The sequence below is a fragment of the Helicobacter canis genome (assembly GCF_008693005.1).
GTDB lineage: Bacteria > Campylobacterota > Campylobacteria > Campylobacterales > Helicobacteraceae > Helicobacter_B > Helicobacter_B canis.
In genome coordinates, this window is the sequence record NZ_VXKE01000006.1 from 57,672 (window position 1) to 114,497 (window position 56,826).

The 56,826-nt window shown below is 46.0% G+C and carries 56 protein-coding genes and 1 pseudogene (2 of these 57 running past the window's edge); 12 read left to right on the forward strand and 45 right to left on the reverse strand.

Going from position 1 to position 56,826, the window contains the following annotated elements:
* The 9 genes in view from F4V45_RS02205 to nhaA are tightly spaced (at most 42 nt apart) and all read right to left on the reverse strand, a layout consistent with a single transcriptional unit that may run on beyond the window.
* Positions 1-822, reverse strand: partial view of a M23 family metallopeptidase gene (locus tag F4V45_RS02205; protein ID WP_023929352.1) — the 5' portion only. It extends 114 nt beyond the left edge of the window; only the first 822 of its 936 coding nucleotides appear in the window; the start codon lies at positions 820-822; the stop codon falls past the left edge of the window.
* Positions 809-2,017: a Mur ligase family protein gene (locus F4V45_RS02210; RefSeq protein ID WP_150336861.1), complete on the reverse strand. Its 1,209-nt coding sequence runs from the start codon at positions 2,015-2,017 to the stop codon at positions 809-811. Before F4V45_RS02210 ends, F4V45_RS02205 begins: the two co-directional genes overlap by 14 nt.
* Positions 2,014-2,487 carry an LPS assembly lipoprotein LptE gene (gene lptE, locus F4V45_RS02215; protein WP_034577971.1) on the reverse strand — a complete coding sequence of 158 codons (474 nt, stop codon included), beginning with the start codon at positions 2,485-2,487 and terminating at the stop codon, positions 2,014-2,016. The genes F4V45_RS02210 and lptE overlap by 4 nt, the downstream gene beginning before the upstream one ends.
* 30 nt (positions 2,488-2,517) lie before the next feature.
* Entirely contained in the window at positions 2,518-4,953 is a 2,436-nt protein-coding gene (gene leuS / locus F4V45_RS02220) for a leucine--tRNA ligase (RefSeq protein ID WP_150336862.1), read from the reverse strand.
* A gap of 8 nt (positions 4,954-4,961) precedes the next feature.
* Complete coding sequence (locus F4V45_RS02225) at positions 4,962-5,303, reverse strand: DUF6394 family protein (RefSeq protein ID WP_023929356.1); 342 nt, start codon at positions 5,301-5,303, stop codon at positions 4,962-4,964.
* A gap of 33 nt (positions 5,304-5,336) precedes the next feature.
* Positions 5,337-6,308, reverse strand: coding sequence for a protein translocase subunit SecF (secF, locus tag F4V45_RS02230; RefSeq protein ID WP_150336863.1), 972 nt, complete (start codon positions 6,306-6,308; stop codon positions 5,337-5,339).
* Positions 6,308-7,960 carry a protein translocase subunit SecD gene (gene secD, locus F4V45_RS02235; RefSeq protein ID WP_150336864.1) on the reverse strand — a complete coding sequence of 551 codons (1,653 nt, stop codon included), beginning with the start codon at positions 7,958-7,960 and terminating at the stop codon, positions 6,308-6,310. The genes secF and secD overlap by 1 nt, the downstream gene beginning before the upstream one ends.
* Before the next feature lie 16 nt (positions 7,961-7,976).
* Positions 7,977-8,270, reverse strand: a complete 294-nt coding sequence (gene yajC / locus F4V45_RS02240; RefSeq protein WP_150336865.1) for a preprotein translocase subunit YajC — start codon at positions 8,268-8,270, stop codon at positions 7,977-7,979.
* A 42-nt stretch (positions 8,271-8,312) separates the two neighbouring features.
* The gene (gene nhaA / locus F4V45_RS02245) at positions 8,313-9,728 is read right to left on the reverse strand and encodes a Na+/H+ antiporter NhaA (protein WP_150336866.1); all 1,416 of its coding nucleotides are present in this window, start codon (positions 9,726-9,728) and stop codon (positions 8,313-8,315) included.
* Between the two features lie 98 nt (positions 9,729-9,826).
* Between nhaA and F4V45_RS02250 the strand changes: the two genes are divergently transcribed.
* Both F4V45_RS02250 and F4V45_RS02255 read left to right on the forward strand, forming a co-directional pair.
* The gene (locus F4V45_RS02250) at positions 9,827-12,205 is read left to right on the forward strand and encodes a dynamin family protein (RefSeq protein ID WP_150336867.1); all 2,379 of its coding nucleotides are present in this window, start codon (positions 9,827-9,829) and stop codon (positions 12,203-12,205) included.
* Positions 12,202-14,091: a dynamin family protein gene (locus F4V45_RS02255; protein WP_150336868.1), complete on the forward strand. Its 1,890-nt coding sequence runs from the start codon at positions 12,202-12,204 to the stop codon at positions 14,089-14,091. The genes F4V45_RS02250 and F4V45_RS02255 overlap by 4 nt, the downstream gene beginning before the upstream one ends.
* 48 nt (positions 14,092-14,139) lie before the next feature.
* Here the strand turns inward: F4V45_RS02255 and F4V45_RS02260 are convergent, their stop codons facing one another.
* Positions 14,140-14,682 carry a flagellar FLiS export co-chaperone gene (locus F4V45_RS02260; RefSeq protein WP_150336869.1) on the reverse strand — a complete coding sequence of 181 codons (543 nt, stop codon included), beginning with the start codon at positions 14,680-14,682 and terminating at the stop codon, positions 14,140-14,142.
* A gap of 124 nt (positions 14,683-14,806) precedes the next feature.
* Here F4V45_RS02260 and F4V45_RS09305 point away from each other — a divergent pair, with 124 nt between their 5' ends.
* Together F4V45_RS09305 and F4V45_RS02270 are read left to right on the forward strand one after the other, a co-directional pair.
* Positions 14,807-16,795, forward strand: coding sequence for a M99 family carboxypeptidase catalytic domain-containing protein (locus F4V45_RS09305; protein ID WP_170235126.1), 1,989 nt, complete (start codon positions 14,807-14,809; stop codon positions 16,793-16,795).
* Positions 16,792-17,598 carry a DUF815 domain-containing protein gene (locus tag F4V45_RS02270; protein WP_150336870.1) on the forward strand — a complete coding sequence of 269 codons (807 nt, stop codon included), beginning with the start codon at positions 16,792-16,794 and terminating at the stop codon, positions 17,596-17,598. Before F4V45_RS09305 ends, F4V45_RS02270 begins: the two co-directional genes overlap by 4 nt.
* Before the next feature lie 101 nt (positions 17,599-17,699).
* Here the strand turns inward: F4V45_RS02270 and F4V45_RS02275 are convergent, their stop codons facing one another.
* From F4V45_RS02275 to F4V45_RS02295, 5 genes are all read right to left on the reverse strand, one after another.
* Positions 17,700-18,401, reverse strand: a complete 702-nt coding sequence (locus tag F4V45_RS02275; RefSeq protein ID WP_150336871.1) for a Bax inhibitor-1/YccA family protein — start codon at positions 18,399-18,401, stop codon at positions 17,700-17,702.
* 62 nt (positions 18,402-18,463) lie between these two features.
* Positions 18,464-20,932, reverse strand: a complete 2,469-nt coding sequence (lon, locus tag F4V45_RS02280; protein WP_150336872.1) for an endopeptidase La — start codon at positions 20,930-20,932, stop codon at positions 18,464-18,466.
* A gap of 18 nt (positions 20,933-20,950) precedes the next feature.
* Complete coding sequence (locus F4V45_RS02285) at positions 20,951-21,604, reverse strand: outer membrane protein assembly factor BamD (RefSeq protein WP_150336873.1); 654 nt, start codon at positions 21,602-21,604, stop codon at positions 20,951-20,953.
* A gap of 93 nt (positions 21,605-21,697) precedes the next feature.
* Positions 21,698-22,486 carry a flagellar basal-body rod protein FlgG gene (gene flgG / locus F4V45_RS02290; RefSeq protein ID WP_023929369.1) on the reverse strand — a complete coding sequence of 263 codons (789 nt, stop codon included), beginning with the start codon at positions 22,484-22,486 and terminating at the stop codon, positions 21,698-21,700.
* Positions 22,487-22,558: 72 nt separating this feature from the next.
* A complete protein-coding gene (locus tag F4V45_RS02295) occupies positions 22,559-22,768 on the reverse strand; it encodes a hypothetical protein (RefSeq protein WP_150336874.1) in 210 nt (69 codons plus the stop codon).
* A 170-nt stretch (positions 22,769-22,938) separates the two neighbouring features.
* On the opposite strand from F4V45_RS02295, the gene F4V45_RS02300 reads away from it, so the two are divergent.
* The 3 genes from F4V45_RS02300 to efp all read left to right on the forward strand — a co-directional run bounded on the left by F4V45_RS02300 (position 22,939) and on the right by efp (position 26,670).
* Complete coding sequence (locus tag F4V45_RS02300; protein WP_150336875.1) at positions 22,939-23,943, forward strand: MraY family glycosyltransferase; 1,005 nt, start codon at positions 22,939-22,941, stop codon at positions 23,941-23,943.
* A 60-nt stretch (positions 23,944-24,003) separates the two neighbouring features.
* On the forward strand, positions 24,004-25,989 hold the full coding sequence (locus F4V45_RS02305) for a 6-hydroxymethylpterin diphosphokinase MptE-like protein (protein WP_170235127.1): 1,986 nt from the start codon (positions 24,004-24,006) through the stop codon (positions 25,987-25,989).
* A gap of 117 nt (positions 25,990-26,106) precedes the next feature.
* Entirely contained in the window at positions 26,107-26,670 is a 564-nt protein-coding gene (efp, locus tag F4V45_RS02310) for an elongation factor P (protein WP_023929373.1), read from the forward strand.
* Between the two features lie 40 nt (positions 26,671-26,710).
* Here efp and F4V45_RS02315 read toward each other — a convergent pair whose 3' ends face one another.
* From F4V45_RS02315 to mqnF, 8 genes are all read right to left on the reverse strand, one after another.
* Entirely contained in the window at positions 26,711-27,286 is a 576-nt protein-coding gene (locus tag F4V45_RS02315; protein ID WP_150336877.1) for an anthranilate synthase component II, read from the reverse strand.
* Positions 27,283-28,995, reverse strand: a complete 1,713-nt coding sequence (locus tag F4V45_RS02320) for a chorismate-binding protein (RefSeq protein ID WP_150336878.1) — start codon at positions 28,993-28,995, stop codon at positions 27,283-27,285. Before F4V45_RS02320 ends, F4V45_RS02315 begins: the two co-directional genes overlap by 4 nt.
* Positions 28,996-28,998: 3 nt before the next feature.
* The gene (locus tag F4V45_RS02325; protein WP_023929378.1) at positions 28,999-29,541 is read right to left on the reverse strand and encodes a DUF2393 family protein; all 543 of its coding nucleotides are present in this window, start codon (positions 29,539-29,541) and stop codon (positions 28,999-29,001) included.
* A 123-nt stretch (positions 29,542-29,664) separates the two neighbouring features.
* Positions 29,665-30,450 carry a bifunctional phosphoribosyl-AMP cyclohydrolase/phosphoribosyl-ATP diphosphatase HisIE gene (hisIE, locus tag F4V45_RS02330; protein WP_150336879.1) on the reverse strand — a complete coding sequence of 262 codons (786 nt, stop codon included), beginning with the start codon at positions 30,448-30,450 and terminating at the stop codon, positions 29,665-29,667.
* Between the two features lie 19 nt (positions 30,451-30,469).
* The gene (locus F4V45_RS02335; RefSeq protein ID WP_150336880.1) at positions 30,470-31,564 is read right to left on the reverse strand and encodes a prohibitin family protein; all 1,095 of its coding nucleotides are present in this window, start codon (positions 31,562-31,564) and stop codon (positions 30,470-30,472) included.
* Between the two features lie 18 nt (positions 31,565-31,582).
* Positions 31,583-32,515: a branched-chain amino acid transaminase gene (locus F4V45_RS02340; protein WP_150336881.1), complete on the reverse strand. Its 933-nt coding sequence runs from the start codon at positions 32,513-32,515 to the stop codon at positions 31,583-31,585.
* Complete coding sequence (locus F4V45_RS02345; RefSeq protein ID WP_150336882.1) at positions 32,512-33,882, reverse strand: DEAD/DEAH box helicase; 1,371 nt, start codon at positions 33,880-33,882, stop codon at positions 32,512-32,514. Before F4V45_RS02345 ends, F4V45_RS02340 begins: the two co-directional genes overlap by 4 nt.
* Before the next feature lie 113 nt (positions 33,883-33,995).
* A complete protein-coding gene (mqnF, locus tag F4V45_RS02350) occupies positions 33,996-35,420 on the reverse strand; it encodes an aminofutalosine deaminase family hydrolase (RefSeq protein ID WP_170235128.1) in 1,425 nt (474 codons plus the stop codon).
* Positions 35,421-35,519: 99 nt separating this feature from the next.
* On the opposite strand from mqnF, the gene F4V45_RS02355 reads away from it, so the two are divergent.
* Positions 35,520-36,347, forward strand: coding sequence for a threonine/serine exporter family protein (locus tag F4V45_RS02355; protein ID WP_150336884.1), 828 nt, complete (start codon positions 35,520-35,522; stop codon positions 36,345-36,347).
* Positions 36,347-36,913: a threonine/serine exporter family protein gene (locus F4V45_RS02360; RefSeq protein WP_150336885.1), complete on the forward strand. Its 567-nt coding sequence runs from the start codon at positions 36,347-36,349 to the stop codon at positions 36,911-36,913. The genes F4V45_RS02355 and F4V45_RS02360 overlap by 1 nt, the downstream gene beginning before the upstream one ends.
* An 86-nt stretch (positions 36,914-36,999) precedes the next feature.
* On the opposite strand, the gene F4V45_RS02365 is transcribed toward F4V45_RS02360, so the two are convergent.
* The 6 genes from F4V45_RS02365 to F4V45_RS09895 all read right to left on the reverse strand — a co-directional run bounded on the left by F4V45_RS02365 (position 37,000) and on the right by F4V45_RS09895 (position 42,248).
* Positions 37,000-37,506, reverse strand: a complete 507-nt coding sequence (locus tag F4V45_RS02365; protein WP_150336886.1) for a hypothetical protein — start codon at positions 37,504-37,506, stop codon at positions 37,000-37,002.
* Entirely contained in the window at positions 37,466-37,762 is a 297-nt protein-coding gene (locus F4V45_RS02370; protein ID WP_150336887.1) for a hypothetical protein, read from the reverse strand. Before F4V45_RS02370 ends, F4V45_RS02365 begins: the two co-directional genes overlap by 41 nt.
* Before the next feature lie 85 nt (positions 37,763-37,847).
* The gene (locus F4V45_RS02375; RefSeq protein WP_170235129.1) at positions 37,848-38,726 is read right to left on the reverse strand and encodes an FkbM family methyltransferase; all 879 of its coding nucleotides are present in this window, start codon (positions 38,724-38,726) and stop codon (positions 37,848-37,850) included.
* Positions 38,692-38,877: a hypothetical protein gene (locus F4V45_RS02380; RefSeq protein ID WP_150336889.1), complete on the reverse strand. Its 186-nt coding sequence runs from the start codon at positions 38,875-38,877 to the stop codon at positions 38,692-38,694. The genes F4V45_RS02375 and F4V45_RS02380 overlap by 35 nt, the downstream gene beginning before the upstream one ends.
* A 24-nt stretch (positions 38,878-38,901) precedes the next feature.
* Positions 38,902-40,839: a transglycosylase domain-containing protein gene (locus F4V45_RS02385; RefSeq protein ID WP_150336890.1), complete on the reverse strand. Its 1,938-nt coding sequence runs from the start codon at positions 40,837-40,839 to the stop codon at positions 38,902-38,904.
* 38 nt (positions 40,840-40,877) lie between these two features.
* Positions 40,878-42,248: a methyl-accepting chemotaxis protein gene (locus F4V45_RS09895; RefSeq protein WP_150336891.1), complete on the reverse strand. Its 1,371-nt coding sequence runs from the start codon at positions 42,246-42,248 to the stop codon at positions 40,878-40,880.
* A gap of 137 nt (positions 42,249-42,385) precedes the next feature.
* Between F4V45_RS09895 and fur the strand changes: the two genes are divergently transcribed.
* Positions 42,386-42,844 (forward strand): ferric iron uptake transcriptional regulator, encoded by a 459-nt coding sequence (fur, locus tag F4V45_RS02395; RefSeq protein WP_150336892.1) that lies wholly within the window; start codon positions 42,386-42,388, stop codon positions 42,842-42,844.
* 17 nt (positions 42,845-42,861) lie between these two features.
* Positions 42,862-43,463: pseudogene (locus F4V45_RS02400) on the forward strand (phosphatase PAP2 family protein).
* On the opposite strand, the gene F4V45_RS02405 reads toward F4V45_RS02400, so the two are convergent.
* The 7 genes from F4V45_RS02405 to rfbH all read right to left on the reverse strand — a co-directional run bounded on the left by F4V45_RS02405 (position 43,464) and on the right by rfbH (position 49,682).
* Positions 43,464-44,720: a glycosyltransferase family 2 protein gene (locus F4V45_RS02405; protein ID WP_150336893.1), complete on the reverse strand. Its 1,257-nt coding sequence runs from the start codon at positions 44,718-44,720 to the stop codon at positions 43,464-43,466. It abuts the pseudogene before it with no gap.
* A gap of 3 nt (positions 44,721-44,723) precedes the next feature.
* Entirely contained in the window at positions 44,724-45,137 is a 414-nt protein-coding gene (locus tag F4V45_RS09540) for a hypothetical protein (RefSeq protein ID WP_210670646.1), read from the reverse strand.
* Between the two features lie 2 nt (positions 45,138-45,139).
* Complete coding sequence (locus tag F4V45_RS09900) at positions 45,140-45,271, reverse strand: hypothetical protein (RefSeq protein ID WP_281292470.1); 132 nt, start codon at positions 45,269-45,271, stop codon at positions 45,140-45,142.
* A complete protein-coding gene (locus F4V45_RS02410) occupies positions 45,262-46,140 on the reverse strand; it encodes an NAD-dependent epimerase/dehydratase family protein (RefSeq protein ID WP_150336894.1) in 879 nt (292 codons plus the stop codon). The genes F4V45_RS09900 and F4V45_RS02410 overlap by 10 nt, the downstream gene beginning before the upstream one ends.
* Positions 46,140-46,502 (reverse strand): hypothetical protein, encoded by a 363-nt coding sequence (locus F4V45_RS02415; protein WP_150336895.1) that lies wholly within the window; start codon positions 46,500-46,502, stop codon positions 46,140-46,142. The genes F4V45_RS02410 and F4V45_RS02415 overlap by 1 nt, the downstream gene beginning before the upstream one ends.
* Positions 46,503-46,564: 62 nt before the next feature.
* Positions 46,565-48,379, reverse strand: coding sequence for a glycosyltransferase family 2 protein (locus F4V45_RS02420; RefSeq protein WP_150336896.1), 1,815 nt, complete (start codon positions 48,377-48,379; stop codon positions 46,565-46,567).
* Positions 48,372-49,682 carry a lipopolysaccharide biosynthesis protein RfbH gene (rfbH, locus tag F4V45_RS02425; RefSeq protein WP_150336897.1) on the reverse strand — a complete coding sequence of 437 codons (1,311 nt, stop codon included), beginning with the start codon at positions 49,680-49,682 and terminating at the stop codon, positions 48,372-48,374. The genes F4V45_RS02420 and rfbH overlap by 8 nt, the downstream gene beginning before the upstream one ends.
* Positions 49,683-49,708: 26 nt before the next feature.
* Between rfbH and F4V45_RS02430 the strand changes: the two genes are divergently transcribed.
* Complete coding sequence (locus F4V45_RS02430) at positions 49,709-49,936, forward strand: hypothetical protein (RefSeq protein WP_150336898.1); 228 nt, start codon at positions 49,709-49,711, stop codon at positions 49,934-49,936.
* Here the strand turns inward: F4V45_RS02430 and F4V45_RS02435 are convergent.
* The 9 genes in view from F4V45_RS02435 to rfbG are tightly spaced (each overlapping or abutting the next) and all read right to left on the reverse strand, a layout consistent with a single transcriptional unit that may run on beyond the window.
* The gene (locus tag F4V45_RS02435) at positions 49,919-50,737 is read right to left on the reverse strand and encodes an FkbM family methyltransferase (RefSeq protein ID WP_170235130.1); all 819 of its coding nucleotides are present in this window, start codon (positions 50,735-50,737) and stop codon (positions 49,919-49,921) included. The two genes, F4V45_RS02430 and F4V45_RS02435, sit on opposite strands and share 18 nt — an antisense overlap.
* Entirely contained in the window at positions 50,683-50,892 is a 210-nt protein-coding gene (locus tag F4V45_RS02440) for a hypothetical protein (protein WP_150336900.1), read from the reverse strand. Before F4V45_RS02440 ends, F4V45_RS02435 begins: the two co-directional genes overlap by 55 nt.
* Positions 50,889-51,917: an NAD-dependent epimerase/dehydratase family protein gene (locus F4V45_RS02445; RefSeq protein ID WP_150336901.1), complete on the reverse strand. Its 1,029-nt coding sequence runs from the start codon at positions 51,915-51,917 to the stop codon at positions 50,889-50,891. The genes F4V45_RS02440 and F4V45_RS02445 overlap by 4 nt, the downstream gene beginning before the upstream one ends.
* A complete protein-coding gene (locus F4V45_RS09545) occupies positions 51,911-52,102 on the reverse strand; it encodes a hypothetical protein (protein ID WP_210670639.1) in 192 nt (63 codons plus the stop codon). Before F4V45_RS09545 ends, F4V45_RS02445 begins: the two co-directional genes overlap by 7 nt.
* On the reverse strand, positions 52,068-52,673 hold the full coding sequence (locus tag F4V45_RS02450) for a hypothetical protein (RefSeq protein ID WP_150336902.1): 606 nt from the start codon (positions 52,671-52,673) through the stop codon (positions 52,068-52,070). Before F4V45_RS02450 ends, F4V45_RS09545 begins: the two co-directional genes overlap by 35 nt.
* A complete protein-coding gene (locus F4V45_RS02455) occupies positions 52,633-53,580 on the reverse strand; it encodes an NAD-dependent epimerase/dehydratase family protein (protein ID WP_150336903.1) in 948 nt (315 codons plus the stop codon). The genes F4V45_RS02450 and F4V45_RS02455 overlap by 41 nt, the downstream gene beginning before the upstream one ends.
* Positions 53,580-55,361 carry a thiamine pyrophosphate-binding protein gene (locus tag F4V45_RS02460; protein ID WP_150336904.1) on the reverse strand — a complete coding sequence of 594 codons (1,782 nt, stop codon included), beginning with the start codon at positions 55,359-55,361 and terminating at the stop codon, positions 53,580-53,582. Before F4V45_RS02460 ends, F4V45_RS02455 begins: the two co-directional genes overlap by 1 nt.
* Positions 55,345-56,532, reverse strand: coding sequence for a pyridoxal phosphate-dependent aminotransferase (locus tag F4V45_RS02465; RefSeq protein WP_150336905.1), 1,188 nt, complete (start codon positions 56,530-56,532; stop codon positions 55,345-55,347). The genes F4V45_RS02460 and F4V45_RS02465 overlap by 17 nt, the downstream gene beginning before the upstream one ends.
* Positions 56,529-56,826, reverse strand: partial view of a CDP-glucose 4,6-dehydratase gene (rfbG, locus tag F4V45_RS02470; protein WP_150336906.1) — the 3' end only. The gene runs 779 nt beyond the window's last position; 298 of the gene's 1,077 nt are visible here — the last part of the coding sequence; its start codon lies beyond the right edge, outside the window; it ends in the stop codon at positions 56,529-56,531. The genes F4V45_RS02465 and rfbG overlap by 4 nt, the downstream gene beginning before the upstream one ends.

The window sequence follows — 56,826 nt, forward strand, 5'->3', positions numbered from 1 at the left end:
AAAAATCGCATCAAAATTTTCAAAATTCCAGCTGGCATAGGTGGCAGGGTTAAGCGAATTACCCAAGAAGCCCACTTCATAATACAATCTCTCTCCATTAGAGCGACCGCTATTGCCGCTATATCCTATAATCTGTCCCTTTTGCACAAAATCGCCCTTATTGATCGTCAGCGTATCAAGGTGGGCATAGACTGATGAGAATCCAAAGGAATGCGTAAGCTTAATCACATTACCAAGTCCTGTTTTGCCATTATTTTGCACAAGCACGACCACGCCATCAGCAGTAGCATGCACAGGTGTGCTCTTTGGCACAATGTAGTCCATCGCACCATCGACTCCACTCACATTGCGCAATGGGTGCAAACGCTCGGCAGTAAGATGCTTGCTTGTGAAGTTCTTCAAAGGATCGCCATTAGGGATAAGGCTTAGTAGCAGTAGCTTGTGCGTGTTGCTAATGCTTTGCAAATCGACTTTTGTGATTTGGGGCTGCTGCGTGATATTGCGCTTAATACTTACAATATCTTCTAGCTTATCGATTTTAGAATTTACCACTTCTAGCTCATCTGTGCGCTCTCTAATGGCATTTCTAAGCAAGGCGTTTTTTTGATAGATAGAGTGGTATTGTGCGATAGCATTGCTCTTTTGCTTGGCAATATCATTGACTTGGTGCATAAGGAAATACATCGCAACAAAACTTAGTGAAAATAGCCCAGCCACCACAAACGCACCGATTATGGCAAGCTTGGTAACATTCCTAGGGAGAGAAAACTGCCTAGATCCCTTCTCATCGACAATTGAGACAACTAGTCTATCTTCTTGCATTCCACATCTCCAAAAAAGCTTCCGCTACGCTAAATGACCCAAATACCACATACTCTTTATCGTCCTTGATTGAAGAGCGGCTAAGCACAAACTCTTCATAGCTAATCCCAAGCTCAGCACAAATAGCCACCAGCTCATCTCTAGGCATAGCTCTACTATGCGCGATAGGGCAAATCAGCAATTGATCAATATTGGGCTTTACAATAGTCAATATCTCGCGCACGTCCTTTTGAGAAAATGTATTATACACAAGATTTACGCGTTTATTGCCAAGAATTTGCACCATAGCGCGCGCGCACTCGGCATTGTGCCCCACATCAATCATAACATTTGGGGCGATTTTTTGCGCTCTAGCTGGCAGGTCAAACTTAGGCATATTTGCTATATCATCGATACCCAAAGCCTTAAGCACGCGCAATGCTACAATGAAATTCTCCTGCAAAAATGGCGCGAAATCTCGCACATAATCAGCCATATCTAGGGATTTTAAGCTAGATTCTATGTCGTCTTTAGTGATTATTACAAGTGTAGAATCTAGCTCTTTGGCAGTAGCTTTAGCGATAGATTCTACTTCTTTATAAGCTTGTGGGGCTAAAATCGCGCACTTGCTCATAGCCTTTAGCTTTGTAGTGGCAATAGATTCTATACTCTCTCCTAATAACTCCATATGGTCATAAGAGATAGGTGTGAAAACACTTAGCTCCACAAACTCTCTTAGCACACTCGTGGAGTCAAACTCGCCTCCAAGCCCAGCTTCACATACAAAATACTCACACTCTTGCGCCAGCACCAAAGCAAGCAAAGTGGCATACTCAAAGTAGCTTGCCTGCTTTGTGCAAGCATAGCCTTGTAGAATCTGGTGCGCTGCTTCTAGCTCTTCATCGCTCACTATGCGCCCATTTTTATAAAATCGCTCATTAAAGCAGTGCAAATGTGGGGAGCTAAAATGCAGCACACTATGTCCTTGCTCCAAAAGCCCTAGCGCGATAAATCGCCCTGTGCTACCCTTGCCATTTGTGCCTAGGATATGGATAATGTGAGAAGAGAGCTTAAAATTAGCGCACAAGGAAGCAAAAATCCTAGGCATACGCTCTTTGTCAAACTCCGCATACTCCGCGCCTTTAGATTCTAGGTAAGCGTGCAAGGAAGTGCTAGATTCTAGGCTAGAATCTACACTGCTATCACTCTTACTCACTTTTGCCCCTCAAAGGAAATTTGAGCGACAAACTGATCCACCGTTTGCGTGAAAGCCTGATTGATCGCGTAGTAGCGGTTATTATAGGTGGTAAGTGGATTATCTAGCGAGACATTATAGTCGTAATACCCACTGCTATTGAAAGTCCTTCTTGTGCCTTTTTTGTTATCATAGGTGTAGGTTACATACGCGCTTACACGATAATAAGTCGTAAATGCGCTGCTACTAAGAGCAAATGTCGTATCTGCAATTTTATCAATCTCAACGATGATAATGCTATCGGCATCTTCTTTGCTAGAAACACGCGTTTGAAAGCGTGCGATAATGATCTTGTTCATAAGGTCTTTAAGCTCGACAGAGTTTTCTGGGTTGGGGAGATTGACCTTTAGCTCCACATAGACACGCTCACCTAAGGCTTTTTGCACAAAAGTAGCTGATGGGACATAGCCACAGCCTGCAAAAGCAAGCATTATAGCCACTAGAGCGATAAGTCTGCCCACTCACACCACCACGAAATTTACAAGCTTATTTGGCACAAAGACTTCTTTAGTAATGGTTGCATCAAGTAGCCATTTTTCCACGGCTTGTTTTGCTTGGTTGATGACTTGCTGCTTATCTTGGCTTGCTTGCACGCTGATTTCTGCGCGCTTTTTGCCATTAATCGTAACGGCATAAACACTCTCATCGCTAGCAAACACACTAGAATCCACTTCTATCTCGCCAAAGTTTGCCAGCCCAAAAAGCTCTTCACTAAGCTCCCAGCAAATATGGGGGATAATAGGCTCTAGGATAGAGAGCAAGATGAAATACCCCTCCGTCCAAACATCTGGATTATCCTGCGCACTTAGTGCATTAAATGCTTCCATACAAGCGGCAATGAGTGTGTTGAAGTTGTAGTTATTCTGCCTTTTGGTGAAAACTTCTTGGCTTTTTTGCAAGGCTTCATAGATTTTCTTGCGTGCTAATTTTTGCGCAGAGTCTAGCTTGCTTCCATCAATGCGCGGAAGTGCTTTTGTCGGGTAGGCATTTTGCGCGCGCTCATACAAGCGGCGGATAAAGCGGTTTGCCCCCTCCACGCCATTATCATTCCACTCCAATTCCTTAATAGGCGGAGCAGCAAACAAGATAAACAAGCGCGCAGTATCCGCCCCATACGCGTGTAAAATATCTTTAGGATTGACAACATTGCCTTTAGATTTTGCCATTTTCGCGCCATCTTTTAGCACCATTCCTTGTGTAAGCAAATGCGCAAAAGGCTCATTGAAGCAGTGGTAGCCCAAATCGCGCAAAACTTTGGTAAAAAATCGCGCATAAAGCAAATGCAAGATCGCGTGCTCAATCCCGCCAATGTATTCATCAACTTCTAGCCAATACGACACGCTAGCTTTATCGATCGCGCACTGCTCCCATTTACTGCGCTGCGTGGCATAGCGCAAGAAATACCAGCTAGATTCTACAAAAGTATCCATCGTATCACTCTCTCGCCTTGCCTGCTTGCCGCATTTAGGGCAGATAGCTTGCATAAAGCCAGCGTGGCTAGCAAGTGGATTCCCCTCCCCGGTGATTAGCACATCATCTGGGAGAGTTATGGGGAGATTTTCTCTCTTTTCTGGCACTGCCCCACAGCTCTCACAATGCACAATGGGGATGGGCGCACCCCAATACCGCTGCCTAGACACCCCCCAATCACGCAAGCGATAATTGACCACGCCAGAGCCAAGCGCATTCTCCTCAAAATGCCTAATCACAGCCTGCCTAGCTTCATCACCACTAAGCCCCTTAAACGCGCTAGAATCTAGCATCGCTCCATCATCACTACAAGGCAAGGGGTTTTGTGTCTGCAATGCTTGTTTAATAGGCAAGTCACACATCGTAGCAAAGGCGAAATCCCTTTCATCGTGTGCTGGCACACTCATCACCGCCCCAGAGCCATAATCCATAAGCACGAAATTTGCCACCCATATCGGTAGCAACTCCCCTGTGATAGGGTGGATAGCTTTAATCCCTAGATCCACGCCTTGCTTTTGCGCGCTTGCGCGATCTCGTGCGCTTGTGTTTTGCATAGCAATAATCTGCTCTTGCTGCTGCGCGCTCAAGTGATCAAACATCGCCTTTGCCAAAGGATGCTCTGGAGCAATCGCGCAATAAGTAACGCCAAATATCGTATCTGGGCGTGTGGTAAATATCTCTAAACTCTCTATCCCGCTACGCTCCTTGGCACTAGATTCTAGGGAGAATCTACACTGCAAGCCATAGGATTTACCGATCCAATTTTTCTGCATAAGTAGCACTTGTGGCGACCATTTCCCCTCTAAAGTCTGCAAGTCTTCAAGCAGCTCCTCTGCATAATCAGTGATTTTAATGTAGTATTGCTCCATTTCTTTTTGCACAACTTGCGTATCACATCGCCAGCATTTGCCATCGATGACTTGCTCATTTGCAAGCACGGTTAAATCATTTGGACACCAATTTAGCAAGGCTTTCTTGCGATAGATTAGACCTCTCTCCCACATTTGGATAAAGAACTCTTGCTCCCATTTTGTGTAAATAGGATCGCAAGTGGCTAAATCTTGCTGCGCTGAAAATGAGAGCCCAAGAGCCGCAAACTCCGCGCGCATAGCATCCATATTGTCATAAGTCCAAGACTTTGGGTGGAGTTTGTGCTTTATAGCGGCATTTTCCGCTGGCATACCAAAGGCGTCAAAGCCTATTGGGTGCAGGACATTAAAGCCGCGATTGCGGTAATACCTTGCTAGCGCATCGCCTATGCAGTAGTTGCGCACATGCCCCATATGGATCGCCCCACTTGGGTAAGGAAACATACTTAGGATATATTTTTTAGGTTTTGTAGAGTCCCACTCTGGCTCAAATGCCCCCGCTTGCTTCCAATGCTCTTGCCATTTTTTCTCTATTACCCTTGGGTTGTAACTACGCATACACTATCCTAGAAATCTGCATCTTGCTTTTGCGCACTCTCAATGAGAATCAAAATAAGCGAGAAAATATTTGCCATAAGTGCGCCAAGCACAAACACATACGCTAGCTTTTCATTATGGAAGACTTGTAGCACGCCAAAAGCTGGCAGCAAGTGCAAGTCTGCGACAATCGAGCTAGCAAATAGCTCTGATGAAAGCCTTTTGCGCACGCCGATTTTTAAGGTTGTGGCGATGAGATTAAGCGCGATAGCCATAAACAAAATCGTAATATCTGGCGCATATAAAAATCCCGCCGTAGAAGTCGCACTACTTAGTGTAAAAAAAATGAAAATGACCTTACCCCAATCCATACCCTACTCCTTATCTAAAATCTACTTTTGGATCTATACCCTGCCGCCCTCATACTGCTGGCGGATTTTCGCACGCTCTTTCGCTCGGCGTTGCTTTTCTAGCTCTTTTGCGTGGTATTTCTCTATATTAAAGCCTAGCAATATCGCAAGCTTAGGGGCAAGAAACATCGAGCTACAAGTCCCCACAATCACACCCACAAGCATAGGAAGAGAGAAGCCGACAATAATTGAGCCACCAAACACATACAAAGTCAGCACGACAAAAAACACCGTGAGTGAAGTAAGCAAGGTGCGAGAGAGCGTATGCGAGATTGCTTCGTTGATAACAAGGGTGATGTCATTTGTTTTGTCATTTAGCATTTTTTCGCGGATTCTATCAAAGATGATGATCGTGTCATTGATCGAATACCCTATCAAAGTAAGCAGAGCTGCTATAACTTCTAGATTTAAATCAATAGCAAAGACCACGATGCTAGCAGCAGTGATGATGACATCGTGTATCAATGCCAAGATTCCAGCTAGGGCGAACCGCCACTCATAGCGGAAGCTCACATACACCATCATCGCTATAAATGCAAGCAGCAGTGAGACAATGCCCTTTTCTTTAAGCTCTTCGCCAACCTTTGCCCCCACAGAGTCCATCTTGCGTATCTCAAACTCTCCACTAGGTGCTAGGATAGATTCTAGCATAGGAGCAAGATTGCGCCCTTCAAGCTCGGCATTGTTAGGGATTTTGACAAGCAGCTCTTCTGCTGAGTCAAACTCACTCACTTGCACACCCTTAAACGCAGGCTCTGCCTCTAACAATGCGCGCACTTGCTCAATAGGAGCTTTACCCTCATAGCGTAGCTGCGCGCTACTTCCCCCGGCAAAATCAATACCCAGCGTGAAACCGGGCTTGATAAACAAAAACACCGCCCCAGCTAGCAAAATAAGACTAACCCAAAGCCCGTAATTAGAGTATTTAACAAAGTCAAAAACCCGCACTTGCTTGAAGATTTCCACTATTTTGCTCCTTTAATGGCAGGTTTGGCTGCTTTGCCATTGGCTTGGGCGTGTTGATAGGAGACGCCAAACCACAGCTTCATTGATTTTGTTTTGCTAAGTCTAGGGAGCAGGACTTCATAGATTCCGTGTGTGCCAATAATTGCTGTGATGATAGAAGCTAGAATCCCTATCCCTGTGGTAAGGGCGAAGCCTTTGATCGCACCTGTGCCATAAGCATAGAGCAAAAATGAGGCAATAAGTGAAGTGATATTTGAGTCAAAAATCGCGCGCGAGGCATTGATATAGCCTACTTGAATCGCCCTTGCGATCGACTCTCCAGCGCGCAGAGCTTCACGAATGCGCTCATTTATGATAATGTTCGCATCAACTGCCACGCCAACAGTTAGCACAATGCCTGCCATACCCGGCAAAGTCAATGTCGCGCCAAATATCGCCATAACCGCAATAATAAGCAAGAGATTTACTACCAGCGCACACGATGCAATAACCCCTGCTACCGCATAATAGACAATCATAAAGCCCACCACCAGCACAAAGCCGCCAATAAGAGCGAGCATTGAAGCACGGATACTATCAGATCCAAGACTAGGTCCCACGCTGCGCTTCTCTAGCACGAAAAGTGGGACAGGCAGTGCCCCACTGCGCAGGGTAATGGCTAAATCTGTGGCTTCCTCTTCTGTGAAATCCCCACTAATTTGCCCACTTGAAGCAATCCTAGCGCGAATGACAGGGGCAGAGTAGATTTTACTATCTAGCACGATTGCCATACGCTTACCTATACTAGCACTTGAAAAATCAGCAAACCGCTTCGCCCCTTGCGCATTTAGCTCAAATGCCACCACAGGGCGATGATTCTCATCATACGCCACACGCGCATCACTTACCATACTGCCATCTAGGATAGAAGTCGCCTTTAGCAAAAGCTTTGGCACACTCTCGCCTCTAGCAATGGCACTTTGAGCTTCTTTGGTAGATTCTGCAAAGGGCAAAATCACATCATTAAACCCTTGTGCCTCAAAATCACTCATACTATACACGCGGCTTACGCGCTCTTCATCGACTGCCATCATCTGCAAAAACGCCGCTTTAGAGATAAGATCGCGCACTCGTTGCTCTTGCTTGGTGTTTTGGATTCCGGGGAGCTCAACTAGAATCTGCTCTCGCCCTTGCTGGGTTACGCTAGGCTCGGCTAGCCCAAACTCATTTAGGCGGTTGCGTATGGTGGTGATTGCTTGAGCGATAGCCTGCTTACGCACTTCTTCTTGCTCTTGCTGGGTTAGAAGAATCGTGTAGTGGTATTCTTGGGCTTCATAGGCGATCCCGCGCAGAGATTTTAGCAAGACTTCTAGCTCGCTCACTTCAGCAGAATCGATCAAATCAAACTGCACATTGCTCTCTTGTGCCTGCACGGGAGAGAGTAGAATCTGCTTTTTTGCCGCTTCATATTCTATGGCAGAAGCGATAGAAGAGTAGCGCGCAGCAATGGCTGCATCTGTATCCACACCAAGCAGAAGCTGCAAGCCTCCTTGCAGATCGAGCCCTAGCGTGATCTTTGGTCCCTTGGTATCAAAGAAGCTTGGCACACTACACACCAAGCCAAAGCACAAAGCAGCAAGAAAGACAAGGAATTTTGGCTGAAAGATTTTCATCTAGTTAATGTGATAGCTATGATTGCGTAGCTTGTGTATCATCATATTTATAAGCGACAAAATCCCTAGAAAGCCTAGCTGTGCTCTCATCACTCAAGCGCACACTGAAAAACAGCCCATCCACCTTGATGATCTCGCAGATAAACCCACCAGAGCTTACGACTTTATCGCCCTTTTTCAATCCTTCTAGCATTTCTCTGTGGCGTTTAGCCTGCACGCGTTGGGGACGAATGAGAAAGAAGTAAAACACCGCAAAAAGCACAATAAGCGGCAAAAGCGAGACAAAAATGTCATTTGCATTATTACCCATTTATAATCCTTACACACAAAATTAGAGCTGGCATTGTAGCGACTATTTATTTACTTTATCCTTTATTTTTGCGACCCCAAGTAAAAAGAGAGCCCCAATAATCCCAGAGATAAGCGAGCCACTAAGGATAGCGATTTTAGAAATTTCTGCTGCTTGCTGGGCATTTTCCACGCCTTTAAACGCAAGCTCAGAGACAAAAATCGACATCGTAAAGCCAATACCAGCTAGCATACCAGCCCCTAGAATCTCACCCCAAGTGATCCCACTCGGGCGCGCGGCGATCCCAAACTTCTCGCATAAAAATGTGATGAGAAAAATCCCCACAGGCTTGCCAATGAGCAGCCCCAACACCACGCCTAAAAATATGTGATCAAAGCCTAAAAGCGCGCTAAAATCTATGCCATCATCTAAGCGCACGCCCGCATTAGCAAAGCCAAATAGCGGCATAATGCAATACGCACTCCACGGGTGCAAGGCACGCTCAAGCCGTCCTAAGGGACTTTGCACCATTGTGATAGTCTCGTGCATATTGCGGAGATTTTTTACTTGCGATTCATTTAAAAACACTTGATCATCACTCTTACTGCGGACAAATCCATCAACCATCGCGCTCACATGTGGGTTGAAATCTTGCAGGTCAAATTTGGGGCGCACAGGAATACAAAATGCCAAAGCCACAGCGGAAATAGTCGCGTGGATTCCACTATTATGCACAGCAAACCACAACACCACCCCCACGCATAAATACGGACTTAATGCCTTAATGCCAAACTTATTAAGCGCGATAAGCACGCAAATAAGCACCAAAGCCAAGCCCAAATACGCATAATTCAAAGTGCTTGTATAAAAAAGCGCGATGACCACAATCGCCCCTAGATCATCAACCACCGCAAGCGTTACTAAAAATACCTTCAACGCCATAGGTATGCGCGATTTAAGCAGCATTATCACCCCAAGGGCGAAGGCTATATCTGTCGCCATAGGGATACCAAAGCCGTGCGCTGAAGGTGTGCCAGCATTTAGCCCAAAGTAAATAAGCCCGGGCACAAGCATACCGCCAACTGCCGCAAGAGCTGGGAATATCGCCTTTTTCACACTTGCTAGCTCGCCAAAGAGCACTTCACGCTTAATTTCTAGCCCAACCATTAGGAAAAACAACGCCATAAGCACATCGCTAATCCAATGGTGCATACTAAAGCCTATAAATATACTGCCATTTTCACCTTGCGCGCCAAGATGCGCTAGGAATGGAAAGGCGTGCGCAAGCCCTTGCACCTCCACCCCAAGCTCCATATGCCAAAAGTTAAAATACATCTCGCTAAGTGGAGAGTTAGCCATAATCATCGCAAGCACCGCTGCGAAAAACAAAAATATCCCCCCAAATGCCTCACTTTTTAAGAAGTTGAGAAACACATCTCGCAATCCTAGCTTCTCTAGATTCTGCCCTGCTGGTCGCATAAATGCCCTTATAGATAAAATAGAGCCGAGATTATAGCAATATTTTCTAGGTCTTTTTTGGTAAAATCCCACCCAAACATTTCCCAAAAAGTCAGCCTATGCACACCACCACACACTCCATTACAGCTGCTCCTGCGCCACAGCCCAAGCCACCCCTGCACTATGACGACCTGCCTAGCGCGCGTAAAGAGCTTTTGCAGGCATTTTGGCAGATACTAATGCCAAGCTTTCACACTACCGAGCTTGACACACTCTTTACCAACGCTTGTGAATTTAGCCAAGCATTAGAGCAAATCCCGCCACAAGCTCTAGCCATTATGCTTTCAGTAGATTCTACAAACCTTGCACGCTATGAGCAAACGCGATCTTTTAAGCAGATTCTACACGCAGTGGGTATGCAGGATCAAGTAGATTCTAGCCTAGACCCCTTAGCTCTCCTCTCCTTGCAATGCGCTATTTTGGCACACACAAGCATAGAAAAGCTACAAGAGAGCAAAGCCCTAATGGCGCATATTATTGCCGCGGGATTATGCAATGTAGAGCGCACAAGGGGGCTTTTTAACATATTGGAAAAATTTTTTACCACACATACAAAGCTTGCAAGAGAGAGTGCGCCAGCTAAGAAGCCCACCATAGCCAAGCAGGCTTTAAAAGATGAGTTTATGAGTATTGCCAATACACTCGCCCAGACACTTCCGCACACCAAGCCCGCGCTTGAGCAAGCCATAGCGCGCTTGCAAGAGAGCCATTTTTCTATCGGTGTAGCAGGTGTGCTAAGCGCGGGGAAAAGCAGCTTTTTAAATGCGCTTTTGGGCAAGGGTGTGCTAGGCACTTCCACAATCCCAGAGACTGCCAATCTCTCTATCTTGCGCTATGGCGATGTAGAATCTGCTTTGGTGCATTTTTTCACACAGGGCGAGTGGGAGAGTGCAAATGCGCAAGCCACTCACGCTAATGCGCTTACAGATGAGCAAAGAGAGCTGCTACACATCGGGCAAAAAGCCATTGCCATAGATGAGCTAGCGCGCTACACTTCAGCCAATTATGAAAACGGATTTAGCGCACTAGTGAAAAAAGTGGAGCTCTATCTCCCGCTAGCATTCTTACAAAATAATGTCGAGATTGTCGATACACCCGGGCTTGATGACCCAATCATAATCCGCGAGGAGCTAACTAAATCCTATATGCACCATTGCGATATGCTTATTTATGTGATGAATGCAAGCTGTGCCGCTACACAAAAGGATATGGACTTTATCCTAGAGTCGCTCATTAGCGGGCATTTGGCTAGGCTGCTTATAGTGCTAACGCGCGCGGATTTACTTAGCAGCAAAGAGCTAGAATCTAGCCTAGCCTACACCCGCCAGAGTCTGCAAAAGGAGCTACAAAAGGCGCATTATGATGGCGATATACAAGCCTTACTTGATAGCATTGACTTTATCCCTGTGGCTTCACTTTTTGCACTAGGGTATAAGACAGATGATAAAGACATCATCGCTAAAGCACAGGCGCAAAACTTCACACTAGAGCAAACAGGACTCCCAAAAGTGCAAGCCTACCTAGAATCTATGCTCTTTGGCGATGACTCACCTAAGCAAAGGGACTTGCTATATAGTGCATATAGGAGCTTGCTGCTAGAGCTAGATTCTGCAAAGGAGCATTTGCACATAGAGCAGCGTATCTTGCAAGCTAGCAGCCACGACAAGCAAGCCATAGCTAACGACTTGCAAGCTAGCAATCAAGCACTTATGGATTCTATGGATACCTTATGCAAGGAGCTAGAAGCAAGGGAGCAGGAGTTTATGCGCTATCTAAGCGAGCTTATCGCGCTAATCAACGCCCATCTAAACTCCCACACCCAAAGGCTTTTCACCCAGCTTTATGATGATACAACCTATGAATACGCCAAAAACGCAAAGCCAAGTGCAGAGCGTGTAGAGTCCATCATCGCCCAAAGCCTGCAAGATAGCTACCACGACCTTATGCGTGAATACAAATACAAAGTCGCAAAGAAGCTCCGCACACTAGATGAGCTCGCACAAAGTAGTAGCACACTAGCCTTAGACATACCCCTAGACATTCCGCCAATCACCTATCCAAGCCACACTAGTAGCATTAGCACCCTAGCCAAGCAGCTAGCAAAAGCCGTGCTAGAGCTAAACGCCACACACACCAAAAACACGCAAGAAAGGCTTAGTGCTGCCCTGCAAGAGCTTTTGCGCACGAAAATGGGAGATTTTATCAGCCTACTCACGCAAGAAAATACACGCGTGCAGGCTCTTTTGCACCAAAGCTTTACTAACTACGCACAAGCGCAAAAAGACGCCTTGCAAGATAAAATCACCAAAAACACGCGCGCCCTAGAATCTGCCCTAGCAAAAACAGCCACCAAAGACGACATAGAAGCACTCCAAAACGCGCAAAAAACTATCCAATCCTTGCATAATGAAGTGCAAATGATCCTTAAGGCACTATGATGAAAGCGACCACACCAGATTCCAAAGCCATAGATTCTACAAATGCTCTAAGCATAGATTCTCCCACCCTGCTAGAGTCCTTTATCCACGAGTGCCTACTCGTGGATAATACCAATCCCCTGCATAAAGCTATCCAGCTTACTCGCTACGCACTAAGCCGCACAGACTCGCTCACAAAGCAGCGCGCTAGCACACTAGACACGCTTACAAGAGACTTTGATAAGCCTATTACCATAGCGATTGTGGGGCAATTCTCTAGCGGCAAAAGCACTTTTCTCAACGCTATAATGGGGCGTGCAATCCTGCCTAGTGGTATCACGCCAATCACTTCAAAAGTTTGCACCATCTGCTATGGCGATACTTACAGCCTAGAAGTTATCTACAACGATGGCACAAGCGCGCCAAAGCCACTAGAATTTTTCCACACATTAGATGAGCTAGAAAATCTCCAAATCCGTGAATTTATCCTGCGCGCGCCTGTGGCACTGCTACGCTCTATCAGCCTGCTTGATACGCCGGGCTTCAACTCACAAAATGCCATTGATACAGAGACGACAAACGCCATTTTATCGCGTGTAGATGGGATTATCTGGCTCTCTTTAATCGACAATGTCGGCAAGCAAAGTGAAAAGGACATTATAGAAGCCCACATCAAGCAGTATGTCTCTAAATCCCTATGCGTGCTAAACCAAAAAGATCGCCTACAAGATGAAAAAGAAGTGCAAACAAGCCTAGATTACGCTAGATCTGCCTTTAGCGGTAGCTTTAGCGAAGTGATTGCCATCTCTGCTAAACAAGCCCTAAAGGCGATCCAAGCCCACCAAGAGCAGCCCACCACTCCACTAGAATCTAGCCAGCTCTATGCGCACTCAAACTTCCAAGCGGTGCTAGAGTTTATCACAGCACAGCTTACTAGCAATGCCAAAGAACTAAAATCTAGCAAGATTCTACACACCTTAGGGGAGATTCTAGCCCTTAGCATAGCGGAGATAGAGCAGGCACAAAGCACTACTAAAGCTTACTTACAGACCATTGAGTGCTTTGATAGCACCTTGCGCTTTAATGCCCTAAAAAGCGGGCTAGAAAAGCAATTTAGCGCATTTTTCACACGCTATGATAACGCCCTAGAAAACCTCGCGCAATACATCTTCTCCCAGCTAGAATCTAGCGAATTTAGCCTACCAATCACTAGCAAAAATCTCCTAGGTATGCGCACCCAGCAAATGCAAGCCTACCAAGCCACCATAATCCCAAAAGACACGCTCATAAGCAAGCTACATAGCCAAGAAAATCGCTTCTTGCCAGAGTTTCGCACGCTGGGCTTGCAAATAGGTGCGTTTGGCAAGGAGCTTGGCAGCTTCCTTGATAGTGAGCTAGAAGCACTTAAGCAAGCTGGCTGCGAGCTTTGGGCAGATTCTACCCCTGCTTTACAACACACCCTGCAAACATTGCAGCACAGCACCCTAGCGCGCATACAAGCCCAAAACACAGCCGCTCTATGCGCACTGCAAGGCGAGCTTGACTCGCTAAAGACTCTCATCACCCTAAACTATCCAAACGCCATATCTCTAGCACTCACCGAGCTTGATAGCAAGATCAACTACGCCTTGCACAAGCACAAGCAATCCCCCAAAGACTTCGCGCTTTTTACCCCCACGCTAGAAAATATCCGTGATAGCCTAAATAATGCCCTGCATTTTCTCACATTCCAAGATAGGCTTTCTTTACACAATGCCCTATACAAAAGGACTCTATGGAGCTTGAGTCAAGCTTATATGGAGTGCTTTGAGCACGCAGCAGAGCTTAGTGCGCCACATCTAAGCACCCTAGAATCCCATATCCAAGCCCTGCGCGACGCCCTAGAAGAGCTACAAAGCCACCACTAGAATCTAGCCAAGCTTTTGGCTTGGCTCTGTAAAGCGTGTAGCTAGATTCTAGCTCTTGCGCAAAAACATCGATGGATCAAATCGCTCAAAATCCACGCTTGTATCTGTGTGGCTTGCCTTGCCAAACAAGCTTTCATCACAAATCGCCTGCGATAATGTGCCTAATGCCTGCGTAATCTCACTAGTTTTATCTTGGATATAGCCTATAAATCCGCCAAAGTCCCCGCGATCTAGCAAGGGCATAGGCGATGGGTTTTCAAACTCGACACTCTGTGCGCCAACCTTAGCACTAAGCACAGAGTCAAACAGCTCATTACCCATAAATTTGCAATTTGCAATTTGCTCTTGGATTTGATAGATAATTAAGTGGTCTTGCACCTCATCATTGCCTAGCCCATTAGCAGAATCTAGGATTTTTTTGTAGGTATTTTTAAGCACTTGCAATGCGCCTGTGAGCTCATTGGCACTTTTTATGCTCTCGCCAAAGTTTTGGATTCTCTGGGTTTTACATAGTGGGATTTGCATTTTCTGCGCTAGTCCAAAGTCCCCTACATACTTCTTAAATGTCTCTAATATGTCCTTTTGCTGCATTTGGTAGCTCCTAAGTGGTTTAGATAGTCTTAAGCACTTTTTGTTCCCTAAAGTATTGCAGCTATCTAGGGCTAGCTTTGTAAGATTTTGTTATAATCACGGCTATTTTTTCACAAGGACAGCAATGCGATTTATTTGGCTATGGGCTTGCTTAGCGGGCTTGCTTAGCGCAGCGACACTGCACCCCATTGACTTTGAAGTGATCAAAAAAGAGGTGTCAAAGTCCCCTACGCTGCTTATTATCGGTGGGATACAAGGCGATGAGCCCGGCGGATTTAATGCGACAAATATTTTTCTCAATCACTACACAATCAAAAATGGAAGTGTTTGGGTAGTCCCTGTGCTAAACCCGCACTCTATGCTACTTAACCATCGTGGAATCTATGATGATATGAATCGCAAGTTTGCAGCCCTTAACCCAAACGACCCAGAAAAGCCACTAATCGAGCATATCAAAAGCGTCATCAAAGAAGATCAAGTCCAAGCGGTGCTACATTTGCACGATGGGAGCGGATACTATCGCCCAAGCTTTGAGAGCGCGCTTGCTAATCCAAATCGCTGGGGGAACTGCACGGTCATTGATCAAGTTACCCTAGAAGGCGCGAAATATGGCGCGCTAGAATCTATCGCAAACGCAATGATCGCGCATATCAATGCCCATCTCTTAGCCCCAATCCATCGCTACCATTTGCACAACACCCAAACCGCTGAAAAAGACAAAGAAATGCAAAAAGCCCTGACATTTTATGCGATCAATCAGGGTAAGCCCGGCTATGCCAATGAAGCAAGCAAGGAGCTTAATGTCGCCCAGCGCGTGTATTACCACCTACTTGCCATCGATGCGCTTCTAACGCAAATGGGCATAGAATTTGAGCGAGATTTCACGCTCTCACCACAAAATGTGCAAAAAGCCATTAAAGATCGCTCCCAAACCTTTAGGCTTGAGAATCTCCCTGAAATGCCACTCTTTGGCTTGCGAACCCCACTTGCAAGCTTCCCTATCCCCAAAGGCAAAAAGGCTAGTGAAATCACCATCACTTCAAGCAACAAGATTCTAGGGCTTCTGCCACGAGATGGCTCTCTAACCCTAAAATACGGCAACAATGTGATGACAAAGATCCTCCCAAAGCGCATTGACTTCTACCAAGGATCACTTGCCCCCCTAGAAGCTACGATCGACAAGCAAGTGCGCAAGATCGCGCTAGGAGAGCGCGTGCAAATAGCGCGCGAGATCAGCCTGCCTAGCACCATAGCACTTGATGACAAACGCCAAGCGCGCGTCCAAGTCGTGGGGCTTATGGGCAAGGACTCTAGCCACATTACAAAAGCTTCACTAAGCCCAAACGCAAGCCTTGATACAGCTGGCAAACTCTATCGCGCAGAAGTCTATATCCAAGAGAAGTTAAACACAGAAGAGAGTGCTAATACACCAGAATCTAGCAGCGCGCAAAAGATAGATTCTAGTATAGATTCTAGCGACTCTAGTGCTGGGGACAAGGCTTCTTCAAGCGTGCGTGTCAGTGTCAATCTAGCCAATATCCGCGCAAGAGCAGGTGTGGATTCTAGTGTTGTTGGTATGGTGCGCTGGGGGAGAGAGCTAGAAGTCCTAGAGAGCGTAGAATCTACACAAGGGAAATGGCTCAAAGTGCGCTACATTTATACAAGTGGCACGCAGGGGCGTGAGCAGGGAGATGAGATTGTAGGCTATATCCTTGCAAGCCTTACAAAGCCAAATGATAGCTCCAAGCTCGCTCAAGTAAGGGTCAATCTAGCCCATATCCGCGCTGAGCCAAGCACCAGTGCCGCAATCGTAGCAAAAGCCCCACGCGGACGGATAATGGAAGTGCGCTCCACTAAGGCGGGGCTAGATTCTGCACATAATCAGCAGTGGGCGCAAATCCACTATGTCTATGGCAGCAATAGCACCAAACGCGACATCAATGGCTATATCCTTGCAAGTCTGCTTGCGCCACTAGAATCTAGCGCGCCAAGTGCTAAGCCACGCACTAGCCCCAAGCCACGCCCAAGTGCTCCAAAGCCCAAGACCCAAAACTATAAAGAAAGCTTTGGCGGTATGATACTGCTTGAGTTTGTCGATAAAAGTGAGCAATGAGCCTAGAATCTCTCACAAACTCACCCTTTAAGCTGCTAGCAAGTGCGGAGTGGCACACACATAGAGCCTACATAGTCCGCGCCTTTGCAGGGGAGTTTTGCTTGCGTGTAATTGCGGATTTTGGCGAGATGCCTAGGCTTTTTGGCATTGAGAGCCAAGCTAGAGTGCTGCAAGAAAACACAAGCGCGTTTTTGGCTGGGAAGCAGGCATTGCACGCATTGTTGTTTGGTGCTAAGGGCTGTGGGAAAAGCTCATTGATCAAGGCTACCTTGCTGCCACATCTGCTAGATTCTAGCTCGCCTTTGCGCGTGCTTGAGCTTGATAGCAAGGATATTTGCCTGCTGCCTTTGGTGTTTGATAGCTTGCGCGACCTACCTTATCGCTTTATCATTTTCTGCGATGATTTATCGTTTTCCCAAGAAGATCCAACCTACAAAAGTCTAAAGAGCACTTTGCAAGGCTCACTTGAAGCAAAAGCTAGCAATATCCTACTCTATGCTACCTCTAATCTCCGCAGGCTACTAGAATCTAGCTCTTTGCGCGCTGGGAGTCTCACCCCAAGCAGCGAGATAGTCCAAGAAGAGCTGGCATTAAGCGAGCGATTTGGCTTGCAAATTGGATTTTACGATATTGGTGCGCAAGAATACTTAGAGCATATCGCGCGTATCTTAAATGATAAAAGCTTTTTAGAAGAGTCTAGCCCATCGCGCCAAAGCGCACTAAACTTCGCCACCAAGATAGGTGGGAGAAATGCGCGTATAGCTGAAGAGTTCGCCACAGCGTGGTGCAACAAAAGCATATAAAACCTAGAATCCAAAAAAGCAAGATAAAAATAATAAAAGCAAATAGCAATAAAGAGAAAATAGAAGAATAGCTAGAATCTAGCCCCTCCAAGAGACTCTTATTAGTCTCTGTTTGATAGACCAATAAGAGAGAGAAGGCTCATAAAGATATTGTAGAAGTCAAGATATAGGCTAATAGCCGCTTCTACTGGACTTGTGTAAAGCCCACGGATAATGTTTTGCGTATCATAGGCTACATACACGCTAAAGAGAACGACTGCCACACTTGAGATAATCACTTGAAACATAGAGCTCCCAAGGAAGAGATTCACAAGTGAGCAAGCAAACACAACAAGCAAGGTGATAAAAAGCATTTTGCCCATACTCGCTAGATCTTTTGTCGTCCTAATACCAAAGATACTCATCACACCAAAGACAATTGTTGTCATAGCAAACGCCATCACCACAACTTCTACGCCCGATTTGGCTGCTACCATATAGATAAGCGGCGTAGCCACTACACCTGTAAGTAGCGTAAAGATAAAGAGCATTGCGACATTAAGTCCGGGCTTTGAGCGAGAAAATATAAGCCCAAAGAGTGCTGCAATCTCAACGATGACAAGCATCATACGATTTTCCACCACAAACTGAAGATTGTAGAAACCAATCACCGCGCCAACAAAGGCGAAAAACAGGCTTGCTCCAAAGAAAATATAAGTCAATTTGACAAATTTCACAAGCGCACTATCCTGTGCTGCTGCATATTCAGCAGCTGCATTTACATCGCTTGTATTGTTTGTATAGTTTCTATCATAAAGTCCCATTTTATCTCCTTTTGATGAAATGCGCTGGGATTATATAGTATTTATATAAACGACTATTCCTGCTAGCTGCGCCCAAATACTTCAGCAAACACATCTTTTATCGTCTGCACAGGGATAACCTTCATACTCTCTAGCACTTCTTGTGGGATTTCTTTTAGATCTCGTTCATAGTTTTTAGCCGGGATTAGAGCGCGCTTGATCCCAGCTTTGTGTGCGGCGATGAGCTTCTCTTTCAATCCGCCAATTTGCAAGACATCGCCCGTTAGCGTTAGCTCTCCTGTCATAGCGATTTCACCACTTATGGGCTTTTCACAAAGGATTGATGCGATCACGCACGCCATAGCGATCCCCGCACTTGGACCATCTTTTGGCGTAGCTCCTTCTGGGAGGTGGAGATGGATATTGTATTGATTATAAATAGGCTCTTTGGACTTAGACTTTGCTAGTGAGCTAGAATCTAGCTTGCCATTATCAAGCAGCACCTTTACCACAGAGTGTGCGATTTGCGCGGACTCCTTCATCACATCACCTAAGCTTCCTGTGAGCTTTAGCTCGCCCTTGCCCATAAGCTTTATGGCTTCAATTTTTAGCACATCACCACCCACACTTGTCCAAGCAAGCCCATTGATAATACCCACGCGCGCTTTCTTGCTTGATTGCTCAATCTCAAAGACCACTTTGTCTAGGAAGTTTGGGATCTGCTTAGGTGTAAGCTTGATGGGCTTAAACTCATCGCCATCTTGCAGCACTTTTGTAGCGACTTTTCGCAAAATTGTAGAAATTTGCCGCCGCAGCGAGCGCACACCTGCTTCGCGTGTGTATCGCTCTATTAGCACGCGCACGCCTTCTTTAGTAAATTGGATTTGCTTTTCACTAAGCCCGTGCTTTTTAAGCTCTTGGGGGATTAGGTATTTATGCGCGATTTGCTCTTTTTCTTGCGGGGTGTAGCTAGAGATGGAGATAAACTCCATACGATCGCGCAGCGGGGCTGGGATTTGCGCGATGTCATTTGCCGTGGCGATAAAAATCACTTGCGATAAATCAATGCTGAAATTTGTGTAATAATCGCGGAACTCCACATTCTGCTCGGGGTCTAAAATCTCTAGTAGCACGCTTGTGGGATCGCCTCTCACACCACGCGCGACTTTATCGATCTCATCAAGCACGACCACTGGGTTCATCTCCTTTGCTTCAATAAGCCCTTGCACAATGCGCCCGGGCATAGCACCAATGTAGGTGCGCCTATGTCCGCGCAGCTCATTGACATCTTCTAGCCCTCCTAGGGCTATGCGCACAAGCGGGCGCGAAATTGCTTTGGCAATGGAGTTTGCAAGGCTTGTTTTCCCCACGCCCGGAGGTCCATAAAAGCACAAAATCGTGCCTTTGGACTTTTGGCTCTCTTCTTTTGATTTTTTTGCTTTAGAGCTAGGGTCTTTAGATTTTGCTAGGGCTTTGGCATTCTTAGCAAGTAGCTCGCGCACGGCAAAATACTCGATAATGCGCTCTTTTGGCTTGGTTAAAGAGTAGTGATCTAAGTCTAGCTGCTTGGCGACATTTTTGATAGAGAGCTCGCCTTTAGCGTATTTGCCAAAAGGGATTTCTAAAACCCACTCAACATAGTTGTGCAATAAGTTCGCATCGGCACTATCTTGGTGCATTTTGGATAGGCGGTTGATTTGCTTTTTGATCTCCTTGTAGGCATCTTCGTTGAGAAATTGCTTGATAGATTCTAGCTTTTTGGCAAACTCATCAAGCTCCTCATCGCGCTGCTTATCAATCCCTAGCTCCTTTTGGATCTGGCGCATTTGCTCTTTTAGAAAATACTCTCGATTTGTCTGCTCAAGCTTATCATGCACGCGCGATTTGATTTCTTTTTGCAGTTTTTGGGCTTGGATTTCTTGCGTTACAAAATCTATTAGCATCATCATTCGCTCTTCAATATTATTGCTTGCAAAAAGCTTATAAGTCTCTTCTGGCTTTAAACGCAGTGTAGAAGCGACAAGATCGATGATACGATTTGGGTCGTTTGTCTCTTCAAGTGTTTTGAGCATTTCTGGGGGGAAATGGCTGATATTGGCGTAGTTTTGGACATTTTCTAGCAGAAACTTCATCATCGCTTCCACGCGCGCTTGGTTGTAGTCTTGATACTCGATAATATCAACCACAGCTTGGATTAAGTCGCTAGATTCTGTCTCATCTACTTGCGTATCTAGCGCAATGACCCTAGCCGTAGCCATTCCTTGCACTAGAATCTTCACGCGCCCATCAGGCAAGGACACTTTGCGCAAAATCTTGCACACCACGCCCACATCATAAAATGATGCCTCGCTAGAATCTATCTTTTCATCACTGCTAGATTCTGGTGCTTTCTCGCAGCACACAAGCACAAGGTCGTTGCGCTCTAGGGCGGCATTTGCTGCTGCGATATTTTTCTGCCCTTGGGTGAAAATAGGCGCGATCGCAAAAGGGTAGGTAAAGTCTTCTTCTATGATTACAGGCAGGGTAGCTGGGAATTGCTGTGAGTTTTGCATACTTACTCCTTAAAATAATTACCAATTAAACATACGCACATACCAAGGGATATATGATGCCCTTGGCTGCGCACTAGACTCTAAATCATCATCGATTCTATCAAGGTATTTTTGCGTGGCTTCTGGCTTTTTTTGCTTTTTATAGACATTGACAATGCCCTTATTTAGCTCATTTTGCCCAAGCACAAAGCGCACTTGCATTGTCTGCACAAAAGGCACATACCGACTTGTAGGATATTTATCTAAAAAATCATCAAAGGCAGAGAGAGAGTCAGAGAAAAACTCCTGATCTTTGCTTGAGTTCTTAATCCCGTAATATCGGCTTTGAAGCTTTAAGTAAGTGATAAAATCAGCATTTTGCGCAGTGCCAAAGCGTTTCAAATACTCATCAAAGTAAAATTCTGCGAGCAGATACTCTTCTTTTCTTGTGTGGGCTTGCCCTAGGATAAGCATTGCATCTGGCAGCAGGGGAGAGTTGATATGCTCACTTTGTAATGACGCATAAAAATTATCCGCACCCTCTAAGTTGCCAAATTTGATTTCTTTGATGATATTTTGATACCAATACATCGCAGGCTTATTGAACTCGTTTTTGTCTTTCTTATCACACGCGCTAAAGAGCAGCGCACCAGCGACAACCACACACCACTGCAACAATACAAAAAACCGCATACACCACCTTAGAGCTTGTAAAATTTGCGCATTATACACTACATCAGCAAAGAGCTTACACAAAGCCTGCGCGCTAGGAGATCTTAGTAGATTCTAGCGTTTAAGGGAATTAACCGTTTGGAGCATTGCATCGGCTGTTTGGATTGTTTTGGAGTTTGCCTCATAGGCTCTTTGCCCAGTGATGAGATCTGTCATCTCCTCCACAAGCTTGACATTACTTAGCTCTAAAAAGCCCTGCCTAAGCGCACCAAAGCCCTCTGTGCTAGCCACGCCTACAATCGCATCGCCTGAAGCATTCGTGTTTAAAAATAAATTATCCCCCAAAGAGTGCAGCCCTGCTGGGTTTATGAAGTTTGCTACTTCGATTTGCCCTATCACATTGCTTACGCCATTATTTGCCTGCACGACACTCACCGTGCCATCTGTGCCGATATTGATTTGCGTGGCATCTTGGGGGATAGTGATTTGGGGCTGGAGCAAGTAGCCTTGCGCGGTTACGATATTGCCATTATCATCAAGCTTAAAGCCCCCATCTCTTGTGTAGGCGATCGTGCCATCGGGCAGCTGGATTTGGAAAAAGCCCTTGCCTTCAATGGCTACATCAAGGTTGTTTTCTGTCTCTTTGGGGCTACCTTGGGAAAACATCTTTTGCACCGCACCCGGGCGCACGCCAAGCCCTACTTCTATGCCTGTGGGGGATAGTGTCGTTTCACTTGTGGCAGTGCCGGCGTATTGCAGCGTTTGATAAAAGAGGTCATTAAACTCAGCTCGCTGCTTTTTGTAGCCAGTGGTATTGACATTGGCGATGTTGTTTGAAGTGGTATCAATTTGGAGCTGCTGTCCTAGCATCCCTGTGGTGGCGGTATAGAGTGAGCGCATCATAAGCAATCCTTTGGGCGCGAAATTAAATACCCAAAAGATAAAGCAAAAAAAGTTCCTAAATGCGTAGCTACATTATATCGATTTAATCAGTAGGCGATAAGTAAGCATATAGGCGATGATAAAGACTAGGCAAGTAAGCATAAGCGCAGCGGTATTGGCGTAGAAAAATGTCGCTAGGATAATAAAGGGCGCATTAGCACAAATAAGTATGAAAGAAGTTAAAGGATTGTTGCCAAGCTTTTTAAAAAGGAGGGTGTGAAAATGCGCAGAGTCAGGCTGCATTGCTTCACTTTTTTCAATAATTTTACGCCTTAGTATTGAAAATAAGACTTTTCATAACTAAATTGACTAGAATCTACTGCAATGATTCCAAGCCTTTAAGGGAGCTTATAGTAAGGCTCTGCTAGAATCCAGCCTTCGTGCGTAAATTTTTAAGACAAGGCTTGTGGGATATGTGGATTTTGCTGTATTTTCTTGTGTTGTTACTCTCCTTTTTGGTGCTACAAGGGGTGATCCTTATTAGCAAGAAATATCAGCTTTTTGTGGATTCTAGTAGCTCATCTAAGCCCCAGAGGTTTCACTATCGCCCCACTTCGCGAGCTGGAGGGCTTGGGGTGCTAGTAGGGGTGCTAGTAGGGTTTGTGGTATTTGGGCTGCTTTCTAGTGCGTGGGTGTATTTCATCGTGGCTTGTTTGGTGATATTTGCTAGTGGATTTGCAGAAGATATGGGTATATCACTTAGCCCCAAGCTTCGCCTACTTATCCAATGCTTTGGTGCGAGTCTAGCGTGTGTAGTTATGGAAAATGCGTGGCTTAGGGATTTGGGGCTTGGGTTTGAGTTTATCTATGTGCTGGGTGTGGCATTTGGGGTGTTTGCAGTGGTTGGCGTGTGTAATGCTATGAATATTATTGATGGCTTTAATGGCTTAAGTGGTGGAATTGCTGCGTGTGTATGCGTATCAATCATCGTTGTGGCAGGACAGGTAGATATGCTCCCTATCGCCGTAGCGTGCGCGATTTTGCTTAGTGCGGTTCTGGGATTTTTGGTGCTAAATTTTCCTAAAGGTAAGATATTTTTAGGCGATGGTGGAGCGTATTTGATAGGATTTTTCTTAGCAATGATGCTGGTGCTACTTACCCAAGAGCCCACTTCTATCGTTAGCCCTTGGTATGGGTTTTGCGTGATGATTTATCCAGTTTGGGAAGTCTTATTTTCAATACTAAGAAAAAAGCTTGCTGGGAAATCGCCTATGCAGCCAGATTCTAAACACTTCCATATGCTCCTTTTTAAAAAGCTTGGCAACAATCCTTTAACTTCTTTCATACTTATTTGTGCTAATGCACCCTTTATTATCCTAGCGACATTCTTTTATGCCAATACCTTTGCCCTTATGCTTACTTGCGTGGTGTTTATCATCGCCTATATTCTCTCCTATCGCCTGCTTTGTGCAAAATAATCCACACAAATAAAATATGCTACAATGCCCGCTACAACACCCACTTATATAAGGCTCTCTATGCTACTCTCTCTCCTAAAAGCAGATGATACCAAAGCCCTAGAGCAGGAGATTTCTAAGCGATTTGTGCGAAATATGGAGTATTTCCACAAGACTTCTCCAGAGCTTTTTGACGCGCTGAAAAACGACCCCACTGACTATAATCTCATCATCAACACACAAGGCATAAATATCCTAAATCTCTCAAACAACGAGCTTATCTACCCTGTGGAAAATGGCTTTTCACAAATGGTAGCAATCAACGAAGATCTAAGTCTATCACCCTTGAAAAATGATAAATGGCATATCCACTCAAATGGAATCTACCTTGACAAAATGGACACCCAAAAGCTCCCCATCACTGCTGAAGTGTGTAATGGCTTTATCGACTTGCTTTTTACCCACAATGGCGTGAAAGAATACTTTTTAAGCAAGGATTTCTTGCCATCTACCAGTATTTTTGGGCTACTTGGGGGAATGTTTTTAGAGTTTTTACGCGAGCGGGGGGTGTTTTTCCACTCGCTGCTAATTTTTGAAGAAAATCTCGATATGTTTCGCATTAGCTGCTATTTTGTGGATTACCCTAAGCTTTTTGAGAGTGTGAGCGATGGGGCGTGCTATTTGTTTGTCAAAGACTTGGTCAATCGCTTCTTTATCCGCAATTTTTTTGCTAGGCAGAAAATTACTAATAATTTCTTGCGCTTAGAGCTTAATCTCTATGAGAGTCCCAAAATGGATTCTGCTATGCAGATTGTCAATGAAGAGTATTTAAGCAATGCGCGCGGGTGGGGGAGCTTTGAAGATGAAATGATAGGCATACAAAACACCCTAGAAAATCTCCCAAGCAAGAAAAACCGCAATGCCTTTCTCCACAACCCTAAGCGCGTAGATATGCCCATTTGCGTGGTGGGCAATGGCGCGAGCTTAGATTCTAGCTTAGAATTTATCAAGGCAAATCAAGCAAATATGATCATCTTTAGCTGTGGGACAGCGATCGCCCCACTAAAGCGCGCGGGCATTGAGCCAGACTTCCAAATAGAAATAGAGCGCATAGACTATCTAGCAGAGTATTTGCGCCCAGTGCTTGGCAAGACACCTTTGCTCTGTGGAAATATGATAAATCCCAGCGCGCTAAACTTGGCAAATGAATGCTATGTATTTATGCGCGGAGGCAGTGCTAGTGGCTATATGTTTAAAAGCCCTTATATAATGGAGTTTTGCGCGCCATTTGTGGGGAATGCCGGCTTCGCGCTTGCCTGCCAGCTAGGGAGTGAGGTGCTAATGTGTGGGCTTGATTGCGGCTACATTTTAGGCTTTAGCAAGCACGCTAAAGATTCTGCTTATGGCAAAGAAGAGTCCTTTAGCCTAGAGAATCTCCCCAAAGGCGCGATCCCTGTGCGCCCAAACTTTGACCACGAAAATCAAGCAATGCTAGAATCTATGCCAGAAAATTATGCAGTTTATGGTGATTCTATCTTTTTACTCTCTGCTCAAATGCTCTCCCAAGCCATTAAAACCTACAAGCCAAAGACTATCTTAAACCTAGGTATGGGTGCATATATCGATGGTGCGCGCCCCACACACCCTAGCGAGTTTGCCCTGCAGAAAAGCAAAAAGTCCAAATACATAAAACTCATCAAAAGCTACTTTACACAAGACTTACACGCTGTGTTTAGCGACTGCCGCGGGGATTTCTACCTCCAAGAGATAGAAGACTACAAGCAGCAGCTCTCCTCTATGCTTACACACACTATTAGCAGCAAGCAAGAGCTCTTTATCTGGGTGGATCAAGTCTTTAGCATTTGTGCGAAAAAGAGTGCCAGCTCGCCGTATGTGGGGATTCTCTTTGAGGGCACAATCGCCCACATCTGCCAGAATCTAATGATCGCCTCCCTACATCTCCCAAGCAACAATATCCAAGCATTCTTCAATGATGCTCGCACGCTTATTGCAAGCGCGCTAGATAAGATGCTCTTGCGCTACAAAATGCTTATATCACGCTACTAGATTCTAGGCTTGGTAGAATCTACTTAGCTCTATGCTAGTTTGCCAAGCAAAGCCAGCTTTATACCCAAATCTGCTATAATGCGCACTTCCATTAGAATCTAAAGCAAAGGACACACAATGGCAATTAGTATGAGCGAGCTTAAAAAGGGCTTGAAAATCGAAATCGATGGGATTCCATATAGAATCGTAGAATACCAACATGTAAAGCCGGGTAAAGGTGCGGCATTTGTGCGCGCGAAAATCAAGTCGTTTTTAGATGGCAAAGTGATTGAAAAGACTTTCCACGCTGGCGATAAATGCGAAGAACCAAATATCGTAGAAAAGCCTATGCAGTATCTCTACTATGATGGGGAATACTATCAGTTTATGGATACGGAGTCTTATGAGCAAATCGCGCTTAATGACGATCAAGTAGGCGATGCCAAAAAGTGGCTACTAGATGGCTCTAGCGTGCAGGTGCTACTGCATAATAATAAAGCGATTTCTGTGAGTGTGGCGCAAATTGTCGAGCTAAAAATTATCGAAACCCCTCCAAACTTCAAGGGCGATACTTCTTCTGCTGGCAAAAAGCCTGCGACTTTAGAGACAGGCGCAGTGGTGCAAATCCCCTTCCATATCTTAGAGGGCGAGAGCATACGTGTCAATACCGAAACAGGCGAGTATGTCGAAAAGGTGAAATAACTCCCATAGCCCTAGAATCTAGGGCTACTTCTGCTAGCAATCACAAAGCCTTTAACTGCATAAAGTTTTTTAATAGCTGCTTCCCGCATTGACTCAAAATCGCTTCTGGGTGGAACTGAATCCCATAAATAGGGAGCTTCTTATGCGCGATAGCCATAATCACTCCCCTTTTGTCATAGGCTATGACTTTGCAATTTTTAGGGCACTGGCTGACAAAAAGCGAGTGATACAAGCAGATTTTAGGACGCTTTTTAAGCTTGGTGAAAATAGGGGATTTGACATAGTGTAGGGTTTGGATTTTGGCATGGGTGGGGGTGGGGAGCTTAGAGACTTCCCCGCCAAAGGCATAGGCGATACACTGATGTCCTAGGCAAATGCCAAGAATCGGCTTGCGCTTTTTAAAATACCTAATCGCCTCCACACTAAAGCGAGCTTCTTTAGGAGAGTTTGGACCCGGAGAAATCACTAGATGAGAAAAGCGCAAAGCTAGCAAATCACTAGCATGCGTAAAAGCATCACTTTGGACAACCTCACAAGCATAGCCAAGCTCCCTAAAATACAGCGCGATCGTGTAAGTGAAAGAATCATAGTTATCAATGATTAGCACGCGCTTCATAGCTCCACCTTCTTCGCCCCTCGCACAGAGTTGATACAATAAATCGCGCTAGCATTTTCTAAATCCTTAGCATAGAGCACGCGCTCTTGTATCGCACCCTTTTGGAGCAGAAACTGCCGATACACGCCATTTAGCAGCCCGCTACTAAGGGCTGGTGTGTAGAATCTAGCACCTTGTCGCACGACAATATTGCTTCTACTGCCCTCGCACAGCTCGCCCCTCTCATTGAAAAACGCCACATCATAGCAGTGATTCTCTCTCCACAAGTGGCTTTGTGCGTCATAAACCGCGCGCAAGGAGCTTTTATGATAGAGTGAGTCGCTTGCACTTTGGAGCGTGGCTGGGCTAAGGAGCAAGCGAGTGCTTGTAGAGTCTTGCAAAGGAGTGGCTTTAGATTCTAGTGTGCCATCTTTATGCAGCACTAGGCGTAAAATTTGCTTAGGCGATGACTTTTGAGCACTTAAATCCCCAAATAGCTCCCTATCAATGCTTAAAAAATCATTACTACAAGTAGATTCTAGCCCATTAAACTTACGCGCAAACGCACCAATGCGCCCGCTCTCAAAGCCAAGCTTCCTAGCAGAATCTAGCAGCCTTTGTAGATGATACTTAAACAGCACAATACTTTTGCCTTGCAGTAGCATTGTCTCAAACAAGCAGCACTCTCTAGCGCGCACAATCTGCGTCTTTAGCCCAAGCTCTTGCCACTCCTCTTGCGCGCTAGACTCCCAGACAATACCGCTGCCCACCCCATAGCAGCAGCTCTCCCCGCTCTTATGCAAAGTGCGTATAGCTACGCTAAAGCTCGCGCGCTCCTTATGCACCACGCCGATACTCCCGCAGTAAATCCCCCTATCACGCTTCTCAAGGCTCTCTATAAGCTTCATTGTCTCCTGCTTTGGTGCGCCGGTGATTGAGCCACAAGGAAAGAGTGCGGCAAAAATATCATAGAATCTAACGCGCCTTTTTAGCGTAGCTTGAATAGTCGAGGTCATTTGATAGAGCGTGGGGTAGGACTCTATGCTAAAAAGCTTTACACGCAGGCTTTTTGGCTTACTAATCCTTGCTAGATCATTGCGGAGCAAATCCACAATCATTAGATTTTCGCTTTTGTTTTTCCCATCTTTAGCGAGCTTGCGCTTATTGCCCTTACCTTTTGGCATTGTGCCTTTCATAGGCTTTGTAGTAATGCGCCTGCCCTTTAGAGAGAAAAACAGCTCCGGAGAGAGCGAGATAATCGCGCCATTTTCTTCTGGGATAAAGGCTTTATACGCCGTATCCTGCCTAGCGCAAAGCAAGTGAAAGAGCTCGCTAGAATCTAGCTTTGTGCTAAAGACTAGCTCTTGGGTGAGATTTGTCTCATAGCTTCTCCCACAGGCAATTGCCTCTTTGACCAAGGCAAAATCGCGCATATAGCGCGCTTCATCAAGGGGGCGCAGCACACTTGGAGCAAATCGCTCTTGGGATACAAGCTCTCTAGCAAAGCGTCTCCTGCGCCTAAAGCCATAAAACACGCAATAAGGCTTCACACTCTCATAGCTCCAATCGCGCAAATACCGATAGAACTCATACTCCACATAGCCGACAAAAAACAGCGTGTGCTTGTTAGATTCTACATAGGAAAAAAGCTCTTTGCTCTGCTTTTGACTATATGCCTTTAGCGTTATGGCGCAATCATAGTAACACCACTTGCCAACAACGCACTCCATAGCTTAGTGGCAGTCAATCATCGCACTATAATTCTTGCCAGCATACCCATCGACAATCCCACTCCAGCGCGCGCTTTCTTTGGGCTTGATTTGACGATTTAGCACTTGTGTGTAAGCACTAAGGGGCAAAAGCTTATCCTGCAAGGTGATAAGCAAGCTTTGCTTAGGATTATCGCGCAGAGGCGTGATGGTCAGCATACACTCTTTGATGGTTAGCTTCTTGCTAAGATTGCGAATCGTTAGGTCAAAGTTAAACCCACTTGTATAAACAAAGGGCGCGAAATGCGTGTAGCTCACTTTAATAGGGTAGAGAAAATTGCGCATAATATACGCCACCCCAAAGGGAGCAAGCACCAAAATGCACGCCTCTAGGCAAAAGCACAGCGCAAAAATCAAGCGATACCGCCAAAAAATCAGTGAAAAGAAAAACACCAGCACAAATACTAAGAAAAACAGCCCAAATACCGCTATTTCCGGTGTTTTGATATGCATAGATGCACTTGCTATCAATGCCTTAAGCCCGAGAAAATTCTGCGCAAAATCCATAGCTACCCTTGCTAAACTGCCCGCTCTTGGGCTAGCGTATTATCTCCATAGGGCGCAATCATAGCATTTGCTAAATGCAATATAGCTTAGAAACGCCACCAAGCCAAACCTAAGTAAGCAAAGCTATTGCCCGCGCCGAGCCTTCTCCTCTAGCCCGCTAAGTCCAAGGCGTCTTTGCAGCTCGGCTAGCACCTGCTCGGGGTGGATATTATAGTAAGCGAGCCCTACAAGGATATGGTAGAGCAAGTCCGCGCACTCATAGACAATCTGCCCAGAATCTTTGTCCTTTAATGCTAGGAGCACCTCGCCCGCTTCTTCTATGATCTTTTTGCCAAAGCCATTGACACCTTTTGCATAAAGGCTAGCAGTGTAAGAGCTAGATTCTGGCGCGCTCTTGCGCTCTAAAAGTGTGTGGTAAAGCGTATCCATAATGTCATAGGCTTGAGAGAGATCGCTAGCGTGGGCTTTAGGGCTAGAGTCTAGCGCGTTAGATTCTAGGGTCTTAGATTCTAGCGCACAAGCTGAATCCATTGAAAAAGTGGATTCTAGCTCTTTGGCACTGCTAGAATCTAGCTTATGAAAAAAGCAGCTTTTATGCCCTGTGTGGCAGGCAGCCCCCACTTGCGTGATAGAAAATAGCAGCGCGTCATTATCGCAATCTAGCGCGATAGATTCTACCTTTTGTGTGTGTCCGCTGCGCTCGCCCTTTTTCCAAATGCGATTTTTAGAGCGAGAAAAGTAGTGCATATAGCCACTCTCTAGTGTGAGCTGTAATGCCTGCTTATCCATAAAGGCAAGCATTAGCACTTCTTTGGTGCTAGAGTCCTGCACGACAGCAGGGATTAGCGGTGATTTATCCCAATCAAGCTTGTCGGCTAGCTCACCGCTTGCCGCTATGTAGTCCGCCATACTTGCCCTTAGATTCTAGCTAGTTGCCAGATACTGCAGAGTTTTGCTTAGGATTTTTACTATCTACCCAAATATTTGGCACAGCCCCACCCGGTAGCAAGAAAATCTGCGTATCTTTGTTTTCTTTCAAGGCTTCATTAAACTTGCCCTGTGTTTCAATCTGGCGTAGCTGAATTAGCTGGTTATTTAGGCTCTGCCCTACAAGGCGATTAGACTCTGCCACAGCTTTTGCTTCAATAAGCTTGGCATCAGCTACACCTTGGGCTTTAATGCGATTTGCCCTAGCCTCGCCCTCTTCTTCTTGCTGTCTGCGCTGGGCTTTTTGCCTAGCATTTTGCACTTCTTCGATTTGCTCTCTTACCTTAGGTGGCAGCACGATTTCGCGCAGCTCCACAGAGACAAGATTAACCGGGCGGTCTTCATACTGCTCGATTTTCTCCTTAATGCCACTGCTAATGAGCTGGGCGATCTCACCGCGCTTGCCGGGCAGCTCTTGGGCAGGGTAGTTCCCAATGACACTTAGAGCTACATCGCGGATCGCTGGATAGACGATTTTCTCCTGCCAAGAAAGCCCCCATTTCTCAATCGTCTTTGGGGCTTTGGTGCTATCTAGGACATATTTGACCGTTAGCTCCACAAGCACTTGCAAGCCATCTCTATCCATTGTGTCAATGGCGTTGTTGCGGAAGATCCCGCGATTTTTGCCTACCAAAATATCATCAGCCCTTGAGAAGTTCACCTCGCGCACCTTTGTATCTTCAATAATCACGCTTTGCACAAAGGGGATAAAAAAGTGGATTCCAGCTTCAAGGGGCTTTGGATCATAACGCCCAGTAGTTGCTTTGATCCCCGTCTCCCCAGAATTTACGATGACAAAAGGACGCGCCATAAAAAAGAGTATCCCAAGCACGATGACTACAATCACTATGGTGATAAGCCTGCTACTAGCCAAGTTTGGCGGGATACTAAAGCCCTGTCCAAATGGATCGCGCGGCGTGCCTCTATCATCTCTCCTGCCACTATCTTGCTTGCGATTATCCCTGCTCTCATTATCGCTATTTTTAGGTGGGGTTTGGTTTTTCTTACGCAAATGTTCGTTTAAATCTATTGGCATAGCAATCCTTTCATCTCGTTAATCGATAAATGTTAAGAATCCGGCATATTTTGGATTCTGCTCTTTTTGGGCATTGACTAGCGCGTGGAACTCTGCTTGCAGGGCTTTAGTGATCTGCCCAGCCCCCCCAGAGCCAATTGGATAAAAATCCACCTCTCTAATAGGCGTGATCTCCGCAGCCGTCCCGGTGAAAAACGCCTCATCAGCCACATACAATTCATCGCGCGTGATATGCCGCTCTAGCACCTCTAGCCCCAAGTCTTTGGCAAGCTCAATGGTCGTAGCCTGCGTGATAGACTCTAGTGTATAGTCGTGCGGCGGAGTGATAAGCTTGCCATCTCGCACGATGAAAATACACTCCCCACTGCCTTCAGCCACAAAGCCCTGCTCATCAAGCAGCAGTGCCTCATCACAGCCGCACGCTAGAGCTTCGTATTTTGCCATTTGGGAGTTTAGGTAGTTTGCCGCGGCTTTTGCTTTGCCCATAGTGGAGCGGATAGGATTGCGCGCAAAGGAGCTGGTTTTGACCTTTATGCCATTGCTTATGCCATCTTCGCCAAGATACGCGCCCCACTCCCACGCCGCGATAATCGTCTCCACAGGGGCGTTGATATGCGCCACGCCCATAACACCATAGCCCAGATACACAAGCGGGCGGATATAGACATTGCCAGAAAAGTCCGCGCGGTTTGCTTTAAGCAGCTCAATGTGTGCGGCTTCTAGCTCTTCTAGCGTATAAGGGCAGTTTAGGCGCAAAATCTTGCACGATCTTAGCAGCCTAGCGCAATGCTCCCTTAGGTGAAATATCGCCAAGCCCTTAGGCGTCATATATGCCCTTGTGCCTTCAAAAGCAGCGTTTCCATAATGCAGCGTATGGCTTAGGACATGTGTGGTGGCGTCTTTCCAAGCGATAAGCTCGCCGTTTTTCCAAATATAGCTAGATTCTTTCATCGGGCTTTCCTTGCTTTGCTGTGGGGTCTATTTCTAGGTCGCTGCGGCTTATCGCTAGAATCCATCATTGACAAGCTTGCAGGCAGGCTCGCACGCTTATGCTCTAAATAATGTGTCAAAAGCTTTAGGCATAGCTGCGCTGGCTCTGCCTGCTCGCTTAGCTGATTGTAAGTATCTATGGCTTCTTGTGAAATATCAGTCGCTAGCAAGTCATCAAGCTTTTTAGCAATATTGACAGGCAGCTCAAAAAGCTCTAGCTTGCTGCCCACATCTTCTTGGATTCTTTGCAGCTCCTTATACTCTAAAGGCGAGACAAGCGTGATCGCTACGCCCTTCTTCCCCGCGCGTCCTGTGCGCCCTATGCGGTGTATGTAGCTCTCTGGATTAAGCGGGATATGGTAGTTAAATACATGGCTCACATCGCTAATATCAAGCCCCCTGCTTGCCACATCTGTGGCGACTAGAATCTGCACGCTTTTGTTCTTAAACTCCATAATCGCCGCGCGTCTTGCACGCTGGTCTAAATCCCCGTGCAAAGCCACAGAAGCATAGCCCTGCGCGACAAGGAAAGTATTTAGCGTGTCAGCTTCCTTTTTGGTGCGAGTAAAGATAATGGAGCGCGTGGGGGTTTGGCTATCAAGCAAGCGGATAATGGCTTCATTACGCTCATTATCATTGATGACATAGTAGCGTTGCGTAATGTCGGTGTTTGCTACTTCTGTGGGGGTGATTTTGATTTTGGTAGGATTAAGTAGAATCTTGTCTGCTAGCTCTTGGATAGGCTTTGGCATAGTCGCTGAAAAAAGCAGCACTTGAATCTCGCTTGGCAGATAGCTAAAAATCTCTTCAATATCGTCCAAAAACCCCATATCAAGCATTTCATCGCTCTCATCAAGCACGACAATGCGCGGCGCGAAGTTGCGCAGGCGGTTGTTTTTCAAATGATCTAGCAGCCTGCCCGGTGTGGCGATCATCATCTGTGGATTTTTATCTAGGAAGCTGATTTGATGCTTGATATTCTGCCCGCCATAGACACAAATCGTGCGCGTGCGGCAGAACTTGCCAAGCTTAAATGCCTCATCGCTAATTTGCATAGCAAGCTCCCTTGTAGGCGTGATGACAAGGGCTTCTACTTCGCCATTGTTGCGGAGATTGTGTAAGATAGGTAGGACAAAGGCGGCAGTTTTGCCTGTGCCTGTTTGGGCTTGAGCGATAAGGTCGCCCCCTTGTAGAATCGCTGGGATCGCCTCTGCTTGAATAGGGCTTGGCGTGCTAAATCCTGCAAGCTCAATGCCCCTTAGCACCGATCTTTTCAATCCTAAGTCATAAAAGCTTTGCTCTTGTGAGTGTTGGGGTTGTGTCTGCATTATGAATCTTTAAATAGTAATCTTATGAAATAGCGTATTATACTTTGACAGACTTATAAATTTCTTAGTATAGCGCAGCCTAGCACGAGCGCAGAGAGTCGCAAATATAGATTCTAGCGCACTTGCTCACCATTGATAAGCAGCCTATGCACCTTATTTGCCAGTAGGATAAAATGCACTTCTGGCTGGGTAGAATCTACAATCCCATCAATTGCAAACACCGCCATATCAGCACTTCTTCCACTCTCTAGTGTGCCATTAGCAAGCCCTAGGGCTTTAGCACCCCCCCTTGTAGCTGCAAGCAGCAGCACGCGTGCTAAAGCCTGTAAATCGCCCCCCATACCAAACAGCCCCGCACGCAGCTCATCGAGCATACAAGTATTGGCATTAGAGCTTGCGCCATCAGTGCCAATGCCTAGATTTTGCCTAGAATCTAGCTTTTTTAGATCAAGCATAGAGCCACCAAGCAAGCGATTAGACCTAGGGCAGGTGATGAGAGAGTGCCCGCCTTGAGCGAGAAAAGTGGATTCTAGGCTGCTTAAAGCAGTGCAATGCACAAAAGATGCGCGCGTAGAAGAAAAAAGCTCCATAAACTCTTGTATAGTGTAGTAGGGGGCTGGTCTTGGGATCTTTAGCGTTTGTGTGTAAAAGTCATAAAACCACCCTTTAGGAGCATTTGCATCATTTTTAGATTCTAGCCATAGTCGCTCGGCATTAGACTCTAAAAAATGCGCGCTAAATGTGCAAAAAGTTTCACAGGGATTAGCGATAGCTTGTGTAGCAGGCTTTGCAGAAGACTCCTTAACGCAAGATTTTTCATCAAATGTCTCTTTAGCAAAGGCGATGACATGCTTTGCTAGCACGCTATGCACAGAATAAGGCGCGTGCAAGGCAATCGCTGGAAAAAAGCTCCTAGAAGCAAGCCCTTTAGCAGCGAAAAATCGCGCCTTAAAATCCGCTAGCAGCATATCAAGTGCCGCTGGGTTTGCCCCAATGGCTTCACTAAAATACACTACCTTTAGCGCACTTTGTGCTAGGGCTTGCATATCTGCACCATAGCTTGAAATTGCCCCCACACTCCCTACGCCAGAGTCTAGCTGCTCTTCTATGGTGGATTCTATGGCTTTATCCATATCTGCTAGCACATCATCACGCTTGCTCATAACGCTTGCAAGCCAGCCTTCAAAGCTCCCATATACAAAGCTTGTAGAGTTGCTGCTAAACTCGAAGTGGATATGGGCGTTGATGAGAGCAGGGAGCAAGACGCAACCGCTAAAAAACTCTGTCTCTAGGATTGGCGTTGGCTTTTGCGGCTCGCTATCAAACACACTCTCTATTTTTTCGTTGCGTGGCTCGCAAAACCCCGATTCTAGCTCCAAAATCTTAGAATCGCTGGGGCTTTTTGTGTATTTTGCTACAAGCTCATCATACACCCCCACTTCCACAATCCGCTCACCCTCATACGCCACACCACCATCACGGATAATGCTAAAATCTCTATCACAAACAAACACCACACTCGCGCCAATGATTTTCATCGCCATTCCTTATAGAGCTACCTAGATTCTGCTTTATAGCTTATGCAATCTTAATAAAAAATACATTACAATCCGCCCAAAATGCACGCCGGAGTCGCTATGAGTAAGCCCCATAACAACAAGGACTCTTCCCCACAATCACCACAACCTAGCCCACAAAAACCCCCAATAGAAGAGATATGCGACTTTCTCTGCGCCTACTCTAGCGCATTGCTGCAAAGCGGAGCCTACACTGCACGCGTGATCAAATGCACCAATAGAATTGGGCAGAGCTTTGGCTATGAAGTGTATTTAAGCGTGTTTTTGCAATACATCACCATAAATATCGCTGACAAAAAAGACTACAACAACCGCCGCACACAAGTGATCAAAAATATGCACCTAGGTATGAATCTCTCGCTTATCTCAAACCTTAGCGCATTAAGCTGGCAAATTTATGATGAAAACATTTCTTTACAAGAAGCAAAAGAGCATTTTGCCTATATTTGTGCGAAAAGATCGCACTCTGTGCTACTTGGTGCGCTGCTTATCCCGCTAGGCAATGCCACATTTTGCAAGCTCTTTGATGGGGACTTTGGCGCACTTTTATGTATCTTTGTGGGGACTTTTGTGGGATTTTTTATGCGCAATTTCTTTCACAAAATCCGCCTAGACAATCGCGCGCAGCTGCTCTTTGCCTCCTTTATCGTCTCTTTTGTAGCCTATATTGGCGTGTGGCTTGGGCTTAGTCAAACACCCGGCGTAGCCATTGGCGGAAGCATCTTGTATCTAATCCCGGGTGCGCTGATTTTAAACGCCTTTGTCGATATTATCCACGAAAACACCCTTATGGGCATTAGTCGGCTTATCAATATGATGGTGCTTATGATGTGTATTGCAGCGGGCGTGTATCTCACGCTAGCTATCACCAATGCGAGTGTGTTTTAATGCTAGAGCTCTATCCACATATCCAAGAAGTGCTCTACGCCAGATCGTGGCACAACTCACTGCTTGTAGAAATGCTTGTGGATTTTGTCTTCGCCTTTATTGCGGGGCTTGGCTTTGCCTATGGGCTAAATCCACTTAAACGCACGATCTTTTGGAGTGCGCTTTTTGCAGGGCTTGGCTACAATATCCGCTTTGGGCTTATGCAGCTGCCCATTTTTAGCTTTGTGGGGGCGAGCTTTTGCGCGAGCTTATGTATAGGGCTTTTGGCAATTGTAGTAGCAAAGCGCGTCAAAGCCCCCATAGAAGTGATCGCCTTCCCATCTCTTTTGCCGATGTTCCCCGGAAGCTACGGATATAAAAGTATCCTATCTCTGCTCTCATTTGTGCAGCAGCGCGATGATAAAGCGCGGCTAGACTACTTGCTGCTATTTTTTGACAATTTTACCATTATGTTTTCTGTCTCTTTGGCTCTTGTGGCGGGCGTGCTTATCGTGTTTTCTATCTTTTATGAGCAAAGCTTTATGATGACTAGAGGGATCAAAAAGCTCTCTATGCGTGATCATTGATAGCCACAATCCCTAGAATCCACTTTTACAAAGGATTTAGCTTTTAGCTCAAATCTTAGAGCCCCAAGCCAAACCCTAGAATCTACTTACTCCATCGTGCTATCAAGCTCATAATGCAAGGCATCGATAGAGTATTGCGGCTGTTTGGAAGTCTTTGGCGTGAAGGCGAAGTTTCTTGTAAGGAAAATCGATGTGCTCCAAGTGTAGCAGTTAATGGGACCAAATCCAGAGAAATCCACCTGTATCAGCCCAGACTCTCGCAAAAATCGCGTAACCCCGCTATGCCAGTCAGCATTATCCACGATGATCATAGCCCCTTGTGGCGATCTTGTATCTAGCAGCTCTAAGGCTACTTTCGCACACTCTAGGCGCGTGTTTATGCCATCAATATCGCCACCATCAATGACTATGACATCAAACTTCTCTTTAAGACTAAGTGGGAAGCGCGCATAGTCGCTCAAATCATCTTCGGCTAAAATGCTCGTCTTTAGATACATTTTGTTGTGGGGCAAGATTCTAAGCTTAATGCTCTCATACCACTTTTTATCACTCTCAATACTTACAACAAACTCTGCTCTCTCCCCCCAATACAAAGACGAGTAACCCCCCCCACTCCATAATTTTCTTACCTGAAAAGTCCAAGCCCTCTAGATAGTCCAAGCAGGGATAGGTGATCCACGCAAGCGGCTTGCCGTGCTTATCTATACACTGCCACTTTTGCATACTCTCTAGCTGGTTGTATTCCTTGGCTAGCACTCTTGCATTATGCAGCTGCCAGCGGTATGGGTAGTAGAATCTAGCAAGGAGTGAGTTAAGTGCTTTGATAAAGCGTTTGATAAATGTAAGCATTTGCGATCCTTAAAGAAGAAAGTAAAAGTGGATTCTAGCAAAATCCACCCCCCTAGCCCAAGTTTGACCCACCACTAGAATCTAGCTAGATTCTAGCTCTTACAAATATGCAAGTGCGCGTTGTTTTTGCAAGTAGATTATAGCCCTTTGTCCGCATAAAGCTCACAAGCGGATCGCGCATAAGATCTTGGCTAAAGGATTCTGCTAGCACGACCCTAGGCGCATATACTGCAAAATCAAGCGTGGAGAGGATCGCCATATCCTGCCCCTCTACATCAATACTTAGCAAGTCAATGGGCGCACTAGCATAGCGCGCTAAAATTGCATTGATAGGATAGCAAGGGATAGAAATGACATCAACAAGGCGGCTTGATCGCGCATAATCACGCGCTAGGCTCTCATCAAAAGTGTTTAATGCCTTTTCTTCAAAGATGTAGTAAGGCTTTATATCTTGGCTCGCTCCTATGGCGATTTCTAAGTTTATATCCCTTGGGCGAAACCGCCTAAATTTCTCCATACTCTTTGGCATAGGGTCGATATTGATACCACTCCAGCCCGCCTTGTATAGTGCATAAGTGTTAGAGAAGCGAAACGGGTGATGTGCGCCAATATCAACATAAAAGCCTATATAGTTTGTCGTGTTTGGGGACTTGTTTGATGGTTGTCGATTTTGGTTTGTATCGCTTGGAGGTGATTCTAGGCTACGGAGTTTGGAGCTAGAATCTAGATTGTGTGTAAAAGTGGATTCTAGCTTAAGCTGCTCGCGGTGGGATTTTTGAGTTTGCGCCTGTTTTTTATTAACGCTTTTGGATTCTAGGATTGTGGAGCTAGAATCGGGGCTTTGCGAATCTCGCAAGGAAGATAAGACTTGAGGTCTATCGACGCCGCGAGATGAAGCAATCGCCGATTCTAGTCCGCAAGCCGAATCCTTACAGGATTCCCCCCCCCCCGTTTTGCGCGGCAAAAATCTCCCACACAATCAAATCTTCCCCTTCTTGAGCGTAAGAGACTACACCATAGCGTTTAATACGCTCATTATACGCGGTAGCTAAGTGGGCATAGGTGCTTGGAAATTGTGCGCACAAAAGCCGCTTCACACTCTGCAATACTCTCATACTATCTCCTTGTCTCCTAGATTCTCACCACAAATCCTGCTCTGCTGCAGTGTTTGAGCTACTTGGCAGGGGCGATGTGCTTGTGTAGTAGAAATTATACTTATCTAGCATTTTTGAGCTGACATTCTCTGGGGTGGGGAATTTCTTGCGCTGGGCTGGGTCAAGCCGCAAGACATTGCCCACAAACTCCGCAAACACCGGTGCTGCCACTAGCCCAGCACTCTCATACTGCCCAATAGGCTTAGAGTCATCACGCCCAAACCACACAATCGCTTGCACATCAGGCGTAAATCCACAAAACCAAAAATCTACATTATTATTAGTAGTGCCTGTCTTGCCTGCTACTTCTACGCCATTGACCCGCGCGCGCCTGCCTGTGCCATTCGCCACCACTTCACGCAGGATAGAAACCCCAAGAAATGCCTGCTGGGCAGAAGTAATAGTGGCTTGCTGGGTATCATAGGTAAAGACATTGCCGTTGATATCAATCACACTATCGATCAAAATAGGATCGACACGCGTGCCATAGTTGGAGAAGATCGAGTATTCACGCGCTAGCATAAGTGGCGTGGCATTAAGCGAGCCAATAGCAATGGTCATATCTGTATTTAAATCCTTAAACCCATACTCCAGCAAGCCATTATAAATAGCATTAAAGCCCACAAGCTGGACGATATTTAGCGTAGCAAGATTGCGTGAGAACATCAACGCCTCTTGCAAAGTGATAAGCCCGCGGAAAGATTTATCGACATTGCCTGCGCGATAGCCATCAAAATCTCTGGCTGCATCAGGGACTTTTGTCGCAGTGGAGTAGCCCTTGTCAAGGGCTATTTGATAGATAAATGGCTTCACGCTACTGCCGATTTGGCGGTTTGCATCGGTAGCGCGATTAAAGGGGCTTTTAGCAAAATCCACCCCGCCAACAAGTGCTAGAATCTTACCCGTGCGCGTGTCTGTAACGACCATCGCGCCATTAAATGTATCTGTCTTGCTCTGCTCATCTTGCTCTTGCGCATTAGCATTTTTAGAGACTTTTTGTAGGCGCGCTTGGATTCCATTGTAGCCATTGATCAAAGCTTGCTGCGCTAGAGCCTGATACTCCAAATCGATATTAAGCTTAATGGTATAGCCACCTGTTTTAATATCTTTTATGCCACTAAGCTGGCGAAGCGCGAAGTCTGTAACATAGGGCGCGATATTTTGGGTTAAAGTTTGATTATACACAACAGGCGCTTCTGCAAGCGCGCTTTGTGCGTATTCTTTAGAAATCCAGCCTAGATCATACATTCTGCGGATCACATCATTGGCACGCGCTAGAGAGAAGTCAATCCGCTTGGTAGGATCATAAATGCTAGGAGCATTGGGCAGCCCTACTAGCATAGCGATTTCTTTAAGACTTAGCATTGATAAAGGCTTTTTGAAATAGCCCAGAGCAGCGGTTTTAACGCCGTGATACCCGTGCCCAAAAAACACTTCATTTAAGTAAATCTCTAAAATCTGCTCTTTGCTTAGCACGCGCTCTACTTGGATTGTAAGCAAAGCTTCTTTAAGCTTGCGGCTAAAGGTGCGCTCACGCGTGAGTATGACATTTTTGACAAGCTGCTGAGTAAGCGTGCTTCCCCCCTCGCCAAAGCGTCCGTTTTTGATATTTTTTACCATAGCGCGTATGATGGCATCATAATTGATCCCGCTATGCTCGAAAAACAGCGTATCTTCTATGGCAAGCAGAGCCTCTATCATACGCGGTGGTATCTCATCAAACTTAGCATAAAACCGAAACTCTGTGTCAAACACATTGGCTATTAAGCGGTTTTTCCTATCATAAATCTGGCTTGCAAGCTTTGGGGTATAGTGCTTGACCTTATCAATATCTGCACTTAGATCCTTATAGAGAAGCACGACATAGGCAACACCTATGAAAGTAGTAAGGATAATGAGAGAAAGCAGTGCTTTTTTGATCATTAAGAAGCTTTCAAGCCAGCGGGCTAAGGCTCGCTAAACTAGGCTTGAGTAGAGTTTGCCTCATCTGTGGGCTGCTCTTCTTCTGGTATGTGCGGAGCTGAAGTGTCGCAGTTTTTGATAGCCTGCTTAATTTGCGCGACTTTTTCAGCAAGCATTTCATCAATGCTCGCCATAACGCCATTAGACCCCTGCTCCATAGAAGAAATCTTGGCGTCAATAAAGGCTTTTGGTGTTGCTTTAGTTGTATTTAGCAAGCTTTGTGCCAAAGTATTTGCATCATCATGCACGGTAGCGTGGAATGCATCGATTTTCTTATAGCCCATTGTCTCACTGAAGTTCGCCTTACCATCACCTTCAAAATACCACTTCCCAAGACGGCAGGCAGTATGTGGGACTTGATTGAAGGTATCTGACACATCAAATAGCAAGGCATAAAGATTGTTTTTAAACACTGTGTGGTCAAGCTTAGCAAGTGTGCAGAATATTTGGCTATCGCAAATATTCACAGCATATTTCGCAAGGCGCGCAGAGACAAGCGTTTGGTTTGCCATTGAGTAGATCTCATCAATCCCAGATTTTACTTCCTGTGTGAAGCCCGCAGTCTCTTCGGTGCTTGTTTGAATATCGCTTGCTTCTTGCTGCATAGATTTCACAACAATGGCGATTTCTTTGGTGGCTTTTTGCGTCTTCTCTGCGAGCTTTCTCACCTCATCAGCGACAACAGCAAAGCCTCGCCCGTGCTCTCCAGCGCGTGCTGCTTCAATGGCAGCATTAAGTGCTAGGAGATTGGTCTGCTCAGCGATGTCATCAATCAGTGAGACAACATTGGTGATTTCATTACTACGCTGCGCAAGTGAAGCCACAAGCTCGGTGGCATCTTGCATTCTCTCATATAAGCAGTTGATACTCTGCTCTACATTCTCGCTTCTTTGGCGCACTTCAAAGCTCACTTGCTCGTTTTCTTGAGCTTTTGTAGAGAGTAGTCGCGTCTCCTCAAGGATTTTTTGTAACGCTGCTTGCGCATCTGTGATACCGCTTTTTAGGCTCTTGTGATACACGGCAAACAAATCAACCCCGCCATCGCCCTTGTCGCATCTAGGATTTACCTCGACAAAGCGGTAAAAAGTCGCACCATCAATATTCTCGCTCTTCACGCGCATACTATGCGTCTGTGTTGATATATGATCTTGTCCGGGCTTAAGCGCACTCACTATTTGGTCAAGATCTGGGAGATTCTGGGCGGCGTGGTTTTTAAACGCTATTTCACCATCTTTCACCCCTACAAGAGCCTCTTCAAAAGAAAAACTCGCTATCTTCTTAAAGTGCTCAACCTGCTCTCTAAGACTTCGTATCTCTTCTTCTTGCTTCTGCAAAGTCAATTTGACTTCTCTGCTTGCGCTACCAAACATCAAAAACCCCTTTAAAAAGTGTTGTAGTCTTGGGTAAATCGAGCAAGGATTCTAGCCTATCAAACCTTAAAAAGTTTTTTTATTTGCGAAAAATAAACTATAATTCCCAAAATACATTTAATATTGCGAGGTTGCGTATGAAAAATCGTCTTGAAACTCTTGAGTCTATCCTTGAGCGGCTGCGATTTTCTATCCGCCAAAATGGGCTGAAAAACTCCAAACAACGCGAAGAAATCATTAGTGTGCTTTATAAAAGTGGGACACACTTAAGCCCAGAAGAAATCGCGGCAAACTTGCGCGTGCGCGATAAATCCACAAGCATTTCCTCTGTGTATAGGATTCTAGGATTTTTGGAGAAAGAGCACTTTATCACCGCGCTAGAGCCGGGCAAAACAGGCAAACGCTACGAGATCGCCGCAAAGGAGCACCACGATCATATCATTTGCCTACATTGCGGAGATATTCAAGAGTTTGTCGATGAAGAGATAGAATCCCGCCAAATCGAAGTCGCCAAAGCCCATAAAGCCAAGCTTGTGAGCCACGATATGCGACTATTTGTTGTATGCCACAAATGCCAGCAGCACATTAAAGACTAGCGCGCCAACTCTCGCTAATGCCTAGAATCTACACGCATTTTCTACAAGCCTTTGGAGTCTTGCTTTTAGCTTTGCTTTTCTTAAGCCCTGCGCACGCGCGTGGGGAGTTTGAGAAAGTAGGCGATGTGCTCACACTTGCACCTGTTGGCGTGCTTATCGTAAGCCTTGGTATGCAAGATTATGAGGGAGCTGCCCAGCTTGTGGCAGGCTCGCTTGTTACCCAAGGGGTGATAGAAGTGGTCAAAAAGAGTTTTCAATTCGCGCACGATAGGGGGGGGCTTCATTAGATTTTGCCAAACGCCCCTGCTGTGATGATTGGAAAGGTATGCCAAGCGGGCACGCGGGTGGGAGCTTTAGTGCGGCTGGGTTTGTGTATTACCGCTATGGGTGGAAGCCATCATTGCCACTTATTGGGCTTGGGATCATCACTGATGCTTCAAGGGTTGTCGCTAGGAAGCATACTATCTGGCAGGTGCTTGCTGGAAGTGCGATCGCGTGGGGAGTGGCGTGGATCTTTACCACACCCTATAAGCCTAGAAAAGTCCTAATCACCCCAGAGATAGGCACAGATATAGCAGGCAAAGGCACTTATGGACTAAAACTTAGCTACTCGTGGTAGCTAGTAGTGCTTGCGCTCTAGCGTGATAGGAGTGGTCGCAAAATGCGCTTCATACACTGCTAAGGTTTGCTTGCTAGATTCTAGGATATTGGCATTTTGCGTGGGGGAGTTGTAGCTAGAATCTACTTTTATAGGTTTAGCTAGTAGCCCTATTGTGCGTAGCAGCTTTCTATATGCACGGCAGAAAAAGTCCTGCCGATAAAAGCGCAGCAAAAAGGCTAGGCTATAAATAGCAAGTTTGCTTGTTTTGGTGCGCTTAATTAGCTCTTTCAATCGCTGCTCCCCTAGCTCATAGTCATCTTGTATGCGAGGGTATTTGTGCCGCTCTTTAACAATGGTGGCTAAAACCATCGTGCTAGCTAGCTTTGATCGCCAAAAGGCTTGGGTCTTTTCATCTTGGAGCATTTTGGCATTAAGCATAGGCTCCCACATCCACATACTCACAGCAATATCCCCCAAAAGCGCGTAATCTCCCCCAAGCTCCCTGGCGCACTCGATACTATCTTTTGGCAGATCAAAAAGCTCCTTTTCTTTCTGCTTATTGACCCCGCCGCCAATGGACTTTGGCGAAGAGCCTATCCAAGTAAGTGGGATATGTGAGTGGATATAGGACTCCCCTAGGCTTGCAATCGCTGCGGCTGCAAAGCCATCAGGGCTAGCACTTTTGTAAAAAACTCCATTTTGCCTAGCTTTAATCTCTGCTATCACATCTCTATGCACCAAAGAGCCGGCATAAATTTGAGGCATAGCGAAAAACCCTTCCGCACTAAGCAGTGTGGGGATAAACTCTTTTTGCGCATTTTTGATGATAAATCTAGCTTCTGCCACATAGGCAGTTTGAATATCTTTGTAGCTTTCACTACACCCCGCCCAGAAGTAATACGCCCTAGCACCATTGACAATCCTTATGCCCCTTGCTTGAGCCTGCTCTATCAAGCGATCGCTTAGGTGGAGGAAGTAGGGCTGCACGCCATCATCACTGCCCACAATGCTTATCCACTCCCCTTGCGCTTGGGATAAGCACCACTCATAGTGGCTACTCATCGTGCAAACTTGCGGCGGGCGCATCGCCCTCACCCTTTTATGCGTGTAATCACGCACGAACTCATACGAGCCATCGCTTGAGTAATTATCACTCACAATGACCTCATAGTCCTCCCTATCCCCTGCTTGCTCTAGCACGCTAGCTATCGCATAGGGCACGAACTCTTTGCAGTTGCGCACGGGGATTATGATGCTGTATTTTATAGTTTGCATTTATTACTCCTTTGGTTTTGGCGTTGCATTTGAGCGATAAATCGCGGATTCTGCGGCACGGGCTTGCTCATTACCGCTTAGGTAAATCCCTTCGCCCACGTCTTGAAAACCGCAATTTCTCATCTCAACTGCTTCCGCCTGCGAGTCGTTGAAAATTGGGGTGTTGTGGGTAAAAAAACTAGAATTCTTGTTTTCACTTTCCGTTTGGCTTTCTTTCTCAAGGATTCTAGGAGTTGCGGTGGGGCTGTGGGAGCTTTGCAAACTTTGGGGAAGGTTAGCGACCTTGTCGGTCGTGCCTTTCACAAAACAAGGGACACCGCTCGCCGTAGGCGATGTTTCTTTAGTAAAGTTTGCAATACTGCCGCATTGCTCACCCAAGACCGAATCCCAGTCCCTAGAATCCATTTTTGTTTGCATTACTACTCCTTTGGTGTGGAAATCACGCGCATAAGCCCAGATTCTAGGCTGATCTTTGGGGTATAGTTAGGCAGCTTGGCGATTGGCATAGAAGCACTCAAGTATGCTTGCTTGGGTGCTTGAGCTAGGCGCATTTGCCCCCCCCCCCCGTTTTTGCGGATGCGTTAGAGCAGCTTGTAGAGAAAATCTCATCAACGCTTATGGGCATTTGGATTGGCGAAATCGCGCTCTTACGCGCACCAAAATCTAGCGGCAAAGACGCATTAGCTAGGGTCTCAAACAAGCTAGCTAGGTCTCTTAGGCTTATGCGGTTTGTGGATTCTAGGGTGTAGATGGTGCTTGTATGCAGGCACTCTATGGAGTCTATGGCTAGAGCAAAGCCACTGGCAATATCATCGATATGGGTTAGATCTAGCACTTGTAGCCCATCGCTCATTGCTAGATTCTGCTTTGGGGGATTGTGTAAAAGATCGCGCCAAAGGCTTAGGATCTTGCCCCTAGTGTCCATCTCTCCATAGGTGTCATAGAGCAAGATATGCACGATTTTGCTCGGCAGAGTCGCTGCATAATGCACGCAAATATCATAAAACGCCTGCTTTGTAGCTGCATAGAGATTGAAGGGGCTATAAGTTGTGGCATTGGCAAATTGGAAGTAGGAGAGTGTGTTGATAAAAAAGCGCGCTTGCGTTTTGCCCAAAGCCTCTAAAATCTGCGCCCCTAGCGTGATATTTGCCGTGATAAGATTAGCAATATCACTAGCCCCGCTCTGCCCACTTTGCACAAATGCTGCTAAATGCACCACACCATCAATGTGGTAGCTCGCAAAAATCGCTTCTAGCGACTCTATACTCCCATCATAGTGCGCGATCGTGCAATATGGCGCGATGGCTTTTGTATCACTACTAGGGCGCACAAGAGCTATGATGTGGTATCGCTTATGATAGAGCTTAATAAAGTGTGAGCCGATGAAGCCGCTAGAGCCTGTTAGCAAGATGGTTTGCATTAGCTAGCCCTTGCTAGTTTGGGCATTAGCTGCTGCTTGGTGGATTCGGCTTTGCGCGATAAATCGGCGATTGCTTCATCGACCCTGCGGTTACGCACACCAAGTGCGCGCCCTTGTGTCGCTTCGCAAAGCCCCGATTTCTCATCGCAAATCCTAGAATCCTGCGCTGGCGTTTTTAGGTTTTGTGCTTCATTCCTAGAATCTAGCCTTGCTTGCGCCTGCGAGCTGGCTACTCCAAAAGCGGATTCTAGCTCCAATATCCTAGAATCCTGTGCGGAGTGCTTTAGAATTGTTGCGGTGCTAGAATCTACTTTTTTATCGTCATTGCGAGATTTTGCCCTAGCAAAATCGTGGCAATCCACAAATTCTGCGCTAGCAGAATTGACTACCCTAGAATCTACAAAAACTTGACTAGTAAGAAAATCTAATGGGGGGGGGGCATAAATGTTTGGGTTTTACTAGAATCTACCTCTTCACTATCGGTATTTTTGTCGTCATTGCGAGCGAATTGAAAATCCGCGTGGCAATCCATAATTTTTACGCTAGCAAAAAGGTCAGTGCTAGAATCCACTTTTTGCGTTTCTTGCTCGTTTTCAAACAAGGATTCTAGCTCTTGTGTGCCAGCTCTCCCTGTGAGAAGCGACTTTATCGCCTTGAGTGTAGCAAAGACAGCATAGCAATGCTCTCTCATATACCACTTAGCTCTCTCCTGCCAGCTAGGATGCACGCCAAAGAGCCTAAACTGCTGGCGCAAGCGCATTTGCGCATAGAGTCTAAGCAAGGGCAAATGCGCAAAATACCGACTCCACCACTCGTGATTCCCCACAAGCTGGGCGTGGGTAAGCTTGCGCGTAAAGCCCAAAAACATCTGCGGATTTTGCAGGATCATCATTAGCGCGACATTTGGATCCTTGCAGCTTGAAGCTTCATAGTGATTGCGTGTAAGCAGATCTCCACGATAGCAGAAAACTTCCCCACAAAGTGCCGCACGATTGAAAAATGTCATATCTCCACTAGGAGCTTCGCTCTCATCATAGCCACCGATTTCTATGCACTTAGCGCGATTATGTAGCATAGCCCTAGGAGGCAAATCGCAAAAGCCATCGCTAAAGCTAGCTTGCATTTGCAGCTTTTGCAAGCGCGCTTGCGTTATACACTTGCTATAAAGCCTTTGCAAAGGCGTGCGCGGATATATCTGGCTTGCATCTTCTATCGCGCCTATAAGCAGAGCTTGGGAGTAGGCAGGATTTATAGCAAGAGTGTGCATCGTAGAGAGATAGCTAGGTAGCAGCTCATCATCACTATGGAGCAAGCATACCCACTTGCCAGAAGCTAGCTCTAAGCAGCGATTCCAATTCCCTAGACCGCCGATATTTTGGGCGTTTTGATAGTAGGTTATACGGCTAGCAAATTCTTGCAGCATAGATTCTGCGGGATAGCTTATTGGCTCAAGCGGATTTTCTACGACAATGATTTCATAAGGCTTATCAAAGTCCTGCGCTAGCGCGCTAAGGATCGCTCGGCGTAGGAGGGTTATGCGGTTGTAGGTAGGGATAGCAATAGTGAAGAGTGGCTTTTCTTGTGGCGATTCAGCTTTTAGCGAAAAATGCGGGAGCGGCGAAAAATCGCGGCGGTCACTACCGCTAAGGTAGCTCCCTTGCGATTTTCCTTGCAACCCACATTTTTCATCTAAAATCTTAGAATCGCTTGGGCTTTCCCCAGAATCCGCTTTTTGCGTTGCTTGCTCGTTTTTGTCAAAAGTGGATTCTAGGCTTCCCAAATCCTGCCGCCTAGTCGCATTTTGAGAAAACACATTTTGAGCGTTTTTGTCAAAAATCCTAGAATCCTGTGCGGACTGCTTTAGAATTGTGGCGTTGTGGGCAGAAAAACTAGAATCCACTTTTTTATCGTCATTGCGAGCGTTGTCGCTAGCCAACGCGTGGCAATCCACACTAGAATCTACAGCTTCGGCTACACCTGCTAATGACAAAGAAAAGCTAGAATCTAAACTTTGCCTAAAAACACATAGCGATTCTACTTCCGCATTTAGGGCGAAATTATCCCTAGGGTAGATGAAGCTTGTAGGGTCAAAGCTAGGGTCTAAATACTGCTTGCATCGCCGCTCTACTTCAGCGATAATGGCGTATTGATCGGCTTTGGTGTAGGTGGTTTGGAGGTTATCGCCCACACCATAAAAAATTGTCGTGCTAGACGATTGTGCTTTTTGGGTTTTAGGCATTGCAAAACTCCCTAATCTCACGCGCGATATACTCTATCTGCGCTTGCTCTAGCCCCGGATACACCCCCACCCAAAAGCCCCTTTCCATCATCGCATTTGTGCGCGCTAGATCGCCTACCACGCGATAGTCTCTGCCATTTTCTAAATGTGTGAAGCAAGGGTGCTTAGTGATATTGCCTGCAAAAAGTGCGCGCGTTTGGATACCTTTAGATTCTAGGTGCTGCACAAGATCTGCACGCCGCTTTGCACTATCTACCACCATCAAGCAGCCAAACCAGCTTGGGCTAGCCTCATCTCTAGCACTAATGATACTAAGCCCCCTTACTCCTTGCAAAAGCTCGCATAATCGCGCGTGATTCTCGCGCCTTTTTTCACCAAAGGATTCTAGCTTCTCTAGCTGCGCTACGCCAATGGCTGCTTGCAAGTCCGTGGCTTTGAGATTGAAGCCAAAATGACTATACACATACTTATGATCATAGCCATAAGGCAGTGCGCCACACTGCTTAGAGAATCTCGCTCCACAAGTATTATCCACTCCGCTTTCACAGAAGCACTCCCGCCCCCAATCGCGCATTGATAGCAGGATCTTTTTTAGCAGTGGATCGCTTGTATAGACCGCACCACCCTCACCTGTGGTTAGATGATGTGGGGGGTAGAATGAGCTTGTGCCAATATCGCCAAATGTGCCTGTCTTGCGCCCTTGGTAGAGCGAGCCAAGTGCATCGCAGTTATCTTCAACAAGCCAGAGATTATGCCTAGTGCAAAAGTCTTTCACACTTGCTATATCAAAGGGGCTGCCCAAAGTGTGGGCGATCATCACCGCCTTTGTTTTAGGGCTTAGGGCAGGCTCTAGTGCGCGGACATCGATATTCGCACGCTCATCAATATCCACAAACACCGGCACCGCGCCATACTGCACAATAGGCGCGATAGTCGTGGGGAAGCCTGCGGCAAGGGTTATGATCTCATCGCCCCTTTTGACCTGCCGCTCGCCCAAAAGCGGAGAAGTTAGGGCGAAAAACGCCAGCAGATTTGCACTAGAGCCAGAATTTACCATTAGCGCGTATTTCACGCCAAGATACTTTGCTAAACTCTGCTCAAATTTCTTTGTCCATTTTCCGCTTGTGAGCCAAAACTCTAGCACCGCTTCTGTGGCGTTTATCATCTCGCGCTCATCAAACACCCTGCCAGCATAATTGATCCTAGAAGCTCCGGGGACAAACCCCTGCCCCGAAGCGTGCGCTAGGGCATAATACTCGCGCACTTTTTCTATGATTTCTTTATGTAGCTGCTCTTTAGTCATTTTCTATCCTAGTCGCTCTTTATGCTTTGCTCTGCTTGCATTCTAAAAGCGCGTATTTTAGCATATTTGGCTTTATTTTATACATTGATAGCAAGCCTGCTTGCGATTCAGCTTTGCGCGATAAATCGTGGATTGCTTCACGCGTGCTGCAGTTACATACGCCAAGTATGCGCCCTTGCACGCGCTCGCAAAGCCCCGATTTCTCATCGCAAATCTTAGAATCGCTTGGGCTTTCCCTAGAAAATGGATTCTAGGCTAAAGTGATCGATATAGGCTTTGTGCTTCTCCTTGTGGAGAAAGAAAAAGTTTGTCTCTTGTGTTTGATCTGTCATTGTTTCTAAGCGCGTAAGCCTTAAAGCACTATCCCGCTCGCAAGCATAATAGCACTCATAGCCTAGCCCCTCCAACATCTCAATAATCTCATTAGGGTGATAGTCATACTTTGCCGCCCATTTTCTAAGCATTTCTACAAAAAGTATCGGCTTATACTTCTCTATGCTTTTTAGTCCCCCTCTAAGCGCGAAAATCTCCGCCCCCTCCACATCAAGCTTGATAAAATCTATGCACTCCACACCCTGTGCTTTGACATACTCATCAAGCTGCTCTACCTTACATACGATCTTTTCATTTTCCTTTTCTTCGTGCATAATCGCAGCAGAAGCATTGCCGAAATCCTGCTTATAGACATAGAATGTCAGCTCCCCACTCTTGTCAAACAGCCCAAAGTTGTTGATACGCACGCGATCTTGCACGCCGTTGTAGTAGGCATTGGCGATAAACTGCCTATAAGTGCTCTCTATTGGCTCAAAGGCGTGGATCGTGGCATTTCTCCCCTTGGCTAGGGCTATGGAGTAATACCCGATATTCCCGCCAATGTCAAACACAAGCGCGCCATCTTCTACAAGCTCAAATATCATCGCACTATCTAGTCTCTCATAGTGCCTGAAGTTTAAAATCTCTAGCGGGGTCATTCGCTCGCAGTCTTTTTGTAGCAGCAAGGTTACCCCCCCCCCCCGTTGTTTATGGTGGGCAGACTTGCGCGCACTTTCACGCAATTAGGCGTAATGCTGATTTCTTCTATATCACATCTAGTGATAAACTCCGCATACTCAAAAAGCCTGCTATGGAGCTCATACATCTGCGTGATATACTCTGGCTTTGGTAGTTTGCCTGATAAAAAGGCGGATTCTAGGGTTTGAAGTGTTTTCATAAATAGCTCCTTATTGTTTTGCTAAATCCTTCTTCTATGCTGACTTTTGGGGTAAATCCTAGGGCATTAAGCTTGGCTGTCTTCACATCACAAGAGAGTATCGGGCTTGGCATATAGCTCTCATTTGGAGGCTCAAAGCGCACTTTTAAGCCCTTTTCTGGGAAGAGGCTTGCGATGATTTGCGCTAGCTCTTTAATGCTCACCACTCCTTGCTCATTAGCTACATTGTAGGCTTCATTATTCGCTCCTTTTGTCAAAATCAAAAAATACGCCAAAGTCGCATCGCTTAGGTAGAGAAAGCTTCTTTTGGCTTCTCCACTGCTTGTTAGCACGATGTCTTGCCCCATCACCACAGAGCGCACAAAGTCGGCAAACACCCTGCCATCATCTAGCTTCATACCCGGACCATAAGTGTGGAATGGGCGCACGATTTTTACAGGCAGCCCATACTCGCTCCCATAAGCTATGCAGAGATTCTCGCCCATTCTTTTAGACTCGGCGTAGCAGGAGCGCAAAGAAGTGGGATCGACTATGCCATAGGCGTTTTCATCAATCTCCCCAGCAAACTCCCCATACACCTCGCCGCTAGAAAAGTAGAGGATTGATCTCACAGGATTTGTGCGCGCGAGATTTAGCATATTGATCGTGCCAAGCACATTGGGGTAGATCACTGATAGTGGCGCATCTTTGTAGAATCTAGGGCTAGCAGGAGAAGCGGCGTGGATAATGTAGTGGATAGGATAGGGGAGGCTAAGTGACTCGCTCACATCTTGGGTAATTAGGACTAGGTCTTGCCTATCAAGGTAGGGGGCGAAGACTTCTGCCGCGTGCTTATAGTTGCGCACTAGAGCTAGGACACGGCAGGGAGAGTGCTTAAGAAGCGTGGTATTAAGATTTAGCAGGGTCTTTGCCATATAGGCGGGCAGGAAGCCGTTTGCCCCGGTGATTAGGATATTGGCATTGGCAAAGAGCTGCCAATTTATGAGGGGGGAGGTGGTGATGGCGGTAAAGTCTTCTTCTAGCATTTTATCTCTCCTTGGTGCTTTGTGGTAGATTGGGCTTTTTCTGGTTTTGGCGTTGGCTTTGCTGCGCTTTTGGTGGATTCTGCGCGGTGGGCTTGCTCATTACCGCTTAGGTAAATCCCTGCGCCCACCGCTTGAAAACCCCCAAAATCATCAGCAAATCCTGCCGCCTGAGGCTTTTGTATCAAACGCGCTTTGAGCATTGTGGGCAAAAATCCTAGAATCCTTTGCTGGCGTTTTTAGAGTTGGGGCGTTGTTGCTGTCATTGCGAGTAAGCGCGGTAGCGATTGCGTGGCAATCCATTTGCGTTTTGTCAAAAGTGGATTCTAGGAATGTGTGTAAAGAGTAGGTGCTAGTGTGTAGCTTGTGGTGTTTAGATTCTAGGGTGTGGGGGCTAGACTTGTGGGGTATGGATTGCCACGATTTTGCTAGCGCAAAATCTCGCAATGACAGCTTTTTAGATTCTAGTGCGATGGATTCTAAGATTTTAGGACTAGAATCCACTTTTTGCGCTTTATTCTTATGGATTGCCGCGCCGCCGTTGTCGGCTCGCAATGACGATAAAAACGAGGATTCTAGTTTAGAGCTGCTCGCGGTTGGATTTGGGTGATAAAAATGGGGCTTTGCAAGCGCGTGCAAGGGCGCATACTTGGCGTATGTAACCGCAGATCGCGCGCCGCAATCGCCATTTTTAGCCCCAAAGCCTACGCGCTCAAGGTTACCCCCCCCCCCCGTTGTTGTCAGCCCACATCTCCCCAATCCTACTCAAATACGGATCTGCCTTGATAGACTCTACATCTAGGCTAGTGAGATTACTTGCAAAATACTCGCGCATAGATTCTATGGCGTGGCTGTGGGGGGTGAGCTTTAGGGCTGGCATTGCTGATAAAAGCCTAGAGTTGTCGCTGGTGTATTGATTGTTTAGCCCAGATTCTATGAAGTGGATCGGCGACTTGTAGGGGGAAGTGGCGTTGATGATCTTGGCTAGCTCGCTTAAGAGTATGCCCCTGCCACTGCTGGCATTATAGACCCTATGATCTAGGCTAGCAATGCTAGCGTGCAAGAAGTGGTCAATTATGCGCAAAAGATCATCGATGTAGATGTAGTCAAAAATGCAGTCCTTGTAGATGGTGATTGGCAGGTGTAAGAGATTTTTGACAATGGCGTTTGAGATGAACTTGTAGCGGTAGTTTTCCCCCTCTCCATAGCAGCCAAAGATACGCAGGGAGATGACATTGCCGCGCGTGGATTCTATGAAGCGCGAGCACACGCCCTTGTAGAATCCATAGGAGTCAAGCGGCAGGCTCTCTAGGTAGCTAGGCTCGCTTGCAGATACGATGGGCTTGTGCTTGCTATACTCCGCCCCAGAGCCAAAGTGCAGGATTTTCTCTACCCTATTGGCTTGGCTCATAATGGCAAAAAACATTCGCAGATTATACTCGGCGATGTCGTGCAAGCCCATCGTGTCGCGCCCGCCGCCGCGGTTGGCTAGGTGGATAATGTGGGAGATTTTATGCGCTTTTATGTAGGAGCTGACCGCCGCTTCTTTGCTCAAGTCCAGCTCTTTGCTACTTGGGGCATAGATTGTGTAGCTATATCTAGCGTGTAAGAACTCCTGCAACGCCCTGCCGATAAACCCTGCCCCTCCGGTGATTAGTAGGCGCATTAGCTGTCCATAGGCTTAATGATCATTTCTTGGTAGAATTCTTCTCTATCAAGGTAAGGATACATATCTTCAAGAGGCTTTGAAATCATCGTGCCATCATCTAGTTTAAGCGATGAGACATTAGGGATTATCTCTTGGTTTTGTGGGCATATAATCTCACAAATCACCGGTTTATCGATAGCAAATACTTTATCTAGCGTTTGGCTTAGGCTCTGCACGCTATCTACTTTGAAAAACTCTATGCCATATGCATAAGCAATTTTCTCTAAGATTGGAAAAGATATGCCAGAATCCACATCGGTCCCTATATGCACCCCAGCAAAAAACTTATCCTGTGTAGCTCGTATGGATAAATAGCCGTTGTTGTTCCATACAAAAAGCTTAATTGGTAGCTGATAATGCACCATTGTTTGAAGCTCTTGGATATTTATTTGCAGCGACCCATCACCTGTGATACCAATGACTTCTTGCCGCTGCTTACCAAAGCATACCCCTATACAAGCAGGCAAGCTAAAGCCCATATCTGCTTGCGCTCCAGAAGTGATATAGCGATTATCTCGTGTTAAAAAAAGTGCTTGCGAAGCTACATAATACGCCGAGCCAGCATCGCTAACTATCACAGAATCTTTGCGCAGCTTTTTACATAAATGCTCAATGAAAGTATATTTATTGATAAATGGTTCATTGTTATAGCGTGGTTCAAATGGAGTCCATTTTTTCTTCCACTTATTGCATAGCTCTAACCACTTTGTAAAGCAGCTAGGCTCTGGCACTATCTCTTTAGATTGACTAAAGAAATCGCGCAAATCCATTTGTATAAATTCATCGATTGCTATGGTATTTTTCTTATGCTCATTAGAATCTATATCGATTACCACCACCTTTGCTTCTCTAGCAAAGCTTCCATACTCAAACCCTGTCGCAGCGACACTAAGCCTACACCCAAGCACTAAGACAAAATCAGCATTCTGCAAGGCAAAATTCCCAGCTCTATCGCCTTTGATACCTATGCGCCCTATAAAATGTGGCTCATCGTGCGGCAGCAAATCAATCCCTAAAAATGATGTAACCACAGGGACATTAAACCTTTGCACAAATTCCCTAAATGCCCCTACGCTATTTGATAGCCTAATACCATTGCCAGCAATAATGATGGGGCGTTTTGCGTGGGCTAATTGCTCTAAAATCTTATCAATACGCAGCCCACATCTTTCATCAATATAATCAAAATGCTTCAAGCTACTCTCATCAATAATGGCTGATTGTATATCCATAGGAATATCTATCCACACAGGTCCGGGTCTGCCACTTTTGCTTACAAAATAAGCTTTTTCTAAATGATAGGCGATTTGCTTGGGGTCTGTGATTGTTAGGGCGTATTTTGTAATTGGCTTTACAATGGAGACAATATCCGCTTCTTGCACGCCAAACTGCCTAAGGGGTGCAGGAGATAAACACGAAGCTTCTTTTGTTTTAACCTGCCCAGAGATGATAAAAAGTGGGGTGTTATCTTGGTAGGCATCTAGCACGCCTGTTAGCGCATTTGTCCCACCGCAACCTGTTGTAACACAAACCACACCAATGGTGTTTGTGTATTTTGCAAAGCCAAGCGCAGCCATAGCAGCAGCTTGCTCGTGGTGCGTAAAAATAGATTCTATATCTTTATGCCTGCCTATACTATCATTTAAAAACATAGCCCCACCACCTGTTACCATAAACACTTGCTTTACCCCAAGTTTTTTGGCGATAAAGTCCGCTACATAATCAGCTACGCTTTTCATAATACTCTCCTAGTGCCTGCTTGATATTTGCGATAGCTTTATTGATATTGTGGGTATTATTGACATAGCACATACGCACAAATCCTTCACCAGCACTCCCGAAGCTTGTCCCAGCAAGTAGTGCCACACCTGCTTTATGTAAAGCAAAATTAGCAAATTCATCACTACTCATACCTGTTTTAGTAATGTTTGGAAAAGCATAAATCGCCCCGTCTGGCTCTATGCAACTCACACCGGGTAAAGAGTTTAGCCCATCTACTAAGACTTTTTTACGCATAGCATATTCGTTTTTCATAGATTGTATTTCTTGTTGATCGCCTTTAATCGCGTCTATCCCTGCTCTTTGTATAAAAGGTGGGACACAAGAAATAATCGTAGAGAGTAAAAGCCCCATTTTTTCTATCACTTGCGCTGGTCCTATGGCGACTCCAAGCCGCCAACCTGTCATCGCAAAACCCTTGCTAAAACCATTTAAAATAATTGTCCTATCCTTACAATGATCCAAAAAAGATGGGCTGAAAAATGGCTTATTCTCGTCAAAAATCAAGCGAGAATAAATCTCATCACTTAGCAAAAATATATTGTGCTTCTTTGCAATATATGCAACCTCTTCAATCTCGTGGGGAAACATCACAGAGCCTGTTGGATTGCTTGGAGTATTTAAGATAATTAGCCTTGTTTTGGGAGTAATGCACTTTTGCAAATCTTTTGGCTGAAGCCTAAAGCCATTTTCTTCCTTAAGCTCCACAGGCACGGCTACTGCCCCACACGCTTTGATCGCCGTATAGTAAGTGGGGAATCCGGGATTTGGGATAATCACTTCTTCTTCTGGATTGACAAGGCATTTAATAGCAAGATAGATGATAGAGTTTGCACCCGGTGTTACTAAAATTTGCTCAATATCTGGGGTAAAATGCCTGCTAAAGCTTGTAGCCTGCTGGGCTGCTAGCCTAAAATCATAAAGCCCCATTGAGCTTGTGTAATGTGTCTCTCCATCTCGCAAGCTTTTGATAGCAGAATCCACTATATTTCTTGGCGTATCAAAATCTGGCTCTCCTAGCTCAAAGTGTAAAATCTCTTTTCCCTCTCGCTCTAACCTTAAGGCTTCATCTAGGATTTTAAACATAGGCTGCCCATCAATTTGCGAAGCAATCATCGATAAAGTAGTCATAGTAGCTCCATATACTCCCCAAGGTGCTTGTGGCTTAAGATCGTGCCGCTTTGGCTCCACTCTCTATACCACGCTACGCTCTTTTGTATCGCTTCTGTGGCACTCCATAGTGGGCTAAATCCTAGCAGGTTTATAGCCTTGCTAGAATCCAGTGCTAGCAGCCCGCTCTCGTGCAAGCTAGAATCTGGCTCAATAGTGTAGGCGATCTGCCCCCACTCCTGCTGCGCTAGCTCTAGCACCTGCTCCACGCGCAAGATCTGCTCCCCACTAGGTCCAAAGTTAAAGCTACTAGCG

What these genes read in the sequence shown, in the direction of transcription:
- F4V45_RS02385 (WP_150336890.1), bottom strand. Translation starts at nt 40,839, where the DNA reads ATGATCAAAAAAGCACTGCTTTCTCTCATTATCCTTACTACTTTCATA.
- F4V45_RS02260 (WP_150336869.1), bottom strand. Translation starts at nt 14,682, where the DNA reads ATGCAGCAAAAGGACATATTAGAGACATTTAAGAAGTATGTAGGGGAC.
- F4V45_RS02410 (WP_150336894.1), bottom strand. Translation starts at nt 46,140, where the DNA reads ATGCAAACCATCTTGCTAACAGGCTCTAGCGGCTTCATCGGCTCACAC.
- hisIE (WP_150336879.1), bottom strand. Translation starts at nt 30,450, where the DNA reads ATGGCGGACTACATAGCGGCAAGCGGTGAGCTAGCCGACAAGCTTGAT.
- F4V45_RS02345 (WP_150336882.1), bottom strand. Translation starts at nt 33,882, where the DNA reads ATGCAGACACAACCCCAACACTCACAAGAGCAAAGCTTTTATGACTTA.
- leuS (WP_150336862.1), bottom strand. Translation starts at nt 4,953, where the DNA reads ATGCGTAGTTACAACCCAAGGGTAATAGAGAAAAAATGGCAAGAGCAT.
- F4V45_RS02225 (WP_023929356.1), bottom strand. Translation starts at nt 5,303, where the DNA reads ATGGATTGGGGTAAGGTCATTTTCATTTTTTTTACACTAAGTAGTGCG.
- F4V45_RS02295 (WP_150336874.1), bottom strand. Translation starts at nt 22,768, where the DNA reads ATGCAGCCTGACTCTGCGCATTTTCACACCCTCCTTTTTAAAAAGCTT.
- efp (WP_023929373.1), top strand. Translation starts at nt 26,107, where the DNA reads ATGGCAATTAGTATGAGCGAGCTTAAAAAGGGCTTGAAAATCGAAATC.
- lptE (WP_034577971.1), bottom strand. Translation starts at nt 2,487, where the DNA reads ATGCTTGCTTTTGCAGGCTGTGGCTATGTCCCATCAGCTACTTTTGTG.
- F4V45_RS02355 (WP_150336884.1), top strand. Translation starts at nt 35,520, where the DNA reads ATGAGTAAGCCCCATAACAACAAGGACTCTTCCCCACAATCACCACAA.
- F4V45_RS02270 (WP_150336870.1), top strand. Translation starts at nt 16,792, where the DNA reads ATGAGCCTAGAATCTCTCACAAACTCACCCTTTAAGCTGCTAGCAAGT.
- F4V45_RS02325 (WP_023929378.1), bottom strand. Translation starts at nt 29,541, where the DNA reads ATGGATTTTGCGCAGAATTTTCTCGGGCTTAAGGCATTGATAGCAAGT.
- F4V45_RS02445 (WP_150336901.1), bottom strand. Translation starts at nt 51,917, where the DNA reads ATGCTAGAAGAAGACTTTACCGCCATCACCACCTCCCCCCTCATAAAT.
- mqnF (WP_170235128.1), bottom strand. Translation starts at nt 35,420, where the DNA reads ATGAAAATCATTGGCGCGAGTGTGGTGTTTGTTTGTGATAGAGATTTT.
- F4V45_RS09540 (WP_210670646.1), bottom strand. Translation starts at nt 45,137, where the DNA reads ATGCAAACAAAAATGGATTCTAGGGACTGGGATTCGGTCTTGGGTGAG.
- F4V45_RS09900 (WP_281292470.1), bottom strand. Translation starts at nt 45,271, where the DNA reads ATGCGCCTAGCTCAAGCACCCAAGCAAGCATACTTGAGTGCTTCTATG.
- F4V45_RS02455 (WP_150336903.1), bottom strand. Translation starts at nt 53,580, where the DNA reads ATGCGCCTACTAATCACCGGAGGGGCAGGGTTTATCGGCAGGGCGTTG.
- F4V45_RS02340 (WP_150336881.1), bottom strand. Translation starts at nt 32,515, where the DNA reads ATGAAAGAATCTAGCTATATTTGGAAAAACGGCGAGCTTATCGCTTGG.
- flgG (WP_023929369.1), bottom strand. Translation starts at nt 22,486, where the DNA reads ATGATGCGCTCACTCTATACCGCCACCACAGGGATGCTAGGACAGCAG.
- F4V45_RS02380 (WP_150336889.1), bottom strand. Translation starts at nt 38,877, where the DNA reads ATGAGAGTATTGCAGAGTGTGAAGCGGCTTTTGTGCGCACAATTTCCA.
- F4V45_RS02300 (WP_150336875.1), top strand. Translation starts at nt 22,939, where the DNA reads ATGTGGATTTTGCTGTATTTTCTTGTGTTGTTACTCTCCTTTTTGGTG.
- F4V45_RS02440 (WP_150336900.1), bottom strand. Translation starts at nt 50,892, where the DNA reads ATGAAAACACTTCAAACCCTAGAATCCGCCTTTTTATCAGGCAAACTA.
- F4V45_RS02315 (WP_150336877.1), bottom strand. Translation starts at nt 27,286, where the DNA reads ATGAAGCGCGTGCTAATCATTGATAACTATGATTCTTTCACTTACACG.
- F4V45_RS09305 (WP_170235126.1), top strand. Translation starts at nt 14,807, where the DNA reads ATGCGATTTATTTGGCTATGGGCTTGCTTAGCGGGCTTGCTTAGCGCA.
- F4V45_RS02460 (WP_150336904.1), bottom strand. Translation starts at nt 55,361, where the DNA reads ATGAAAAGCGTAGCTGATTATGTAGCGGACTTTATCGCCAAAAAACTT.
- F4V45_RS02335 (WP_150336880.1), bottom strand. Translation starts at nt 31,564, where the DNA reads ATGCCAATAGATTTAAACGAACATTTGCGTAAGAAAAACCAAACCCCA.
- rfbH (WP_150336897.1), bottom strand. Translation starts at nt 49,682, where the DNA reads ATGACTAAAGAGCAGCTACATAAAGAAATCATAGAAAAAGTGCGCGAG.
- F4V45_RS02420 (WP_150336896.1), bottom strand. Translation starts at nt 48,379, where the DNA reads ATGCCTAAAACCCAAAAAGCACAATCGTCTAGCACGACAATTTTTTAT.
- yajC (WP_150336865.1), bottom strand. Translation starts at nt 8,270, where the DNA reads ATGGGTAATAATGCAAATGACATTTTTGTCTCGCTTTTGCCGCTTATT.
- F4V45_RS02250 (WP_150336867.1), top strand. Translation starts at nt 9,827, where the DNA reads ATGCACACCACCACACACTCCATTACAGCTGCTCCTGCGCCACAGCCC.
- F4V45_RS09895 (WP_150336891.1), bottom strand. Translation starts at nt 42,248, where the DNA reads ATGTTTGGTAGCGCAAGCAGAGAAGTCAAATTGACTTTGCAGAAGCAA.
- F4V45_RS02465 (WP_150336905.1), bottom strand. Translation starts at nt 56,532, where the DNA reads ATGACTACTTTATCGATGATTGCTTCGCAAATTGATGGGCAGCCTATG.
- nhaA (WP_150336866.1), bottom strand. Translation starts at nt 9,728, where the DNA reads ATGCGACCAGCAGGGCAGAATCTAGAGAAGCTAGGATTGCGAGATGTG.
- F4V45_RS02405 (WP_150336893.1), bottom strand. Translation starts at nt 44,720, where the DNA reads ATGCAAACTATAAAATACAGCATCATAATCCCCGTGCGCAACTGCAAA.
- secD (WP_150336864.1), bottom strand. Translation starts at nt 7,960, where the DNA reads ATGAAAATCTTTCAGCCAAAATTCCTTGTCTTTCTTGCTGCTTTGTGC.
- F4V45_RS02370 (WP_150336887.1), bottom strand. Translation starts at nt 37,762, where the DNA reads ATGCTTACATTTATCAAACGCTTTATCAAAGCACTTAACTCACTCCTT.
- lon (WP_150336872.1), bottom strand. Translation starts at nt 20,932, where the DNA reads ATGCAAAACTCACAGCAATTCCCAGCTACCCTGCCTGTAATCATAGAA.
- fur (WP_150336892.1), top strand. Translation starts at nt 42,386, where the DNA reads ATGAAAAATCGTCTTGAAACTCTTGAGTCTATCCTTGAGCGGCTGCGA.
- F4V45_RS02360 (WP_150336885.1), top strand. Translation starts at nt 36,347, where the DNA reads ATGCTAGAGCTCTATCCACATATCCAAGAAGTGCTCTACGCCAGATCG.
- F4V45_RS02305 (WP_170235127.1), top strand. Translation starts at nt 24,004, where the DNA reads ATGCTACTCTCTCTCCTAAAAGCAGATGATACCAAAGCCCTAGAGCAG.
- F4V45_RS02320 (WP_150336878.1), bottom strand. Translation starts at nt 28,995, where the DNA reads ATGGAGTGCGTTGTTGGCAAGTGGTGTTACTATGATTGCGCCATAACG.
- F4V45_RS02285 (WP_150336873.1), bottom strand. Translation starts at nt 21,604, where the DNA reads ATGCGGTTTTTTGTATTGTTGCAGTGGTGTGTGGTTGTCGCTGGTGCG.
- F4V45_RS02255 (WP_150336868.1), top strand. Translation starts at nt 12,202, where the DNA reads ATGATGAAAGCGACCACACCAGATTCCAAAGCCATAGATTCTACAAAT.
- F4V45_RS02275 (WP_150336871.1), bottom strand. Translation starts at nt 18,401, where the DNA reads ATGGGACTTTATGATAGAAACTATACAAACAATACAAGCGATGTAAAT.